Raw genomic sequence first — 55,877 nt, 5'->3', positions numbered from 1 at the left:
CGTCGGCATAGATCGGCACGTAAGCCGGGCGGGCGATGCCGATCAACTGGCTTTTGACCTTCGCGGGGTTGGATAGGGGGCCCATCAGATTGAAGATCGTACGCTGGCCGATCCGCACCCTTATGGGCTGGATACGCGCCATCGCGGGGTGGTGGTTCCTCGCGAACAGGAAACAGATGCCGATTTCGGCAAGCGTCTTTTCCGCCGTACGCCCGGCCGCGTCCATGTCGAGGCCGAGGGCTTCGAGCGTGTCGGCCGCGCCCGCTTTGGAGCTGGCCGCACGGTTGCCGTGCTTGGCCACCGGCACCCCGCAGGCCGCGACCACGAGGCTCACGGCGGTCGAGACGTTCAATGTGTGGTGCCCGTCGCCTCCGGTGCCGCACACGTCGATCGCATCGTCGGGCGCTTCGATCGGGATCAGCCGCGCCCTGAGCGCCCGCGCCGCGCCGGCGATTTCCGCCGCGGTCTCGCCGCGTGCGGAGAGGGCAAGGAGGAATTGGGCAATCTCCTGCTCGGACGGCGCGCCGTCGAGCAGCACGCCGAAGGCGGCTTCGGCCTCGGCTTCGGACAGGGGCGTGGAAACGTCGGGCAGCAGGCTCATGCGCGCAGCCTTTCGGGCAGCACCGGATCGAGGCCGCACAGGCGCACGAAATTGGCGAGCAGCGCATGGCCATGCTCGGTGGCGATGCTTTCGGGGTGGAACTGCACGGAGTGGATCGGGAGGCTGGCATGGCGCAAGCCCATGACGCTGGGGTGATCGGCCCCCGGCGTTTCGGCATGGGCATTGGCGATCAGCTCGGCAGGCAAATCCACCACCTCGAGGCTGTGATAGCGGGTGGCGACGAAAGGCGAGGGCAGGCCGGCGAACACGCCCGTGCCGTCGTGGGTGACGGGCGAGGTCTTGCCGTGCATCAGGCCGCCGCGTTGCACCGTCCCGCCGAAATGCTGCCCGATCGCCTGATGGCCAAGGCACACGCCCATCAGCGGCCGCTGCGCATCGGCGCAGGCGGCGACCAGATCGAGGCTGATTCCCGCCTCGTTGGGCGTGCAGGGGCCGGGCGAGATCAGGAACCCGGCCGCATTGGTCCGCAGCGCTTCCGCGGCGGTCAACGCGTCGTTGCGCTCGACCCGCACCTCGGCTCCCAGCTCCATCAGGTAATGGACGAGGTTGAAGGTGAAGCTGTCGTAATTGTCGATGACGAGGATCACCCGTCTGCTCCTTCGCGTTTCGTCACCACGATAATCGGGCCGACGCGGCCCTTGTCGAGGCGCTTGCTGGCGGGATCCCATAGCGAGGACACCTGCCCGTCGAGATAGAGCGCATTGCGCACTTTCACCACGTCGCGGAAATAGCGCGCCAGCTGGCCGAAGCTGATCGGCGCATCGGAAATCACGAAATGCGCGCGTCCGTCCGCGCTCACGCCCACACCATTGCGGATCGCCCTGGAAGGACCATTGTCCTGAAACTCGGGGTGGAGCTTGCCGTCCACCACCAGCATCGGGCCGGATTGCGTGCCGAAATCGGGCCGCTCGCCCACGGTCTGGAAGAAGGTGTTGCTCCCCAGCACGCGCCAATTGCCCCCGGTGCCAAAGAACACGCCGTTGGGCTTCATGTAGAAATTGCCCTCGCCGGCGCCGCGATTCAGCTCCTTCAACCGCTCGCCGTTCTCGACGTAATAGCCGATTGGCCGGAGATCATCGCCATACATCCCGGCGTTCATGGCAAAGGCCACCCTCGCCGGATCGACACTCACGGCGTAGGCGGAGAGCGAGGCGAAGGGCTGCCTGTCCGCGCCGAGGTTGGCCGTAGCGATGCGGTGCCTCGCAGGATCGGCGATGCAGTGGGTAAGGGGCACCTGCTCGAAGGTGACCTTGCGGCAGGCGCTGTCGGCGGCGATGCTCGGGGTTGGTGTGGGGGTCGGCTTGGTTTCAGGCTCTGAACCGTCAAGCCGTGCGCGCACCAGCGGCTGGCCAGCGGGCTGCTCGGAACAGGCGGCCAATGCCAGCAGTGCGGCGCACAGGAGAGCTGCGCAGCGGATCATTGGCCATATCCCGGCTCGCCCGCCACCCGCACCGCCTCGCGCGCGGCGGAGATCAACGCACCCGCCTTGGCACGACATTCGGCGAGTTCGTAGTCCGGGTCGGAATCCGCGACGATCCCCGCGCCTGCCTGCACGTGCATCACGCCGTCCTTCACCACTGCGGTGCGCAGCACGATGCAACTGTCGAGGCTACCGTCGGGGGCGAAATAGCCCACGCCCCCGGCATAGGCACCGCGCGTTTCGGGCTCCAGTTCCGCAATGATCTCGCACGCCCTGATCTTAGGCGCACCCGACACCGTGCCCGCCGGAAAGCCGGCAAACAACGCGTCGAGCGCATCCTTGCCGGGATCGAGCTGCCCGATGACATTGCTGACGATGTGCATCACATGGCTGTAGCGCTCGATCGTGAAGCTGTCGGTGACTTCCACCGTGCCTGCTGCCGCGACACGGCCGACATCGTTGCGCCCCAGATCGAGCAGCATGAGATGCTCGGCGCGCTCCTTGGGGTCAGCGAGCAGGCTGGCTTCGTTGGCCTCGTCTTCCTCGCGCGTCTTGCCGCGCGGCCGCGTGCCAGCAATCGGGCGGATGGTGACTTCGCCCGCTCGCACCCGCACCAGAATTTCCGGGCTGGAGCCGACCAGCGCAAAGCCCGGCAGATCGAGGAAATAGAGGAAAGGCGAGGGATTCACCCGCCTGAGCGCCCGGTAGAGCGCGAGCGGTGGCAGTGGGAGGGGGCAGGTAAAACGCTGGGCGAGCACCACCTGGAAGATGTCGCCGGCAAGGATGTAGTCCTTGGCCTTGCGCACCATCCTCTTGTAATCATCGGGCGCGATGACCGGGGTTAGTTCGGGCAAGGCAGCGGGCGGGCTGGTGTGCCTCTCGCGCGGGATCGGCTCGCCCAGCTGGCTCAGCACGGCATCGATCCGCTCGCCCGCTTGGGCCACCGCCGCCACGGGATCGTCGGCCTGCCAGATTGGCGCAACCGCATAGAGCGCGTTGCTCAGCCCGTCGAACACGAGGATGACGGTGGGCCGCACGAACAGCATGTCGGGCAGGGCCAGCGCGCTCTCGGGCGCGCGCGGCAGACGCTCGACCAGACCGATGGTCTCATAGCCGAGGTAGCCGACGAGGCAGGCGAGCGCCGGAGGCAGGCCTTGGGGCAGGGGATCGATCCGGCAGGCCGCGACAAGCGCGCGCAGTTCGGCCAGGGCATCACCTGCGCAGGGGACGAAGGCCTCGCGATCCAGCCGCCAGTCGCGGTTGATCGCAGCGGAATTGCCGCTGGCGCGGAAAACCAGATCCGGGTCGAGTCCGAGCAGGCTGTAGCGCCCGCGCACCTCGCCGCCTTCGACGCTTTCGAGCAGGAAGTCGCCGCGTCCGGGCGTCATCAGCCGCCGCGCCGCGCCCACCGGCGTGTCGCTGTCGGCGATGATCCGGCGCCACACCAGCGCAGGCCGGCCATCCGCCAGCGCGGCCGCGGCCATGGCGGCGTTTTCTGGCAGATCGGCAGAAGGGCTGTCGGGACGGCTGCTCACGAAGCGGGTTCGCCTGCGCTCACTGCTCGCCCGCGAGCCGCTTGCGCACCGCGGCGATGGCTTCCGCGTCGCGGGTGGTGCCCAGCTCCTTGCGCATCGCTGCGGCCGCCTGACGACGATATTCCTCGGTCAGGGTCGGGGCGAGCTGCCTGCGGGTCAGTTCGAGCAGGCCCGGCTCGCTCTCGACCGGCTGGGTGCTGATGTCCTCGAGGCTGACGACATACCAGCCGATGTTGCGCGGCCCTTCAAGCACTTTCACCGTGCCTTCGGCCATGCTGAACATCAGCACCAGCGGCGGCGGGATGTCGCGGCCGCGCCGGGCCAGCATGGCGCGGCGTTCGAGGTCGATCGCCTCGCGCTCGAAGCCGGACTTGCCCTCCGCTGCGAGCGCGGCGGACAGATCGGCGCCGCCGCGGGCCTTGGCCGCGATCCGGTCGGCGGCAGCGCGGGCGAGGATCGCGCCCTGCGCACGCTTCCACCCGGCGACCGCCTGCTCCTTTACCTCGGCGAGTGGCGGAGCCGATGCCTCGTCGACACGGGCGACCTCGAAGACAACGAACTGCTTGCCTGGCACCACTTCAGCCAGCTGCGGTTCGCTTTCCTCCATCTGGAAGGCGGTGGCCAACACCGGCGCCAATTGCGGGACGATCTGCACGCCGGGACGCCCGAAGGCCCTGCCATCGGCAAGCAGGGCCGGGGTGGTCTCGACCTTCAGGCCATAGGCCTTGGCGACTTCGGCCAGCGCGGTGCCGCCGTCGATCTCGCCTTCGATCTCGGCCACCAGGTCGGCGATCGCGGCATTGCGCTTCTCGCGCGCAAGGGCTTCGGCGATGGTGCCGCGCACCTCGGCAAGGCTGCGCGCGGGAATGCGCTCGATCTTGTCGAGCCGCGCGACATACCAGCCGAGCGTGCCCTGGGCCGGCTCGATAACGCCGCCCTGCGCGGCCTTGAAGGCGTTTTCGGCAAAGGCGAAGCTGGTGGCGTTGGCGAGCGCTTCGCGGTCGCGCAGCGGAGAAGGGGAGGCGGAAAAGCCCGCCTCGCGCGCGGCGGTTTCGAGCGGGGTTCCGGCCCTGATCCGCGCGGCCAGCGCGCGGGCGGCGTCCTGCGTGGGCACCACGAAGGCGGTAACTGCGCGCCGTTCGCTCGCTTGATACTTGGCTGCATCGCGCTTGTAGCGCGCGGCGATTTCCGCTTCGGTCGGCACTGCCTCGACCTTGAGCGTGTCTTCGCCCAACACCGCAAAGCGCAGCGTGCGGCGTTCGGGCCGAATAAACAGGTTGCGGTTCTTGGCATACCATTCGGCCAGCTGGGTCTCGCTCGGACCGGAGGCAGGCGCGAAGGCGGTGCTGGGGATCAGCACGATCTCGCCCTTGCGGCGCTCGAGCACCAGGGCGGCATACTGGCGCGCCATCTTTTCGGGCATCTGCGGCGCGGCGAGCGCCGGGCGCAGCAGCTGGTCTTCGAGCAGGCCGTTGACGAGGTCGCGGCGGAACGTCGCGTCGGTCAGGCCCCGTGCGCGCAGGGCGGCGAGATAGGTCTGTTCGTCGAACTGGCCGCTCAGCGACTTGAACGCCGGGATCTGCAGAATCTCGCTGTTGACGAGATTGTCGCCGGCCCTCAGCCCATACTTTTGGGCATAACGGCCGATGGCATGGCGGTCGATCAACTGACGCATCACCTCCTCAAGCGCACCCGCGGCGATGAATTCGGGCATGGTCAGGGTCGGCTGCTGCTGACGCACCTGTTCCAGCGCGGTGTTGGCTGCGGCCACCAACTCGGTGCTGGCAATCGGCTCGCCACCGACCACCGCCACCCGATCACCGCCGGACACGCCGCCAAAGCTCGTCGTCCCGCTGATATCGGCCGCCGCAAAGGCCAGCGCCATCAGCACCAGAAAGCCGAGGAAGATCGGCAGGCCGATTTTCGACTGGAAGAAACGGCGGAAGAAGGTGAGCATTGTGGTCGTGACCCCGAGCGCGAAACAGGCAAGAAACAGGGTCCGTCGCATGGCCCCGTCGCATCGCCCGCCACAGGCGATGCGGGGTGCGCTTTATAGGCCCTGCGACCGTGCGGCAACAGGTCACTGGCGGTTTTGACTACATGGCCTTACTCGGCTAGCGGACGCCGCCCCGGAGCGATAGAGCGATCGCAGAATCGCCGCTTCGGCGAACTAAACCTCTCGGTTCATCAAGGTGCAGGACAAAATGACACGCCGACCCTACATCGTCGGAAACTGGAAAATGCACGGCACCCGCGCGATGCTGTCCGAAGCGCGCGCGATCGATCGCGCAGCCCAGCGCCACATGAAGGTCGAAGTGGCCCTCGCGCCGCCGTTCACGCTGATCCACCCGATCCATCGCGAGGCCGAACAGATCTCGGTGGGGGCACAGGATTGCCACCAGGCCGATGGCGGCGCCTACACCGGGGACATCTCGGCCGCGATGATCGCTGATGCGGGAGCGAAGTTCGTGATCCTCGGCCATTCCGAAAGGCGTCAGGGCCATGGCGAGAGCGATGCGCTCGTGCGTTCCAAGGCGCGGGCCGCGCTGGCAGCGGGCCTCAGGATCATCATGTGCTGCGGCGAAACTGCCCAGACCCGCGAATCGGGCAAGGCCGTCGCATTCGTGAAGAAGCAGCTCAAGGCCTCGCTCCCGGATCCGGCCGATACACCGGCCGATGTGGCCGAGCGGATCACCATTGCCTATGAACCGATCTGGGCAATCGGCACCGGCAATGTCGCCACCACCGCCGACATCGCCGAGATGCATGCCGCGATCCGCAAGCTGCTGATCGACCTTTACGGCGAAGAGCAGGGCCGCGAAGTGCGCATTCTTTATGGCGGTTCGGTCAAGCCTGAGAACGCTGCGGAGATCTTCGCCGTGCCCGAGGTCGGCGGGGCGCTGGTCGGCGGCGCGAGCCTGACAGCGGACAGCTTCATGGGCATCGCGCTCGCCGCGGGCGAGCCGTCCGACCACTGAGCGGGCTGGAGAGCCTAGCGCTCTCCCTTGCCGATTTCGCCGCGCACGCCTACATGGCGCCCCGATAGGCAAGCCGGATGCACTTTGCGTCCCTTACAAGAGATTCGTTCATGTCGCTGTTCATCTTCCTCACCGTGATTCAGGCCATCGTGGCCGCCGCGCTGGTTGGCTTGGTGCTGATGCAGCGCTCGGAAGGCGGCGGGTTGGGGATCGGCGGCAGCCCCTCGGGCGCGTTCGGCGTGCGCGGCGCGGCCGATTTCCTCTCCCGCGCGACCAAGTGGCTGGCGATCGCTTTTGTCAGCCTGTCGATCGTGCTCGCCGCGCTTGCCGTGCGCGAGAGCCGGGTCGGCACGGTCAGTTCGACGCTGGAACGTGCCAACAGCGCGCCGGCAGCGGCACCTGCGCCTGATCCGCTGGCCGAACAGCCGGTTGCCCCGGCTTCGGACCCGGCAGCGCCTGCCGCTCCGGCAACGGGCGCAAGCCCGGCACCAGCCGCGCAGTAAACCGCGCCCGCAGCCCCGTAAGCCGGGGCGCCTTGCCAATCTTCGCCGCGATTGCTGTGGACGCCGCACAGCGCTCCCACGCAATTCGCTTGCCCCGAATCCCTCTCGTTGCTTAAGGCCCGACTCCCATGGCGCGGTTCATTTTCATCACCGGCGGCGTGGTCTCCTCGCTCGGCAAAGGTCTCATGGCTGCCTCTCTGGCAGCGCTCCTGCAGGCGCGCGGCTACAAGGTCCGGATCCGCAAGTTCGATCCCTATCTCAACGTCGATCCCGGGACGATGAGCCCCTATCAGCACGGCGAGGTGTTCGTCACCGACGACGGCGCGGAAACCGATCTCGACCTTGGTCACTACGAGCGTTTCACCGGCGTTTCGGCGCGCCAGAGCGACAACATCACCTCGGGCCGCGTCTATCGCGACATTATCGCCAAGGAGCGCCGCGGCGACTACCTCGGGGCCACGGTGCAGGTGATCCCGCACGTGACCGACGCGATCAAGGCCTTCGCGCTCGCAGACCAAGACGATCACGACTTCATCCTGTGCGAGATTGGCGGGACGGTGGGCGACATCGAATCGCTCCCCTTCATGGAAGCGATCCGCCAGCTCAGGAACGAGCTCGGTCCGCTCCAGACGATCAGCGTTCACGTCACGCTGGTGCCCTACATCAAGGCCGCGGGCGAGCTGAAGACCAAGCCGACCCAGCATTCGGTGCGCGAGCTTGCCAGCCTCGGGATCAAGCCCGATCTGCTGCTGTGCCGCGCCGAGCATCCGATACCTGAAAGCGAGCGCCAGAAGATCGCCAACTTCTGCAACGTGCGCAAGGAAGCGGTGATCCCCGCACTCGATGCGCCATCGATCTATTCGGTGCCGCTGCAATATCACGCCGAGGGCCTCGATGCCGAGGTGCTGCGGGCTTTCGGCATAACCGACGCGCCCGAACCCGATCTGTCGGCCTGGCGCGACGTCACCGACCGCTATTTCAATCCCGAAGGCGAAGTCACGATCGCGGTAGTGGGCAAGTATGTCGGCCTGCCCGATGCCTACAAGAGCCTCAACGAGGCGCTTATCCACGGCGGGCTGGCCAATCGCGTCAAGGTCAACATCCGCTGGATCGACGCCGAGATCTTCGAAGGCGACGATGACAGCCAGATCATCGCCCAACTGGAACCGATGCACGGTATTCTGGTGCCCGGCGGGTTCGGCGAGCGCGGCAGCGAGGGAAAGATCGCCAGCGTCCGCTTCGCACGCGAGCGCAAGGTGCCGTTTTTCGGCATCTGCCTGGGCATGCAGATGGCGTGCATCGAAGGCGCGCGTGCGGCCGGGTTCGCCGACGCCTCCTCGACCGAGTTCGGACCGACCAACACGCCGGTGGTGGGCATCATCACCGAATGGATGAGCAAGGAAGGCCTGCAGCAGCGCGAGGCTGGCGGGGATCTTGGGGGCACCATGCGGCTGGGCGCCTATCCGGCCAAGCTCAGCCCCAACAGCCACACCTCGCGCCTTTATGGCGGGGCCGAAATCATTTCGGAACGCCATCGCCACCGCTACGAAGTCAACAGCGCCTATATCGAGCCGCTGGAAAAGCATGGCCTGATCTTTGCCGGGATGAGCCCCGACGGGCTGCTGCCCGAGATTGTCGAGCGGCCCGATCACCCGTGGTTTGTGGGCGTGCAGTTCCACCCCGAGCTCAAGTCGAGGCCGTTCGACCCGCATCCCCTGTTTGCGGGCTTCATCGCGGCCGCGGTGGAGCAGTCGCGACTCGTCTGACAGCTTTCCGCTGCTCGCCGTTACGCGCAGGTTTTAAGGGCCTGCCGCAGACCTGTCACACAAGCGATTGCACCTTTTTGTTACAAGGATTTGCCTTGCGTTGTCGTGTCCTTACAAGTTTGGACGTTTGCGCTTGCGTGTATTTGGGCTTCCGCACTAGACGCAGGGCCAAAGCGAGGATTTCCGAAGGGCACACGGGGTTATGCCGACCCGGCTGCGGATTTGTTGGGGACGTTTGTTGACGTGCACCCCAAACCCTTCGTGACCACTTGGGCTTGCCGGATTTTGTCCGTCTACTGCGACCCGGACGGACAGGACGAGGCGAGGCGACGAAAGTCGCGGGGGCGGATTGCACAATCCGCCCCCTCATCATTTCAGCCTAGGGAAAGATGCCGGAGGATCAGGCCGCGCTGGCCTGATTGTCCTGCGTGTTCTCGCTTTCGCGCGGCACTGCGCTCAGGCGAGGGGCGCCGTTGATGGCGATCTTCCTCGGCTTCATCGCTTCGGGCACTTCGCGCACCAGATCGATGGTCAGCAGCCCGTCGGCCAGAGTGGCGCCTTCGACGCGCACGAAATCGGCCAGTTCGAAGCGGCGCTCGAAGCCGCGGTTGGCGATGCCGACATGGATCAGTTCAGACCCGTCCGCCACTTCCTCGCGCTTGCGGCCATGGATAACCAGCAAATTCTGCTGGGCGGTGATGTCGAGATCCTCTGGACGGAAGCCAGCGACCGCGATGGTGATACGGTAGTTGTCATCGCCCGAGCGCGAGATGTTGAAGGGCGGATAATTGTCGCCGGTGTTGAGCCGCGCCTGGTTCTCGAGCAGATCGAACAGGCGATCAAAGCCGACGGTGGAACGACGATAGGGGGTGAAATCGAAGCGCGACATAGCTGCAAATCCTCCAATCTGAGCGATCTGATCCTGACGCGGGCCTGCCGAATGCAGCGCCCGCCTGTTGCCTTGCGCTCCCCAAGACTGGCGGAACGCGGCAACAGCCCTTATCTGGTTCATCGTCGTAAGCTTTCAAGAGGACATGATGGCTCGCCCCCAGATCGACATCTACACCAAATTTGGTTGCCCCTTCTGCGTGCGCGCCAAGCGGTTGCTGGACCAGAAGGGCGCGGCCTATTCGGAGTATGACATCACGCTGGGCGGCCCAAAACGCGCCGAGATGCTGGCGCGCGCGCCCAATGCGATGACCGTGCCGCAAATATTCATCGGCGCGCTGCATGTGGGCGGCTGCGATGATCTGTATGCCCTCGATGCTGCCGGCAAGCTTGATCCCCTGCTGGCGGAATAGCCGGCCATGAAGCGCAAGATTGCCGTTTTGCAGATGTGCTCGGGCATCGATGCCGAGGCCAATCTCGCAACCATCCGCAAGGCTGCGCGACGTGCGGCGGGGGAGGGCGCGCAGGTGCTGTTCACCCCGGAAATGTCATTGCTGGTCGATCGTGATCGCCAGCGGGCGGCGCGGTGGATCACCCAGGTCCACGAACAGCGCGTGCTCGACGAGCTTGAGCTGACGGCGGGCAAGCTGCACATCGAGATCGCGCTGGGTTCGATGCCGGTCAGGGCATGGAGCGGCCGGTGGGCCAACCGTTCCTATTACGTGCGCGCCAATGGCACCCAGCCGGTCACTTACGACAAGATCCATATGTTCGATGTCGATCTGGCAAGCGGGGAGAGCTGGCGCGAAAGCAGCGCCTACGAAGCGGGCCACGAGGTGGTGACGGTGGAGCAAACGCCGATCGGGCGTCTTGGCCTTACCATCTGCTACGACCTGCGCTTTCCCGCGCTCTTCGGCGCGCTGGGTGATCGGCGCTGCGACGCGATCGCCGTGCCCGCCGCCTTCACCCGGCCCACTGGCGAGGCGCACTGGCACGTCTTGCTGCGCGCCCGCGCAATCGAGGCGCAGGCCTTCGTCATCGCCGCCGCGCAGGTCGGCACTCATGAGGACGGGCGGCAGACTTATGGCCATTCCCTCGTGGTCGATCCCTGGGGCGAAGTGCTGCTCGACATGGGCGGCGAGAAACCGGGGCTGGCCTTCTGCGACATCGACCTTGGCCGGATTGCCGAAGTGCGGGCCCAGATCCCCGCTCTTGCCAATCGCCGCGAAATCCCCAAATCGTGATACGTTATGATCGTGTTTGATCTTTGCTGTGCCAATGGTCATCGGTTCGAGGGCTGGTTTGGCTCCTCGGCGGAATACGATGACCAGCAGGCGCGCGGGCTGATCGTCTGCCCCTATTGCGGCTCTGCCGAAGTGGTCAAGGCGCCGATGGCGCCCGCCGTTCCGGCCAAGGGCAACCAGCGTCAGGATGTGCTGCCGCAACAGGCTGCGCAGTTGATGACCAATGCTCCCATGCCTGCCGAGGTTCAGCAGGCGCTCGCCGCGCTCGCCAAGGCGCAGGCCGAATTTCTCAAGCGCAGCACCTGGGTGGGCGAGAAGTTCGCCGAGGAATCGCGTGCGATGTATTACGGCGAGCGTGACGAAGCACCGATTCATGGTCAGGTGACACTTTCGGAAGCCCGCGCTCTAATCGAGGAGGGCGTGCCGGTCGCCCCATTGCCGTTTCCCGTCGCCCCGCCCAACAAACTTAATTGATTGGTTCGACCGCGCTGCTATGGCTCGCGGCGGGACCCCGTAGCTCAGCAGGATAGAGCATCAGATTCCTAATCTGAGGGCCGCGCGTTCGAATCGCGCCGGGGTCACCATCATTCCTGCTGCTGCTTCCACCGCCGCTCGGCATGCGCCGCCAGCGTCAGCACACCCACCGACATCGCCAACAGCAGGCCGCACGTTGCACCCCATCCGCCCGCGTCGAAAACCGCCGTGCCCAGGGCACTGCCGAGTGCACCGCCGAGGAACATGGTGACGATATAGCCGGTCGTGAGCCGGGTGCGGATTTCGGGGGCGAGGGCGAACAGGGTCATACGCCCTGTCACGTCGACTGTCGGGCCGACCATGTTGGTCAGCAGCAGCGGCACCAGAATGGTCCAGATGCTGAAGCCAAGCGGATAGTACAGCACGATGCCCGACAGCTGCACCACCGCGGCAGCCACGCGCGCCCTGTGTGGCCCCACCTTGTCGGCCCAGCGGCCGAGCCGCGGCGTGGCGATAATGCTGATTGCCGCGACCGCGGCGAGATAGCCGACCTGGTCCGTGCCATAACCCAGCGCGGGGCTGGTGAGATGCAGGGCCAGCGCGAGCCAAGTCGCGGTGAAGATTGCAAAGTTCAGCCCCTGGATCGCGGCGGAAATCCGCATGTCCGGATGCTTGGCGGCGAGCGTGAACACCGAGGCGATCAGCGCGCCATAAGCGGCCGGCGGCTGCTTGGCTGGCGTCACGTCGCTGCGCATGGCCACCGGCAGCAAGGCGGTGACGGCGACCATGCACACGAAGGCCCACACATAGACCGTGTGCCAGTCGGCATGTTCAGCGATGATCCCGGCGCTTACCCGCGCCACCAGGATGCCGAAGATCACCGCCGCGGTGAGCTGCGACGTGACCTGTCCCAATCGCGCGGGTGCGACCCGTTTCGAGGCGAAGGCCGGGATCAGATAGGGGGCGATGGTACAGAAGCCGAGCAGCGTCGAGGCGGCGGTGAAGGCAAGCAAGCCCGGCGCCAGCACCATGCCGAGCAGGCACAGCGTCTGGGCGGTAACGAATATCAGGCACAGGCGGCGGTTCGAATGGAAATCACCCAGCGGTAGCAGCAGCAGGATACCCAGCGCCAGCGCCAGCTGGTTCAAGGCCGGCACCAGCCCGATTTCAGCCTCTCCCACCCCGAAGCCGCGGGCGACTTCGCCGATTATCGGATGGATGTAATAAGCGTTGGCGGTGACCACCGCGATGGCGAGCGCCAGCATCCGCTCCTGCATGCGGGTGAGACAGGTGGCAGGAGCGCGCGCGGCAAGGTTTTCCGTCAAGCGAGCAAGCCCGCCTTGCGCGCCATGGCGATCACGCCCTCGGCCAGTTCGGCCGGACGGTCTTCCTGACTGAAGTGGCCGCAGCTGGACAGCATCGCATGGGGCTGACCTTTGGCACCCTTGATCCGCTTTGCCAGCAGCGGCCCGGCCTCGCCGAGCACCGGATCATCCTCCCCGAAAAGAGTGAGGAAAGGCCTGTCGAAGGCGGCCAGCCCCTCCCACGCCGCGAGATTTTCAGCCACGCCCGGCTTGTCGTCCTCGATCGGCACCAGCTGCGGGAAGGCCCGCGCGCCTGCCTTGCTCGCCGCGTCGGGGAAAGGGGCATCATAGGCGGCGACCTCCGCGGGCGAGAGTGGCGTCTGGCAGCCGCGGCCCATGATTGCGCCGATGGGAAAATCGGCTGAGGCGCGCGCGAACTCGCGCCAGGCGAGGAACCCCGGCGAAGCCTTGCCGCCGCCGGTGGGCAGGAAGGTGTTGCTGGCGACCACGAAGGCGAAGCGCTCCGGCTTTTCGCCGACCAGTCGCAGGCCCAAGAGCCCGCCCCAGTCCTGACAGAACAGCCCGGCCACCTGCGGAACCACCGCGCTGCGCCACTGCCGCAGCCAGTCGACATGGCGTGCGTAAGTGTAGAAGGTCTGATCATCGGGCTTGTCGCTCTTGCCAAAGCCGATCAGATCGGGCGCGAGGCATCGCAAGCCCGCATCCACCAATAGCGGGATCATCTTGCGATAGAGGTACGACCATGAAGGTTCGCCGTGCAGCAGCAGCACCGGCGGGGCATCCTTCGGGCCTTCGTCGAGATAGTGCATCCGGCCCGAATAGCCTTCGCCCAAATCGATCCTCAGCCAGTTTTCCCGAAAGGGATAGCCCGGAAGGTCGGCAAAACGGTTCGGTTCATGCGTGATGACCTGCATGGTTGCTCCCTCCTTGCCAAGTTTTCCGTATCAGATCGAAACGCAATTGCCAGATGGCACGTCGCACTGCGTCGGCGCGGAATATTGTGCACGTCCACGCAACGCCCTTGCGGCGCACGGCCAAGTATGATTCTGTGCCGACGCCGGGTGTTGCGGCATGTCTGAAAGGTTTGGGACGACCATGCGCAAGGCGATTTTGGGCGAGCGAAGCAAGCGCTGGATCGCGCTGGCGGTGCTGCTGGCGCTGGCCGGGGTCGCGGTCGCCGGGCCAACGGGCTTGCTTGCCTGGAGCGAGAACGTGGCCGCGCTCAAGCAGCGCGAGAAGGAAATCGCCAAGCTCACGGCTGAGCGCGATGCCCTGCGCAACCGCGTGAAACTCCTCGATCCCGAGGCTGCCGACCCGGACCTTGCGAGCGAGTTGGTGCGCGAGCAACTGGGCGTGATCCACGAGGATGAGGTGGTGGTCACGCTCGAGGACGAGTGATTTCGCCGCTGTGCCGCAGACGATCTGATTTCGTATGCGCGGAGGGATTTCTTCAACGGCTTGGCGTTGCGTCGTGCCTGTTTGCCTGCCTATAGAGGCAGGCACTGGACGGCGTTTCTCCTCCCCATGAGCGCGCCAGAGAGAGGGATACTTATCTTGGCCAAAAAGCCCGCAAAAGCTGCGCCCGCGCCAGACGATGGCGAATTCATCCTGCATTCGCTGCAAGAGGCCTTCGAAGCGAAAAAGCGATATGCCGCGAGCGAGGCGGAGATGCTCGAATTCTACCGCCGGATGTTGCTTATCCGGCGGTTCGAGGAAAAGGCGGGCCAGCTCTACGGGCTGGGGCTGATCGGTGGATTCTGCCACCTTTACATCGGTCAGGAAGCGGTGGCGATCGGGCTGCAATCCGCTCTGGACCCCGAACGTGACAGTGTCATCACCGGTTACCGCGACCACGGCCACATGCTCGCCTACGGGATCGATCCGAGGGTAATCATGGCCGAGCTGACGGGTCGTGTATCCGGCATCTCGCGCGGCAAGGGCGGATCGATGCACATGTTTTCGACCGAGCACAAGTTCTACGGCGGACACGGGATCGTCGGCGCGCAGGTGGCGCTGGGCGGCGGGCTGGCGCTCGCCCACCAATACCGTGGCGACGGGGGCTTGTGCCTTGCCTATTTCGGCGACGGGGCGGCGAACCAGGGCCAGGTGTACGAAACCTTCAACATGGCCTCCTTGTGGAAGCTGCCGATTGTCTTCGTGGTCGAGGACAACCAGTACGCGATGGGCACCGCGACCAAACGCAGCTCCGCCGAAACCCGCTTCTACCGCCGCGGCACCGCGTTCCGCATTCCGGGAATGGAAGTCAACGGCATGGACGTGCTCGAAGTGCGCGCCGCCGCCGAAGTGGCCTTCGCCCATGTCCGCGCCGGCAAGGGGCCGGTGCTGATGGAGTGCAACACCTATCGCTACCGCGGCCACTCGATGTCTGATCCGGCGAAATATCGCACCCGCGAGGAAGTCCAGGAACAGAAAGAACTGCATGACCCGATCGAGGGGCTCAAGAAAACCCTGATCCAGGCCGGCAAGACCGAGGAAGAATTGAAAGCGATCGACAAGGCCATCCGTGCCGAAGTGGCAGCAGCAGCCGATTTTGCGGAAACCTCGCCCGAACCCGACGCGCGCGAGCTCTACACCGATGTGCTGGTGGGAGAATACTGAGTCATGGCGATCGAACTGAAGATGCCGGCGCTCTCGCCGACCATGGAGCAGGGCACGCTCGCCAAGTGGCTCAAGGCCGAGGGCGATCGGATCGAACCAGGCGATATCATCGCCGAGATCGAGACCGACAAGGCGACGATGGAGTTCGAGGCCATCGACGAAGGCGTGCTGGAAAAGATCATCGTGCCTGCCGGAACCGAGGATGTCGCAGTAGGTGCGGTGATCGCGCTGATCGCCGGGGAAGGGGAGGCGGCTGCGCCCAAGCCTGCTGCTGCTGCGTCTGTCCCTGCCCCGGCATCTGCCCCCGCGGCCGACAAGCCCGCGTCTGAACCGGTTGTGCGCCTTGCCGATCCGGCCATCCCCGCCGACACCCGCCTCGTCAGCCTCACCGTGCGCGAGGCGCTGCGCGATGCGATGGCCGAGGAGATGCGCCGTGACAGCCGCGTTTTCGTGATGGGTGAGGAAGTCGCCGAATATCAGGGCGCCTACAAGGTCACCCAGGGCCTGCTTGCCGAATTCGGACCCAAGCGCGTGATCGATACCCCGATCACCGAATATGGCTTTGCCGGGATCGGCACCGGCGCGGCGATGGGCGGCCTTCGCCCGATCGTCGAGTTCATGACCTTCAATTTCGCCATGCAGGCGATCGATCACATCATCAACTCGGCGGCCAAGACCAATTACATGTCCGGCGGCCAGATGCGCTGTCCGGTCGTGTTCCGCGGCCCCAATGGTGCTGCAAGCCGCGTCGGCGCACAGCACTCGCAGAACTTCGGCCCGTGGTATGCCAGCGTCCCCGGCCTGATCGTGATCGCGCCTTATGATGCGGCGGATGCCAAGGGGTTGATGAAAGCCGCGATCCGCTGCGAGGACCCGGTTGTCTTCCTCGAGAACGAATTGCTCTACGGTCGCAGTTTCGATGTTCCCGGCATCGAGGATTACGTGCTGCCGATCGGAAAGGCGCGGATCATGCGCGAAGGTGCGGATGTCACCATCGTCAGCTATTCGATCGGAGTCGGGCTGGCACTGGAGGCCGCGAACCTGCTGGCAGACGAGGGTATCGACGCCGAGATCGTCGACCTTCGCACCCTTCGCCCGCTCGACAAGCAGACCGTGCTCGCCAGCCTTGCCAAGACCAATCGTCTGGTGGTGGCCGAAGAAGGCTGGCCGACATGCTCGATCGCTTCCGAGATCGTCAGCATCTGCATGGAGGAGGGCTTCGACCACCTCGATGCGCCCGTCATGCGGGTGTGCAACGCGGATGTGCCGCTGCCCTATGCTGCCAACCTCGAAAAGCTCGCGCTCGTCGATGCCGCACGCATCGCCGAGGCTGCGCGCAAGGTGTGCTATCGGAATTAACCGAAAAACACGCCGCCGGGTGGGACCGCGCGGCCGTGATTAGCTCGCGCGCTCGGCCGAGTAGATATTGCAATCGGCCTCCGGGCCGTCGTCGTAGAGCTGCGTCAGATCGCGCGAATCGCGCACGTTGAAGGCCGCCGTGTAGTGGATCGTGCGCCCGTCAAACAGATCGAAGGGCGTAAGCGATTCGTAATCGTAGGCGATCTCGACGAACATGACTGCTGTGCCGTTGCTGGCGGTAATCAGGTTGCCGGGCTCGCCCATGCCCGGAAAACTGGTGCCCGTGGCACCGTCGCCTTCCTCGCCGTAGGAGGAATCGAACACTTTGGCCCCGCGGCAGCGTTGCCATGCGATCCACTGGCCACCATCGGCGTTGCGCTGGAGGCTGGAGATGATGACCCGCCCGCGTTCGAAAAGGCCGAAGCTTTCGCCCAGCTTTTCTGCGCCAATGAGCGATTCGTTGATGTCGCTTTCATAGACTTTGCGGGCGGTCAGCACGTCCTGCTCGCCCACGCGCGAAGCGTTGTCGGCAACCTGCATCGCCACCTGGCTGACCTGCATGTGGGTAATGACGAAATAGGCCGTCTCGGTGCCCAGCATGCCCATCGTCAGCACGATCGGTGCGGTGAAGGCGAACTCGACGAAAGCAACGCCCGAGGTGTCGCGCTTGAGCCGCTGGCGCAGGGCGGCAGCGCGCGCTGCAAGGGTGCGGACCTTGGCGAGAGGTGCGGCAATCATGGGCAGTTCCCCGTTTCGGTCGAACGATCCTGTTCGTCGAAAGGCTGGTTGCGCAGCACGGTCGAGGCGCGCAGTGTCACCGTGTTGCTCATGCCGACCAGGCCATACATCGGAAACAGGCGCGGATAGCTGACAACGGCGGTATAGAGCACCGCATCACGCGCACCGCCGATCCCTTCGCGGCCACGGTTTGCATCCCACTGGCCATTGCCGTTGGCGTCGACGAACAGCTCGCCATTGTTGCACGCGCCGTCGTCGTTGTCGTCCTCGAATTCCTCGCTCTCTCCGATATCGCTGAAGTCGAAATGCGAAAGCTTCTCGAATTCGATCGTGGCGGTGTTGGGGACGACCTTCATCACCTCAGCGCGCACCCGTTCGTCGATCGCGTCCTGCTGGCTGCCGGCGGTCTCGAGCGTGAGATCGCGGCCGGCCTTCTGCAAGGCACCGTTCACGAGCGAGTTGGTGTATTGCGTGTGGGCCATATCGAAGATGCCCATCACCAGCACACACAGCACGGGCGCAACGAAGCCGAATTCGACCAGGGTGACCCCCTGCCGGTCGCCGCGCAGACGGGCCAGCAGGGTGCGCAGGTGGTGGGTAGCGGTGGCGATCATGACGTTAGCCTCAGCGCAGCGATCTTTTGGGCGATTTCCTGGAAGCGTTCGTTGAGGGTCGCGGCATCGTTCGCCTGGAAGGCGCGGCCCGGCGAAGCACAGTCGATCAGGTTCTGGGTCAGCGTGGTGCCGAAAGCCACCACCCAGATGGTGATGTTTTCCTGGCGCGCCGCGCGGCAGATTGCCTGGAGGCGGTCACGACGGCGGTTGAACTCGCGGGTCGAATTGCCATCGCCCGTGATCCGGCGGTCCCACCATTCGATCCCGTGGGTCGAATAGTTCTCGACATTGTTGACCTGCATACCATCGGTCATGAACACGATGTGGCGGGCAATCGCATCGCCATTGGGGGCGGAGACGTTGTCGGCCGCAAAGATGCCGCGCGGCGAGATGAAGCGCGCACCCCACAGCATCCCGATATCGTGGTAGGTGTTCCCGCTGGGAGTGAGCGCGTTGACATAGGTCTGCAGAGCGGTGCGGGAGATTTCGTTGAGGCGCATCGCCGGGCGCGGACAGGTCCAGCTTGGGCGGCTTTCCTCCCCGGTCTGGTAGAGCCAGCTCAGGGTATTGGTTGTGGTGGTGCCGGTCTCGCGTTTCCACACCGCGCTGTTGAGTGCGGGCTTCCAGCGCTGCTCCTCGTTCACCGGCACAAGGTTGATGTTGATGTCGTGCGCGGCTGCGGGAATCGGGCTGTAATTGTCGGTCAGCACCGTCGAAGGTTCCTCGATGCAGCCCTGCCAGACATGATTGACCATCGCCCCATTGGTGCCGGTCGGCAGCATGATCTGGTTGTCGTCATAGAGCGTGGAAAGATCCACGGTCTCCCAGCCCGGGGGGCTGCCGGCCGGGTTCTCGACATCGCACGGCGTCGGATCCGAAGTGTCGACCGGGCAATAGACGTAATCTTTCCAGACGACGTTGCGGATCGTCTGATCGGGAACCACGTCCGCCGCGGTCGCGATGCGCGTCTTGCGCACCCGCCCGCGGCAGCCAGCCCGGTTGGAGGAACTGCCGCCGCTCCACACGCCCGTGCGAAACTCGGTCGGTGCGAAAACCCGCCAGGTCTGGTCGTTGACGGTGTAGGTGCCCGGCAGCGTGTTCCAGCAGAAGTCCTGCGCCGCGTTGCGGCTGCTCGTCGGGCTGGTCAGAAAGCGATAATCATTGGTGTTGGTCGAGCCGAAGTTCGCAGTCGAACGCGGAAGCCATTCTACCTGATCGGAGACCACGATCTCGTCACCTGCCTTGATCCCATTTCCGGGGATGAAGGTGAACTGCTCCTCGAAGCGGGCGACGCGCGATTGGTAGGTGTGGCGGGTCGCCATGTATTCGTCAGGGATCGACAGGCCGACATTGACCTGCTGCGAATAGGGCACAATTCCGTATCGTACCTGCGCGCTTTCAGAGGTCGCCGCTTCGACGGTGTCGTAGAAGTTCATCACCGCCTGCCGCAGCGCGACAATCTTGGAACCGGGGCCGGACCCGCAAGCGGAGTTGTCCGGGCAGTCGGCCATCGACCCGGTAACGTCGAGCACGAACATGATGTCGGTGTTGGAAATGTTGACTTCGGCGGAACAGCTCACCTCGATCTGAAAGGAATCGTAACCGAAGGCGCCCATGATGCTGGTTGGCAGCGTCGCGCTCGCCTCGCCGATCACGCGACCTTCGCCATCGCTGGTGTAGTTGCGCTGGCCGTTTTGAACGCCGAACATGCCTTCGGCAAAGTTCTGGTCGAAGAAATCCAGCCCGATGTCGCGGTGCGCACTCGTGAAGATGTCGTCGGTCATCGCCCGGCGCGCGGCAAGCGCGCCGGCGTCGCACGCGGCCTGCATCCGGGCAGCGGTCATGTAATAGCGGCTCGCATCGACGCCGCCGCCCACCATCGCCAACAGGGGGATCATCGCCGCAGCGGAAATGGCGATGGTGTTCGCGGTTCTGTCGTGCAGGAGCGAGCGCAGAAACGGCTGCCGCCCGTGGGTGTCTGGCTTCATAAGGTGCGCGTCCTTCCCCCGAAATTTCCCCTTGGATTACGGGAAGTTTCAGTAGTAGGGGGCGGCTTAGGCGAGGTCTGGTAAGCAGACTGCGAAAGACCATGGTTAACCGCCTCCTAATGGCTTGCCGAGGCTCCGCAAAGGCCGGGCCGTCCCATAGCGAGACGGATTGCTTGCTATTGCTCAAGGTGCCGGTCTAGGTCGGCGTCCAGTCATGGATGGTGCAAGCGACGATCGACTGCCTCCCGAAGCCGAACTGGCGATTGCCTGGTGCGCGCCAAAGGTTCGCGCAGCTTTGAGCACGGTTCTTCGGCTTGATCGGCGGCTCGCCCGGATCGTTGCGCGCACCACCGAACCGATGCTCGGCCAGATGCGCCTGGCCTGGTGGCGCGAGGCGCTGGGCAAGCCGGTGGCCGAACGCCCGCGCGGCGATGCCGTGCTCGATGCGATCGGGCGGGACTGGGCCGGGCGCGAAGCGGCGCTGGTGGCACTGGTCGATGGCTGGGAGGTGCTGGTGACGGCGATCGCGCTTGGCCCGGCCGAGATCGCCAGCTTTGCCGCCGGGCGCAGCGTCTTCTTTGCCGCCTTGGGAGAGGATTGTGGGAGGGCGGAGAAAATCCGCTTGCGGCTTGCCGGGGAACGCTGGGCGCTGGCCGATGCTGCTGCAAGCGTGTCGGACCCGGCCGAGCGCGCCGCGCTGGTCGCGGCCGGTCTGGCGCGGGAAGCGCGCGGCGGACGCGTGCCCTGGGGGCTGCGCGGACTCGCGGTGCTCGAAGCTCTCGGCATGCGTGCCCTGCGGCGCGGCGGACAGCCGCTCATGGCTGGGCGAGGGGCTGGACTGGCAGCGTTGCGCGGCGCTATCTTTCTGCGATGACTAGGTATATTCCCTAGGCTGGCAGCAAGGGGGAAAGACCGTTGCGACAGGCAGTTGCAGGTGGATTGGCGGCTTTGGCGCTCGCCGGCGTGGGATTGTTCTGGTGGCAAGGTCGCGCCGAAGTGGAAGCCGGTGCCCCACCCCCCGCGCCGACTGAGGCGATGGATGATCCAGCGGCGCTGCCAATTGCCGATCCCGGTACGATGAAGGGCCCGGCGCCGCCGGAAGTCAGCGAACTGACCCGCGAGGAACAGCGCTTCTTCCGCTATGATCGCAACCGCGATCGGCTGATCTCTCGCGACGAAATGCTCTCGACCCGCACCAACGGCTTCCGGTCGCTCGATGTCGATGGGAACAATTTGCTCACTTTTGAGGAATGGGCAGTGAGCACGGTCAAGCGCTTCGAGGGCGCCGATGCCGATGGCGACGGGCGGCTCACGCCGCGCGAGTTTGCCACCACCGCACCCAAGCCGGCAGCGAAAAAGCCTGCCTGCAAGTGCTGATCAAGCGGACGTGGTGATGCTGGCCGCGTTGATCCAGCGGGCGAGGTCTGCCTTGGCGCGGGCGGTATAGGCTTCCTTGCGCACCTTCTTGCCAACATCATGCAGCGGCGGGAACAGGCCGAAATTGATGTTCATGGGCTGGAAGGTCTCGGCCTCGGCATCGCCGGTGATGTGCGCCAGCAGCGCGCCGAGCGCGGTGGTGGCGGGCGGGGCCTGCCACGCGCGCCCCGCCAGCTCAGCTGCGGTCATCAACCCTGCCACAAGCCCGATCGCCGCGCTCTCGACATAACCCTCGCACCCCGTCACCTGCCCGGCAAAACGGATATGCGGCGCGACTTTGAGCCGCAATTGGCGATCGAGCACCTGCGGCGAATTGAGGAAGGTGTTGCGATGGAGTCCGCCGAGCCGCGCGAATTCGGCGTTCTCCAGCCCCGGAATGGTGCGGAACAGCTGCACTTGCGCGGCATATTTCAGCTTGGTCTGGAAGCCGACCATGTTCCACAGCGTGCCGAGCTTGTTGTCCTGCCGCAGCTGCACCACCGCATAGGGCCAGCGGCCTTGCGGATATTCCGGGGTCACGTCGAAGGGATTATCCAGCCCTACGCCCTTCATCGGCCCGAAACGCAGCGTATCGACCCCGCGCTCGGCCATCACCTCGATCGGCATGCAGCCATCGAAATAAGGCGTGTCCTTCTCCCATTGCTTGAACTCGGTCTTTTCGCCTTCCAGCAGCCCGCGGCGGAAGGCAAGATACTGCTCTTTCGTCATCGGGCAGTTGATATAGTCGCCGCCTTCGTTCGAAGCCTCGGTGCGCTTGTTCCAGCGCGACTGGATCCACACCTTGCTCATGTCGATCGAATCCCGGTAGATGATCGGCGCGATCGCATCGAAGAAGGCGAGCCTTTCGCGACCGGTCGCCCTGACAATGCTGCCCGCCAAGCCTTCCGCGGTGAGCGGGCCGGTGGCGACGATGGTGAGGCCGGAGGCGGGCAGGGTGTCGACCCGCTCGCGCACGATGGTGACATTGGGGTGCTGGCTGAGCGCCTTCTCGACCTCGGCAGAGAACACGTCGCGATCGACCGCCATCGCGCTTCCGGCAGGCAAACGCGCAACCTGTCCGGCGCGCATGACCAGCGAATCCAGCGCGCGCATTTCATGATGCAGCAGGCCGACTGCGTTCTTGGTATCATCGTCCGAACGGAAGGAATTGGAGCACACCAGTTCGGCCAGACGATCGGTCTGGTGCGCCGGGGTCGTCTCGCCTGACCCGCGCATCTCGGACAGGCGCACGCGCACGCCGCGCTGTGCAAGCTGCCATGCCGCCTCGCTCCCCGCGAGGCCGCCACCGATGATGTGCACATCGTGCATAGTCGCCATTGCGGTCATGGTGAGCCGCGTAATTGCGTGTTAGCGCATCGGCAAGCCCTCTAGCAGGTGCGAGGGAGGGGATAACAGGCATGGCAAAGCAGGCGCTGATCGAACAGAGGCCTTGGCTGCTCGCGAGCATCGCGGCGGCAAGCGCGTTCTATTTTCTCGGTGACGAGCCAATCTTCGAAGGAATCTGGGGTCTGCTGGCCAAGGGATCTGCGGTCGGGCTGCTCGCGCTCTATGTTCTGCTGCGCGTGCCGCATGACCGGCACCGCACCGACGGTTTGCTGCTGGTCGCCGCGCTGCTGCTGGCGGCGGCCGGCGATGTCGCTATCGAGCTGTGGTTCGAGATCGGCGGCGCCTTCTTCGCGGCGGCACATTGCGTGGCGATGGCGCTTTACTGGCGCAATCCACGGGCCCGCCATTCGCCCAGCCAGCAAATGGTGAGCCTCGCGCTGCTGGTCGGCACACCGTTGGTAAGCTTCCTGTTGAGCGGTGAGGCGATGATCGCGATCTACGCCACCTTCCTTGGCGCAATGGCTGCCAGCGCATGGTACAGCCGCTTTCCGCGCTACCGCGTCGGTACGGGAGCAGTGCTGTTCGTGATGAGCGACTGGCTGATCTTCGCACGCTTCGGCCCGCTTGATCTTGAACCCGCCAATGCCCTGCTCATCTGGCCGCTCTACTACGCCGGACAGGTGATGATCGCGACCGGGATCGTCCAATGCATGCGGGGCGAACAGCCGGTCCGCTGAGCTGTTGCCGCTTTTTTACGCACCCGGACAAACGGAGCGCCGGCGCGCTCGCCGACTGCCCGTTTTTGCATCAACCCGTTTTTCGTCAATTTGCCAGAAGGCAGTCTATTGCCTGTCCGGCGGGCTGTCCCCGGCAGGCGCGGCCGTGATCGCTTCCTCGGCAACGTTTTCCGACTCCTCGGTCTCGTCGATCAGTGCCGCGCCGACGATGTGCTCGCCTTTGGCGACATCGAAGATGCGGATGCCCGAGGAGCTGCGCCCCGAGATTGCGAAGCCCTTCAGGTTCTCGAATCCGCCTTCGATCAGATGACGCAAATCGATGCTGAGCCGGATCAGTTTCGCCTGATCGGTCACCAGCATCAGTTGCGAGCCGTGACGCACCGGGAAGCTCGCAACGACCGGGCCATTGCGTTCGGGATTGCTTTCGGGCGTGCCGATATTGGTTATCCCCTGACCCCCGCGTCCGGTGGTCCGATATTCGTAAGCAGAGGAAATCTTGCCGTAGCCATTGGCGGTGACGGTGAGGATGAACTCCTCGGCCGCGGCCATGGCTGCCATCTGTTCCGGCGGCAGTGTCGGTTCGGCGCCGTTGTTTTTCCATGGTGCCGCGCGCAGATAGGCCTCTCGGGTTTCGAGGTCGGCGGTCAAGGGTTCGAGCACCGCCATGCTGACGACCTTGCCGCCCTTCTTGAGGCTCATGCCGCGAACGCCGATACCGGTACGGCTCTTGGTTTCGCGCGCATCGGTGGCGGCGAAACGGATCGCCTTGCCGCTATCGGAGGCAAGGAAGATTTCCTGCCCTTCGCTCAAGAGTTGCACGCCGACCAGGCGGTCACCCGACCCTTCGACGAAGCCCATTGCATATTTGCCGTTGGTGGGGATGTTGGTGAAGGCATCCATCGAGTTGCGGCGAACCATGCCTTGCTCGGTAGCGAAAACGATGTTGAGGTTTGCCCAGGTCGCCTCGTCCTCGGGCAGGGGCAGCACCTTGGTGACGCGCTCGTCCTCGCCCAGCGGAAGCAGGTTCACCATCGGCCGGCCCTTGGTCTGCGGTCCGCCTTCCGGCAGCTTCCACACCTTCATGCGGTAGACCCGCCCGGTGTTGGTGAAAAACAGCACCGGATTGTGGGTGCTGGTGACGAATAGTTCGACCACCGCATCCTCGTCCTTGGTCGCCATCCCGCTGCGCCCCTTGCCCCCACGTTGTTGGGCGCGGAAAGTGTCGAGCGCGGTGCGCTTGATGTAACCGCCATGGGTTACGGTCACGACCATGTCCTCGCGTTCGATCAGGTCCTCGTCGTCGAGACCGTCCCAGGCAGGCGCGATTTCGCACAGGCGCGGGGTAGCGTAGGTGGCGCGGATTTCTTCCAGTTCGCTGCGCATCACGCCGTAAAGCTTCACCGGATCGCCAAGAATCGCGAGATAGTCCTCGATGGCCGCGGCCAGTCCCTTCAATTCGTCGCCGATCTCGTCGCGACCCAGTGCGGTCAGGCGATGCAGACGCAGTTCTAGGATCGCCTTCACCTGGCGTTCCGAGAGGCGATAGGTGCCGCCGCTCTCATCCGCCGAGGGTTCGATCGCTTCGACGAGCCGGATATATTGCGCGATGTCGCCGATCGGCCATTCCTTGGCGAGCAGGCGCGCGCGCGCTTGGGCCGGGTTGGCAGCGGAGCGGATCATCGCGACGACGTCATCGAGGTTCGACACCGCGACGACGAGGCCGAGCAACAGGTGCGCCCGCTCGCGCGCCTTGTTGAGTTCGAACTTGGTGCGCCGGGTAATTACCTCTTCGCGGAAGGTGACGAAGCTCTGGATGATGTCGCGTAGCGTCTGCACCTCAGGGCGACCGCCGCGGATCGCCAGCATGTTGGCCGGAAAGCTCGACTGCGCCGGGGTGTGGCGCCAGATCTGGTTGAGCACGACTTCGGGCGTGGCGTCGCGCTTGAGGTCGATCACCACGCGCACGCCCTCGCGCGAGCTTTCGTCGCGGATGTCGGAGATGCCCTCGATCCGCTTGTCCTTGGCGGCTTCCGCGATCTTCTCGACCAGATTTGATTTGCCGACCTGATAGGGGATCGATGTGAAAACGATGCTCTGGCGATCGCCGCGCCCGGTTTCGATCTCGTGGCGGCAGCGCATCAGGATCGACCCACGCCCGGTGGTGTAGGCGGCCCTCGCGCCCTGGGTGCCGAGAATTAGCGGGGCAGTGGGAAAATCGGGACCGGGAATGAAGGCTATCAATTCGTCGGAAGTGATGTTCGGATTATCGATATAGGCGAGGCATCCGTCGATCACCTCGCCGAGGTTGTGCGGCGGCACGTTGGTCGCCATGCCGACCGCGATCCCGCCTGCCCCATTGACCAGCAGGTTGGGAAAACGCGCCGGCAGCACCGTCGGCTCCCGACGGCTGCCGTCATAGTTGTCGGTAAAGTCGACCGTGTCCTTGTCGAGATCGTCGAGCAGCGAGTTCGCCACGCGCGCCAGCCGCGCCTCGGTGTAGCGCATCGAAGCCGGCGGATCGGGGTCCATCGAGCCGAAATTGCCCTGACCATCGATCAGCGGCACCCGCATCGACCAAGGCTGTGTCATCCGCGCCAGCGCATCGTAGATGGCCGCGTCGCCATGCGGGTGGTAGTTGCCCATGACGTCGCCGACGATCTTCGCGCTCTTGCGATAGGGCTTTCCTGCGACAAAGCCGCCTTCCTGGCTCGCAAACAGGATCCGGCGGTGCACCGGCTTTAAACCGTCGCGCACGTCGGGCAGCGCGCGGCTGACGATCACGCTCATCGCGTAATCGAGATAGCTCGACTTCATCTCGTCGACGATGTCGATGCGGTCGAAACCGCTCATCGGCGAAGGGGGAGGGGAATCGAGAATGTCGCTGTCTTCGCTCAAGATCGGGGCCGTTTCTGCTAGAGTTCATGTGGCCCCCTCGGGGGCAATGGCCGTTGCGGCCGGAACGCCAAACTATGTAGGGGGCGGCGGCTGCTTTCGCCACCTCTGCACGCGAACACAGCACGAACAACGTGCCTTTTTCCACATTTCCAACAGGGCGCACCGCCGCGCCGACCGCCATTCAAAAGCCGTTCAGCACGGCTTGCCTAGCGGGAATTGCAAATTGCGTGCGACCCGTCCAAAGGCAGCACAGCCTTTCACCCGGTCGAGGGGGGATTTCCCCGGGACCGAGCGATCTCTGGAGGATGAATTGACCAACCTGTCTTCGACCCGTCCAAGCCGCGCCGGTCTTGCGCGCAGTCTTGCCTTGGCGATCGCGCTCGCCAGCGGCGGCGCGATGCTGATTGCGCCGGCCTTCACCGATGCCGCCCAGGCCCAGAAGAAGGACAAGAAGAAGCAAGAGGGCAAGGCGCAGTATTCCAAGGAATTCCTGGATGCCTACAAACCGCTCGAAACCGCGCTTGCTGCGCCCGGCGCCGATGTCGGCGCGCTCAAGCCGCAGATCATGGCGCTGGTGGCGATAGCGGCCAGCGCCGATGAGCTACAGGCCGCTGGTGGCTTGATCTACAACGCCGGCGCCAACGCAAAGGACATGGCGCTCCAGCTGCAAGGCATGGAATTGCTGCTGGCGAGCGGGAAAGTCGCTCCCGACCAGCTCGGGCGCTACAACTTCACCGCCTATCAGCTCGCCAACGAGCTGAAGAACTTCACCAAGGCGCGCCAGTATCTGCAAGCGGCGATCGACAACAATTTTACCACCGAGCGCATCAGCACCGCCGATCTCGAAATCACCATGGCCGAGATCGACTTTGCCGAGGGCAAGCATGCCGCCGGACTGGATTACCTCGGCCGGGCGATCGCCCACCGCAAGGCCAATGGCCAGCCTGTCGACATTTCATGGTATCGCCGCGGGGTTGCCGTCGCCTATTCGAATCAGGTCATCCCGCAGGTCTATGATCTGGTGGTGCAATGGATCGGCGATTATCCGACCGCGAACAACTGGCGCGATGCGGTCAACCTGACGCGCAATCTCAATGACTTCGCAGGCCCCGAAGCGCTCGATCTGTTGCGTCTTGCGCGCAAGGTGGGCGGCTTGCGCGACAAGCAGGACTACATTCTCTATATCGAAGCCGCCGATCCGCGCCGCCTGCCCAAAGAGGTCAAGGATCTGATCGAGCAGGCCTATGCCAGCGGGGCAGTCAGCAAGGACGACATATTTGTCGCCGATTCGCTCACCACGGCCAATGGTCGTATCAAGACCGACCTGGCCGAACTACCGGCGCTCGAAAGGGACGCCAATGCCGCCTCTGCCGGGCTGCGCACCGTCTTTGCGGCGGGCGATGCCTTCTTGAGCTATGGCGAGTACGCCAAGGCGGCCGCCTTCTACGAAAAGAGCCTTGGCATGGCCGGCGTCGAGCGCAACACAGCGCTGACCCGCCTCGGCATCGCCCAGATCGGCATGGGCAACTTTGCCGCCGCGCAAGCCACCCTGGCGAAGGTTGACGGCCCGCGTTCGCCGATCGCCAAGCTCTGGTCGGCCTATGCGGCCGAAAAGGCCGCAGGCGGCACGACTTCGGGCACCTGATCCGCGCGATTGAGAAAAATCGAGGGGCGGCGGGCGATGGCCTTGCCGCCCCTTTGTCTTGCACATGGCCCAATCGCAATGGCGCTTTGCCCGCGCTTGCGGGAGCGTGCTCGCGCGCCTAAATGGCGCCTATGAACGATCTCGCCAGCGCGCCATCCGCCGATCCCGCCTCGTCCCGCCCCGCGCGCCAGCGCAAGCCCGATTGGATCCGGGTGCGCGCCCCGGTAAGCGAAGGCTATCACGAAACGCGCAGGCTGATGCGCGAATTGAACCTGAACACCGTGTGCGAGGAAGCCGCCTGTCCGAATATCGGCGAATGCTGGACCAAGAAGCACGCGACGGTGATGATTCTCGGCGATGTCTGCACCCGGGCCTGCGCCTTCTGCAACGTCAAGACCGGGATGCCGCGCGCGGTCGATCCGCTGGAGCCCGAAAACACCGCGATTGCCGCGGCCAAGATGGGGCTCGAACACATCGTCATCACCTCGGTTGACCGCGATGACCTGCCTGACGGCGGCGCGAGCCAGTTCGTCAAGGTGATCGAAGCGCTGCGTCGCACGACGCCGAAAACCACGATCGAGATCCTCACCCCCGATTTCCGCGGCAAGATGCGCCGCGCGGTGGAGATGATCTGCGAAGCTGGGCCGGACGTTTACAATCACAACCTTGAGACTGTGCCGCGGCTCTATCCCACGATCCGCCCCGGCGCACGCTACTATGCCTCGCTCCGCCTTTTGGAAGAGGTCAAGGCGCACAATCCGCTGATCTTCACCAAATCGGGGATTATGCTGGGACTGGGCGAGCAGCGCCTTGAGGTGCACCAGGTGATGGACGACATGCGTTCGGCCGAAGTCGATTTCATCACCATGGGCCAATATCTTCAACCGACGCCGAGGCACGCCAAGGTCGAGGAATTTGTCACCCCCAAGGCCTTCGCCGCCTATGGCGCGATTGCGCGGGCCAAAGGTTTCCTGCAGGTCGCCTCCAGCCCGCTCACCCGTTCGAGCTACCACGCGGGAGAGGATTTTGCCGCCATGCGCGCCGCGCGCGAGGCGCAGCTCGCCCACGTTCAGGAGCGCGCGAAGGTCTGATGCCCGGCACCCGCGAAACCCGGCGATTGCCCTACAGCGCCGAACAAATGTTCGATCTGGTGGCCGATGTGGGCCGCTATGGTGAGTTCCTCCCCTGGGTCGTGGCAACGCGCGTGCGCTCGAACAGCGAGACCGAGATGGTCGCGGACATGGTGGTGGGGTTCAAATCCCTGCGCGAAAGTTTCACGTCGCGGGTGAAGAAGGATCGCCCGCGCGAGATCGACGTGCACTATATCGACGGGCCGCTGAGCGACCTCGACAATGTCTGGATTTTCCGCGCGCTCGACGATCACACCTGCGAGATCGACTTTCTCGTCGAATTTTCTTTCAAGAACCGCCTGTTCGAGAGGATCGCCGGGCAATATTTCGACAAGGCCTTCCGCAAGATGGTGGAAGCCTTCGAAAAGCGCGCAGAGCAGCTTTACGGCAACAGCAATTCGAGCGCGCAAAGCGTCGCCTGACGGCGGATCTCGGCACGGCCTTCAGGTCCATCGCCGCCCTCGAAGAACTTGAGCTCGCCCTGCGGCTCTCCGGTTTCGTTGCGCAGCACACGTGCGAATACCACCGTGCCAACCGGTTTCAGCGCTGTGCCGCCGCCCGGACCTGCCACCCCGCTGATCGCCACCGCAACATCGGCTTTCGAGCGGTCCAGCGCGCCCTTGGCCATCGCCCAGGCACAGGCGATCGAAACCGCGCCGAAGGTCTCGATGATGTCCCGCGCCACGCCCAGCATCTCCATCTTGGCTTCGTTCGAATAGGTCACGAAGCCGCGATCAAGCACCGCGGAAGATCCGGCGATCTCGGTGATCGCCCCGGCCACCAGTCCGCCAGTGCAGCTTTCGGCGGTAGCGATCGTCCGCCCCAAGGCCGCGTTTTCCGCGACAACGCGGGCAGCAAGGCTGGTGATATCCTCGGGGAGCAGCATCGTGGGCCTATCTGGACTTGCGGGCCGGAGCAGCGCTACAAATCTTCGGGTCCTTGAGATCGGCAAGCTCGGCGATGAAAGTCATCAGCCCGGCGACGTTCTCGACGGGCAGGGGGCTGAGCAGTTCCATGCCGCGCTCGATCTTGGAACAGCTTTCCGGCTTGATCTCGCCTGCAATCATCTGGCCGACGAGGCCATCGACAAAGGGCCGCAGGGATTCCTCGGGGAGGCTGGCGATCATTGCGGTCATGTCGGTGCCCGATGCGCCCTGGCCTCCAGCATCCTTGGCCATAAAGGTCTTCAGCAGGCGGAAGGCCCCGGGCCACGCCTTGTCCTGATGGCTGCGGAACTTCGCGATGAAGGCATCCCCGCCGCGCGCCATGAAGCCGTCGCGCGTCAATTGCTTCGAACATGCCGTGCCGACTGCATCATAGGCGATTGGCATTGCATAGAGCACCGCGTCGCCCAGATCGTTGGCATCGACGCAGGCCTGCTGCTGAGCCTGCGCCGCAGTGCCCGAGGCGAGGGCAAGCAGAGCGAGGGCAGGGGCAAGAAAAGGCTTGTTCATGTCAGGAGCTCCTTTCAGGCAAGACTAAGCATCACAATGGCCTGCGCGGCAATGCCTTCGCCGCGACCGGTGAAGCCGAGTTTCTCGGTGGTGGTCGCCTTGATGCTGACCGCACCTTCGCTCGTGCGCATGATTTGGGCAAGGCGCGCGCGCATCGTCTGGCGATGGGGACCGATTTTGGGCGCTTCGCAGATCAGCGTCAGATCGACATTGCCGATTTCGTAGCCAGCTTCGCGCGCCAATTCTACCGCATGGGAAAGGAACAGGGCCGAGCGCGCCCCGCGCCACTGCGGATCGCTCGGCGGGAAGTGCGTGCCTATGTCGCCGGCTCCTATTGCTCCGAGCACGGCGTCGGTAATCGCGTGGAGCGCAACATCGGCATCCGAATGGCCCGACAGCCCTTTCTCATGCGGGATCCGCACGCCGCACAGCCACAGTTCCTCACCCGCCGCGAGGCGGTGAACGTCATAGCCTTGTCCGATGCGAATGGCCGGGATGGTCGCCGCGTTCACGAAATCCTCCGCGAAAGTAATCTTCCTCAGGCGCTCGTCCCCATCGACAAGGCCGATCGAACCGGAATGTGCCAGCAGCACTTGCGCATCGTCGCCGGCATCAGTCGGCCCGTCCCAGGCGCGATGGGCGGCGAGGATGTCGGCAAAACGGAAAGCCTGCGGGGTCTGGACACGGCGCAGACTCTCGCGCTCGGCCTTGCCAGCCATCGTGCCGTCCGCGCCAGCCACCGCGAGACTGTCGACCACCGGCAGCACGGGGATTGCCCCGGAATGGGCCTCGAGCGCTGCGAGCAGCCGCTTGATCGCGGCGCCGGGCAGATCGGGGCGGGCAGCGTCGTGGATGAGGACATGCACGGGCGCATCGCCAGCGAGAGCCTCAAGTCCGTTGCGCACCGAATCCTGCCGCGAGGCGCCGCCATGAACCACGCGCAGACCGTCAAGCCCTGCCAGCGCCGCAGCTGCATCGGCTTCGGCATCTTCGCTGACCACGACCACAAGTGGCCTCGCTCCGGCCGCCAGCAGCGCTTCAACCGAATGCCGCATCAGCGGCTTGCCACGCCACTGGCGGAACTGCTTGGGCACGTCGCCGCCCGCACGCAGTCCCTTGCCCGCAGCGACGACGATTGCGGCAAAGGGGGGGAGGTCTGAAAGGCTCGCCATCAGGGCCAATCGCTTAAAGTCTGGACGGGCTTTCGGCAATCCACTATGCCCCTGCCCAATTATTAGGCACACCGTCTGACATGACCTCGCTTCCCTCTCCGCCGGCTCTGAAGCCGCTTACCATCGGCCCTGTCACCATCAAGGATCCGGTCATCCTCGCGCCGATGACGGGTGTCACCGACATGCCGTTCCGCACGCTGGTGCGGCGCTATGGATCGGGCCTCAACGTTACCGAGATGGTGGCCAGCGAGGCGGCGATCCGCGAGACCCGCGTGAGCGTGCAGAAGACCGCCTGGGACCGGATCGAGGAACCGGTCTCGATGCAGCTGGTCGGCTGCGATCCCGCATCGATGGCCGAGGCGGCGAAGATCCAGGAAGGCAATGGTGCGGCGATCATCGACATCAATTTCGGATGCCCGGTGCGCAAAGTCGTCGGCCAGTTTGCCGGCTCGGCGCTGATGCGCGAAGTGCCGCTTGCAGTCCGTCTGATGGAAGCGACGGTTAAGGCGGTGAAAGTCCCGGTTACTGTCAAGATGCGCATGGGTTGGTGCCATGACAGCCTCAACGCCCCGGAGGTGGCCCGCATTGCCGAGGATCTGGGCGTACAGATGGTCACCGTTCACGGGCGCACCCGCAACCAGATGTACCAGGGACGCGCTGATTGGGCTTTCGTGCGCAAGGTCAAGGATGCCGTCAAAATCCCCGTGATCGTCAACGGCGATATCTGCGGGATCGAGGATGCCGCCAAGGCGCTTGAGCAGTCGGGCGCGGATGGCGTGATGATCGGGCGCGGCGCCTATGGCAAGCCATGGCTGCTGGGGCAGGTGATGCACTGGTGGCGCACCGGCAAGGCACTGCCGACCCCGAGCATCGACGAACAATATGCCGTGCTGGTCGAGCACTACAACCGCATGCTCGATCATTACGGGCGCGAGACGGGGGTGAAGATGGCCCGCAAGCACCTCGGCTGGTACACCAAGGGCCTGCACGGCTCGGCCGAGTTCCGCAACAAGGTCAACTTCATCGACGATCCCGATCGGGTGCTCGACGAGATCGCACGCTTTTATGAACCATTTCTGATGCAGAAGGCGGCCTGAGCCGTGGGGCGCGCCGGCGAAAGGGTGGGCTCAGGCATGTCAGACCTCCTGCCTGATCCGCGCTCGCAGATCGCCGGGATGATTTTCGCGGTCTTGCTGATCGATCCGCGCGGGCGGATCGCCGAGGTCAACCATGCCGCCGAAAATCTGCTCGGCACCAGCGCGGCGCGGCTTGTCGGCACGTCCCTGATCGAGCGCATCGGGCCGATCGACGCGCGTGTCGCAGTCCGGCTCGAGCAGGCGGATGAGGCTCTGGTGGCGCGCGACCTGGTGATTTCGGCAGCCGGCGCGGAGGTCCGCGTCAACATGACTGTCTCGCCGCTCGGCGGTTTCCCCGGATGGCGGATTGTCACCCTGTCTGAGGTCGGGCACGAAGATCCGGGCCACCAGCAGGGCGGAGAAGCGATGCTCAGCGCGCCGGCGGTGCTGGCACACGAGATCAAGAACCCGCTCGCCGCGATCCGCGGGGCGGGCCAACTGGTCGCGCGCAAGCTGCCCGATGCCGACAAGAAGCTTGCCCGCATGATCACCGACGAAGTCGACCGGATCGCGCGCCTCATTGACCGGATGCAGCAGCTCGGCAGTACCCGCATCGGGCCGGTCGAGCCGTGCAATCCGCACGAAGCCATCCGCAGCGCGATTGCCACCATGCGCGCAGCCGACAGCGAGCGGGATGCAATCGTCATACGCGAGGAGTTCGATCCCTCTCTGCCGCCCGTGCTCGCCAATCGCGATGCGCTGGAGCAGGTGCTGATCAATCTTGTCTCCAACGCCCGCGACGCTGCCTTGCAGCGAGGTGCAGGCGCCGAAGTCGTGGTGCAGACGCGCTTCGTGAGCGGCCTCGCGTTCAGCGCTATCCGCAGGGGGCGGACGGTGCCGCTCCCGATCGAGATTACCGTAAGTGACAATGGCCCCGGCATCGATCCGGGTCTGCGCGATCACGTGTTCGAGCCCTTCGTCTCGTCCAAGCCTTCGGGGCAGGGGCTGGGCCTATCGCTGGTTCGCAAGCTGATTGGCGACATGAATGGCAATGTCAGCCATGATCGCGATGTCCGCGCCGGTCTTACCAATTTCCGCCTGCACCTGCCGCAGGCTCCCAGGCAGAGCTGATCCATGGCCAAGGGCGCGCGCAATATTCTGCTGGTTGAAGACGACGCGGCGATTGCCACGGTGATCATCGCAGCCCTCGAGGACGAGGGTTTCACGATCACCCACTGCACGAGCATCGCCGAACGGGACCGACTGCTGAAGGAACGTCGCTTCGGGGTGATGCTGAGCGACGTGATCCTCGAAGACGGTGACGGACTTGCAAGCCTTGCCGAGGTGCGCGCGCACGCACCGCTGCTGCCGGTGATCGTCCTTTCCGCCCAGAACACCCTCGATACCGCGGTGCGCGCCAGCGAAAGTGAGGCCTTCGAGTACTTCCCCAAGCCCTTCGATCTCGATCAACTCGTGCACGCGGTCCGTCAAGCCTCGGCACACTATGCCAAGCTGGTGAGCGAGGCCGGCGGAAAGCCGGGCAGGCTGAAGGATGAGGAGGAGAGTGAAACCGCCCGGATGCCGCTGGTCGGCCGCAGTCCGGCGATGCAGACGGTTTACCGCATGATCACCCGGGTGCTGCGCAATGATCTCACGGTGCTGATCACGGGCGAAAGCGGTACCGGCAAGGAGCTGGTGGCCGAGGCGATCCACGAGCTCGGCAGTCGTCGCACAGGGCCCTTCGTTGCGGTCAACACGGCGGCAATCCCCGCCGATCTCGTCGAAAGCGAGCTGTTCGGCCATGAGAAGGGCGCCTTCACCGGAGCGATTGCCCAGGCAATCGGCAAGTTCGAGCAGGCGCATGGCGGCACCCTGTTCCTCGACGAAATCGGCGACATGCCGCCCGAGGCGCAGACCCGGCTGCTGCGCGCGCTGCAATCGGGGCGCATCCGCCGGGTGGGCGGACGCCAGGAAATCGCGGTCAATGTCCGCATCGTGGCTGCCACCAATCGCGATCTTGCGCCGATGATTGCCGCGGGCACCTTCCGCGAGGACTTGTTCTACCGGCTCAACGTCGTGCCGATCAGGCTGCCGCCGCTGCGCGAGCGGCGCGAGGATATTGCCGCGCTGGCGCAGCATTTCCTGGTGCTGGCGGCGGAGGATGGCCTGCCCCGCCGGCATCTCACGCCCGAAGCGATCGCACGACTGGAGCAACGCAGCTGGCGCGGCAATGTCCGCGAGCTGCGCAATGTCATCTATAGGCTTGCGCTGATGGCGCGCGAGGAGCGGATCGACGTCGCGACGCTGACGGAGATCATCGACAATGAGGTCGACACCGCGACGGGCGGGCAACGCGTTGGAGAGGAAGGCTTCGGCCCGGCTCTGGCGGCCTGGCTGGCCAGCGAGAGCCCGCCGTCCGGCACGCTTTACCATCGCGCGCTGGCCGCCTTTGAAAAACCCCTGATCGAGTATGCGCTCGGGCGGACGGGCGGCAACCAGCTGCGCGCCGCGGAGCTGCTCGGTATCAACCGCAACACGCTGCGCAAGCGGATCGGCGAATTGGGGCTGCAACCCGATCGCTTTTCCCAAACGGGCTGACGCAATCGGGGCATTACCGAGCCGTTTCGGCTTGCACATTTGCCACACCATTGTTGTAAAGACGCAACGATGGATGCGCCTGTTCCACCCGCAAAGCGCCTGAGGACGCTGCAACCGCCGCGCTGGTGGCGGCGGTTTATCGTCGCTTCGCGCCGCGCGAACATCTTTCGCTGGCTGGAAATCCTCGCAGGCATCGCTTTGCTCGCGGCAATCGGCGTGACGTGGCTGACCTATTCGCGTGCCTCGGCGCCGGATGTGCTGCTGCCGACCATGCAGGTATCGGTGCTGCTGATGGCGACGCTGGTGCCGGCGATGGCGCTGCTCGTGCTGATTGGCCGCCGGGTGGCGCTGCGCCGCGCCGCGGGCAGCACAGCGCGGCTGCACGTCCGCCTCGTGTTCTTCTTCTCGATGGTCGCCGCCATTCCCACGCTGCTGGTAGCAGGCTTTGCCGCCTTCCTTTTCCAGACCGGGGTAGATTTCTGGTTTTCCGACGATTCCCGTGGCTTGATGGAAAACGCCAACGCTCTGGCGCAGAACTACTACGATGCCAACCAGCGCGATGTGCAGCAGGAAACCCTCGCCATGGCGAGCGACATGCGCTTCATACTCGAACGCGTGACGATCACCGATGGGGATTTCCCCGATTTCTATGCCTTGCAGACGCAGGGGCGCAAGATTTCCGAGAGCGCGATCCTGCAGCGCATGCCCGATGGATCGCTGCGCACGGCGGCGATTCTCAATCTCACCGAGGACAACAGCCCGCTCGAATTTGCCGCCCGTTCGCTGCCGCGTCTGGAGCAGGGAGAATTCGTCGTGGTGGAGGGCAGCCCCGAGCGGATCGAGGCCCTGGCGCCGATCGACCCCGACAGCGGTATCTATCTCTACAACGCCCGCACCACCGAGGAGACAATGTTCAATTCGTGGTCGCGTGCGCAATCGATCGTCACCGCCTATAATCGTCTCACCGGCAGTGCACGCATGCTCCAGCTGCGCTTCAACATCGCGCTGGTGGCAGCCAGCCTGTTGCTGGTAGGGCTCGCAATATGGTTCGCGCTGCGCTTCGCGGACCGGCAAGTGAAGCCCTTGACCGATCTGGTCGGCGCGGCGCGCAAGGTGGGGCAGGGCAACTTCGCCCTTCGTCTTGAAGGGCGCACCGGCGCAGACGAGATCGGCCTGCTCAACCGCGCCTTCAACCGCATGACTGCGCAGCTCGACAAGCAGACCCAGGCCTTGGTGAACGCCAACCGCCAGATCGATGATCGCCGCGCCTTCATGGAGGCCGTGCTCGAATCCGTCACCGCCGGGGTGATCTCGGTCGATGACCGGAACCGCGTGACGCTGATGAATTCCTCGGCGCAGGCGCTGCTGTCCGCGCCCGGGAAAGACGGCACGGACATAACCGGCCAGTCGCTCGAACAGCTGGCGCCCGAGATCGTCCGCCTGATCGCCGAGGGCAAGGAGCGTGCGATCATTACCCACGCCAAGGGCACCGAGCTGCTGACCCTCGCGGTCAAGGTCGCGCCGGGGACCAGCGGGCACGTCATCACTTTCGAGGACATCACCCGCCAGTTGCTCGACCAGCGCCAGGCGGCGTGGTCGGACGTTGCCCGCCGGATTGCGCACGAGATCAAGAACCCGCTCACCCCGATCCAGCTGGCGACCGAGCGCCTCAAGCGGCGCTACCGCACCCAGATCAACGATGACGAACGCGACCTGTTCGATGACCTGACCAGCACCATCGTGCGGCAGGTTGGTGATCTCAGGAAGATGGTCGACGAATTCTCATCTTTCGCCCGCCTGCCCAAACCTGTTTTCCGCAACGAGGACGCGCTCGATCTCGTGCGGCAGGCGGTCTTCCTGCAGGAAGTCGCCCATTCGGGCATCGCCTTCAGCGTGTCATCCACGGACCTGCGCGACCGCGAGCTGCGCTGTGATCGCCACCAGTTCGGGCAGGCGATGACCAACGTCCTTAAGAACGCGGTCGAGGCGGTCGAGGCGCGGGCGGGTGAGATGAAAGGTGCGTACATGGGCGAAATCGCCGTCACCATCGCCGACGCGGGCGAGGCCATCACTGTCACTATCGAGGACAATGGCGTGGGCCTTCCCGCTGACCGGGAACGCATTATCGAACCCTATGTCACCACCCGCGAAAAGGGCACCGGACTCGGCCTGGCGATCGTCAACAAGATCGTCGACGAACACGGCGGCGACATGAGCTTTGCCAGCACGCCGAGCGGCGGAACGCGCGTCACCTTGCGCTTCGCCCGCAATCCACAGGCTGTCGAAGGACAGCCCGCTTGATGCAACCTCCCGCACCCCTGAAACTCCCATCCGAAGGAGCCTAGCCGATGGCGCTCGAAGTCCTTATCGTCGACGACGAACGCGATATCCGTGAACTGGTTGCCGGTGTGCTGGGCGACGAAGGCTACGTCTGCCGCACCGCCGCCGACAGCACCGAGGCGCTGGCCGCGATCGACCAGCGCCGGCCTTCATTGGTGCTGCTCGATGTGTGGCTCCACGGCAGCCCGATGGACGGGCTCGAACTGCTCGATGCGATCAAGGCGCGCGAGCCGGCGCTGCCGGTGATCATCTTTTCGGGTCACGGCAATATCGACACCGCAGTGGCCGCCGTCAGCCGCGGGGCGATGGATTTCATCGAAAAGCCGTTCGAGGCCGAGCGGCTGCTGCTGCTGGTCGCGCGCGCGACCGAAACCGAACGGCTGCGGCGCGAGAACACCCGCCTGCGCGAAGGCAGCTGGGGCAGCACCGAGTTCACCGGCAATTCGCCCACCATCAACGCTGTTCGCGCCACGCTCAAGCGGGTTGCCAACACCGGCAGCCGGGTGCTGATTTCGGGACCTCCGGGGGCAGGCAAGGAAGTGGCCGCGCGTCTGCTCCACGCCTGGAGCGGGCGCGCCAACGGCGCCTTCGTGCTGGTCAATTCGGCGCGGATTACGCCCGAACGTTTTGAGCAGGAACTTTTCGGCGAGGAAGTGAATGGCAAGCTGGTGCGTCCCGGCCTGCTCGAACTCGCCGACGGCGGCACCCTTTATCTGGACGAGATCGCCGATATGCCGCTCTCGACGCAGGCACGCATCCTGCGGGTTCTGACTGATCAGAGCTTCGTGCGCGTCGGCGGCACGCGCCAGATCGGAGTGGACGTGCGCGTCGTGTCCTCGACCACCCGCGATCTTACCATTGAAATGGCCGAAAAGCGCTTTCGCGAGGACCTGTTCTACCGGCTCAATGTCGTGCCGGTCACGATCCCCTCACTCGCCCAGCGGCGCGAGGACATCCCGACGCTGGCCGAACATTTCTTCACGCGCTATTCAACCGATCAGGGCCTGATGCCGCCTGAAATCTCTCCTGAGGCGATGGCCGCGCTCCAGGCCTATGATTGGCCGGGCAATGTCCGCCAGCTGCGCAACGTGGTTGAACGCACGATCATCATGACCCCGCGCGAGAAGCTGACCACGGTTGAGCCCGATATGCTGCCACCGGAAATAACCGGGGGGCAGATCGGGCTGACGGGCGAGAACCTGTCGGCAATCATGGGTGTGCCGCTGCGCGAGGCGCGCGAGTGCTTCGAGCGGGAGTATCTTGCGATCCAGATTCGCCGCTTCTCGGGCAATATCTCGAAAACAGCGAGCTTCATCGGGATGGAGCGATCAGCATTGCACCGCAAGCTCAAGCTGCTCGGCATGGCCGACCGGCGTGCAGGCGACGAGCAATAATCCTTCGGCTTGCTGCGGGTCGCACCGGTTCAGGCTCCCGGTGCGCCAAAAAGGCTGCGATAAATCAAGCCTTGTCCCGACGGCTTGCAATCGCCATTATGTCTTCGTGGCTGCCACTTGCCTTTCCGCGTCAGGCAGCCGGATCCGCGGATCGCCTGAGCGGCCGCCAAGAACAGGAGCCAAGACCATGTCCAGCAGCGGGCGAACGCTCTCTCCCCGCCCCATTTCGCGCCCCGCAGCCCCGCCCGAGGGTCGCGGCAGCGGTTCGGCGGGCCAGCAGGGCAATCTCCAGGATGCCTTCCTCAACCTGTTGCGCAAAAACAAGATCCCCGTCACCATGTTCCTGGTGAAGGGCGTGAAGTTGCAGGGGATAGTCACTTGGTTCGACAATTTCTCGATCCTGCTGCGGCGCGATGGCCAGTCGCAGCTGGTTTACAAGCACGCCATTTCCACCATCATGCCCGGCCAATCGCTCGATCCAGCGCAGTTCCAGAGCCGCGGCGGCGGGCGCAAGCAGAAGCTATTGCAGGACGTGTTCCTCAGCCGGGTGACCGAGGCTGCGGTGCAGGTGACGATGTTCCTCATCAACGGCGTGATGTTGCAGGGCCGGATCGCCGCCTATGACCTGTTCTGTATGCTGCTCGAACGTGACGGTGCGGTGCAGCTGGCCTACAAGCACGCGGTCTCGACCATTCAGCCCACCGGCCCGGTCGATCTCAGCGTCAGCGATGACGGTGGGGACGATGGCTACGACGAAGTCGGGATCGACGACTGAGCTTCGATAGCGAGTATGCCGAAGAGGTGACCCGCGGAGCGCGGGCGCTGGTGCTGTGCCCGGATATCAAGGCACTGCGCTATGATCTCGATGCGCCCGAGCGGCTCGCCGAGGCAGAGGGGCTGGCGCTGGCGATCGGGATCGAGGTCGTGCATTCGGCGATACTGCCAGTACGCAAGATGCAGCCCAACACCCTGTTTGGATCGGGTCAGGTCCAAAATATCGCGGTGTGGTGCGAGCAGCACGCGGCCGAGCTGGTGATTGTCGACGGGGCGCTCACCCCGATCCAGCAACGCAATCTGGAAGATCGGCTGAAGCGCAAGGTGATCGACCGCACCGGCCTGATCCTCGAAATCTTTGGCGAGCGCGCGGCGACCGCCGAAGGGCGATTGCAGGTCGAACTGGCCCATCTCGATTACCAGCAGAGCCGCCTCGTGCGCAGCTGGACCCACCTCGAACGCCAACGCGGCGGCTTCGGCTTCCTTGGCGGCCCGGGGGAAACCCAGATCGAGGCGGACCGGCGGATGATCCGCCAGCGCATGGGCCGCCTGCGCCGTGAGCTGGAACAGGTGCGCAAGACCCGCAAGCTCCATCGCGAGCGGCGGGGTAGGGCGCCCTGGCCGGTGATCGCGCTGGTGGGCTACACCAATGCGGGCAAGTCCACCTTGTTCAACCGCTTGACCGGCGCCGAAGTGATGGCCGAGGATTTGCTGTTCGCCACGCTCGATCCCACCATGCGCGCAATCCGCCTGCCGGGGGTGGAAAAGGCGATCCTGTCCGACACGGTGGGCTTCATTTCCGATCTGCCGACCCAGCTGGTCGCCGCCTTCCGCGCGACCCTGGAGGAAGTCACTGGCGCCGATATCATCTGCCACGTGCGTGATGTGGCCAATCCCAGCCACGCGGCGCAGAAGAAGCAGGTGATGGAAGTGCTGGCCGACCTCGGTGTGGTCGACAAGGACACAGGCGAAAGCGTCATTCCGATACTCGAAGTCTGGAACAAGAGTGACTTGCTAGATACTGATTCGCTGGAAGAATTGCGGCAAGCAGCCGACGGACATGAGGCCGTGATCCTCTCGGCGGCAACCGGTGAAGGGGTGGCGGCGCTGGAAGACCGGCTCGCCGCGCTCCTGACGGGCCCGGCGCAGGAGGTCAGCTTCGTGCTGCCTGTCAGTGACGGTCGGCGCCTGGCCTGGCTCCACGCGCACGGAGAGATCCTCGCCGAGGAGGATGCCGGCGAAAGCGAGGCAGGGCCCCTGCGGCGGGTGACAGTGCGGCTCAACCCCAAGGAGCTTGGCCAATTTTCAAGTCTTTGAAGGTATCTTTTCAAGTGCCTTTGCAGCTTGCCAATAGGCTTCCTGCTGATCGAGTGAGAGCGTCGCGAAATCTTTCCCGTCCGCCGCGGCGAGGCGCTCCATCGCCCGGAAGCGATGTTCGAACTTCCGATTGGCGGCTTGCAGCGCCTGTTCGGCATCGACCCCGTAGCGCCGCACGATATTGACCGCGACGAACAGCACGTCGCCCGCTTCCATCAACCTTTCGTCCTCGCTGGCGGCTTCGAGCTCGGCGAGTTCTTCGGCCAGCTTCTCACGCGGGCCTTGGACATCATGCCACTCGAATCCGACCCGGGCGGCACGTTTTTGCAGTTTTTCCGAACGCATCAGCGCGGGAAGCGCAACGGCGACACCATCCAGTGCGCTTTTTGCGCCCTTGGCCGAGCGTTCGTCGGCCTTGAGATCTTCCCAGCGCGCTTCGTTCATCGTTCCACCTGCGTCAGCGAAGACGTGCGGGTGGCGCGCGATCATCTTGTCGCTGATGGCCTGCGCGACGTCGTTGAAAGTGAAGTGCCCGGCTTCCTCAGCCATACGCGCGTGAAACACGACCTGGAGCAGCAGGTCGCCTAGCTCGTCACGCAGATCGGCCATGTCACCGCGGGCGATGGCATCTGCGACTTCGTAGGCTTCCTCGATCGTATAGGGGGCGATACTGGCGAAGTCCTGCGCGAGATCCCAGTCGCAGCCTTGCACCGGATCGCGCAGTCGCGCCATGATATCCAGAAGCTGTTCGATAGGGGACTGGAGAGGGGTCTCGTTCATGGCCGACCTTAAGATTGATAATATATATTATGTTAAATTACAAAACGGCTCCGGAAGTCGCCCGCGCCAAAATGAACCACTCCACCAGCATGTACAGCCCCGCGAAAATGGCGAACCAGACCAACGCCAGCCTGAACATCTGGCCCCATTGCAAGCGATAAGATGCCAGCACGGCGCCGCACAGCACCAGCCAGCCAAGGCTCGCGATGACCGCAACGATCAGATCCGGGCTCATGCGATCATCACCAGGCCGTCAAAACCGACGGTGACGAACTCCGGCACCTCGTTGCAAAGGCTGCGGTAATCCATGCTCTTGTCGAGATGGCTCAGTACGACGCGCCCGGCCTTGCAGCGTTCGCCAAGCTCGATCGCCATGCCGAGATGCGCGTGCGTGGGATGCGGCTCGCGACGCAGGCAATCGCTCACGAGAATGTCGACCTTGTAGAACAGATCGATCATTTCACCGGAAATCGCACTAAAATCGGTCGCATAGCCGATGGACTTGCCATCCGCTTCAAAGCGGTAGGCGGTTGTCTCGCCGGGGCCATGTTCCATTTGGCACCAGTCCACCCGAAAGCCCGCGATCACCTTCAACCGGTCAAGCGTGTCGATCGTGCAGATCGTGGGATAGCCGTCCTGTCCGGCAAAGACATAGCCGAAGCGTTGGCGCAGACGGCGCACGGTCTCGGCCGATCCAAAGCCCGGAATCGGTCCGGCGCGACCGTAACGCAGCACCCGCAAATCATCGATGCCGTGACAGTGATCGGCGTGATCATGGGTCCAGAACACCGCATCGACCGCGTCGATGCGGTTGGCGAGCAGTTGCGCACGGCAATCGGATGAGGTGTCAACCAGCAGACGGCGTCCCTCATCGCTTTCGACCAGGATCGAGACCCGCGTGCGCCGGTTGCGTGGCTCGTCGGGGTCACAGTCGCCCCAGTCACCCGCGCCATCAGGTCCGCCCAGCCGCGGCACCCCGGTAGAAGTGCCAGAGCCGAGCATCACCAACTTCATGCCCGCGCCTTTTTGAAAAGGTTGAAGAAATTGGCAGTGGTCGCGCTCATGAGATGCTCTGCGTCAACCCCCCGAAGCGCTGCAACAAAGGCGGCGGTGTCGGCGACATAGGCCGGCTCGCACACCTTGCCCCGATACGGCACCGGTGCCAGAAACGGGCTGTCGGTCTCAACCAGCAACTTGTCTTCAGGGATCACTTTCGCAACCTCCTGCAAACTCTTGGCGTTCTTGAAGGTCACGATACCCGAGAGCGAAATCATCAGGCCCAGCGCCAGAACCTTGCTGGCGAATTCGGCTGAGGCGGTGAAACAGTGGATGAGCGCTGGGAAAGCCCCCTTGCCCATCTCTTCGACCAGAATCGCGTAGGTATCGTCCTCGGCTTCGCGGGTATGGATGATGAGCGGTAACTGGGTTTCGCGCGCGACATCAATATGCATACGGAACAAGGACTTCTGCGCGTCTCTGTCCGATTTGTCGTAATAGTAGTCGAGCCCGGTCTCGCCAATTGCAATAACCTTGGGGTGCTGCGTGGCTTCAAGCAGGGCCGCGCGCCCGAGATCCCGATGGGCGTCGGCTTCGTGCGGGTGAATGCCGACACTGGCAAAGACGTCCGCTTCGCGCGCCGCGGTACCGATCACCTGGTCCCATTCGGATTTGCGAGTCGAGATATTGAGGAACGCACCTACCCCCGCCGCACGCGCCCGTTCGAGCACGCCTTCGCGGTCCTCGACCAAGCCCTTGTATTCGAGATGGCAGTGGCTATCGACCAGCATCAGGCATCCTCGGCGGGCAGTTCGAGCCGGGGGAACAGCGGGGTCGGCGGCGCGACCGTGAAGCCGCTGGCGACGAGGCGATTGAACCAGTCCCTATCCGCCAACGCCGCATAGCCGCGCGCGTTCCCCGGAACCCCGAGCTGATCAAGCAGCATGGCGGCCTTGGTCGGCACCACGGGCTGGATCGCGATGGCCAGATCCCGCAGCGCCACGAACAGCGTTTGCAGCACCGCCTTCATCCGCTCAGGATCGGTCTTCTTGAGGGCCCAGGGCGCCTGTTCGTCAACATACTGATTGCAGGCGTAAACCGCCCGCATCCATGCTTCGATCCCGGTCGAGAAGCTGAGATCTTTGAATGCGCGGGGCAACTCCGTAGCGCATGCCGTCTGGACGGTCCTCAGCAGCGCAACATCCGCATCCTTTTGCTCGAACGTCTCAAGCCTGCCGTTCATGTTTTTGACGATCATCGACAGCGTGCGCTGTGCGAGATTGCCGAAGGCGTTTGCAAGTTCGGAATTGGCACGTAGAACAATTGCTTCAGGCGAATAGCTACCATCCTGTCCGAAGGCGACCTCGCGCATCAGGAAGTAACGCAAGGCGTCCACCCCGAAGCGTTCGGCCAGTTCCAAGGGATCTGTGACATTGCCGAGCGACTTCGATTCCTTCTGCCCGCGATTGAGCAGGAACCCGTGGCCGAATACGCGCTTAGGCAAAGGCAGATCGGCGCTCATCAGGAAGGCGGGCCAATATATCGTGTGGAAGCGCACGATGTCCTTGCCAATGAGATGCAAGCTCGCCGGCCAGAATTCACCCATGTCGTCGGGATAGCCAAGTCCGGTCAGATAGTTGGTGAGCGCATCGACCCAGACATACATCACATGGCCCTCGGACCCCGGCACCGGCACGCCCCAGTCGAAAGAGGTGCGGCTGACCGACAGATCGTGCAGCCCTTGTTCGACAAAGGCGATCATCTCGTTGCGACGGCTTGCTGGTTCAAGGAAGCCCGGAGTTCTCAGCAATTCAAGCAGTTGATCTTGATACTTCGAAAGTCGGAAAAACCAGCTTTCCTCCACCGTCCATTCGACCGGGGTACCCTGCGGGGAGAGCTTCGCCCCGCCCTCGCCCGCCACCAACTCGCTCTCATCGTAATAGGCCTCATCGCGGACCGAGTACCAACCCTCGTAGCGATCGAGATAGAGATCGCCCGCAGCCTCCATCGCTTGCCAAAGCGCCTGGCTCGCGCGATAGTGATCGGGTTCGGAGGTGCGGATAAAGCGGTCGTAAGACACATTAAGAGTATCGCACATCACACGGAAGTAGCCTGACATTTCATCAGCCAGATTACGCGGGGTGCGACCCTGTTCCGCGGCCTTGCGAGCCATCTTGAGGCCGTGTTCGTCCGTCCCGGTCTGAAACCTTACGCGGCGTCCCATGAGCCGCTGGAAACGGGCGATCACGTCGGCGGCAATCGCCTCGTAGGCATGGCCGATATGCGGACGCCCGTTGGGATAGGAAATCGCGGTGGTGACGTAGAAGGGAGTGGTGTCGCTTTCAGCCATGGGCCGGTTCGCTAGCGGGGGCAGCGGCGACAAGCAAGGTGCCGATCTCGAAGGAAAGCATGGCGGGATCGAAATTGGCGGTGGGGACTTCGGCGGCAAGGCTGACGAGCGCCCCGTGGGCTTCGATCAACCGCTCGCGCTGGCGGGCATCAGTGGTCTTGCGCGCCGCCCGCGCAACCAGGCCCTGCGCCAGATCGAGCACTGCCTGCATCCGCTCGCGATCGGCGCGCGGGCCGATCAGTCGGGCCAGTTCCCCGCGTCCGGCAAAGGTGGAGTCGCCGCTGGCCAGCAGCGTCGAGATGGTTTGCGCGATCGGCGACAGATCCTGCTCAGCAAATCGCAGCGCCGCGCCGAACGACCCCTCAGCCGCGGCAATCGCCGCCGGATCGGGCGGCACGCCGGCATCCTCGAGCATCGCGGCGATTTGACGGTCGGTCAGCACCGGGAATCGCAACATGCGGCAGCGCGAGCGGATGGTTGGCAGCAGCCGCGCAGGGTGATGGGTGACGAGCAGGAAAAAGGTGCCCGCAGGCGGCTCCTCGAGGCTTTTGAGCAGTGCGTTGGCGGCAGCCTTTTCCATATCGTCGGCCGGGTCGATGATGATCGCCCGCCTACTCCCAAGAGTCGGGCGGGTGATCAGCCGTCGCTGCATCGCGCGGATCTGCTTGATGCGGATCGAACGCGCGCGCTCGAATGGCTTGCCATCGGCTTGCGCCTTCTCGGCCTTCTCGTCTTTAGGCCCGTAGCTCAGGATAATGATATCGGGGTGATCGACGGTGGGCTGCGGAACACCCGGCTCGGCGACCAGCGCGCGTGCCGCGGCGAGGGCGAAGTCGCGCTTGCCAAGACCGCTCTTGCCCGCCAGCAGCCACGCGTGATGCATCCGCTCACCGCGCAGGGCATCGCGCCACAGCCGCCAAGCCTCGGCATGATTGGGCCAGCTGGTCATGGCAAGAGATCCGCGAGAGCCGTAAGGATACGCGCGTGCACCTCTTTCGGCGTGCCGGTGGCTTCGATCCGGGCAAAGCTCTGCGGGTCGTCTTCGGCCAGTGCGCGGAAGGCGGCGGCCACCGCGCGGTGATATTCGGCCGAGCGCCCCTCGATTGCGTCAAGCTCGGCCCCGCGCGCGGCTAGCCGTTCGGCAAGCGCACCCTCCCCGGCTTCGAGGAGGATCACCCGATCCGGCCTCAGCCCGTCGCTGCCAAACGCATGAAGCGCAAGGATCGCGCCATCGCCCAAACCTCCGGCGCCACCCTGATAGGCGCGGCTCGAATCGACAAAACGGTCGCAGATCACCCATTCTCCGCGCGCCAGCGCCGGGCGGATGAGGTGGGCGACATGATCGGCGCGGGCTGCGGCGAACAGCAGGGCCTCGGTTTGCGGTGTCCAGCCTGCCTGCGACGGGGGCGCGAGCAGCAGGTTACGGATCGCCTCAGCCCCCGGCGTGCCACCCGGTTCGCGGGTGGTGACCACTGCAAGCCCCATCGCCCGCAAGGCCTCGGCCAGCAGCCCCACCTGGGTGGACTTGCCTGCCCCCTCCCCGCCCTCGAAGGCGATGAAACGACCGCGTCCGGCGCTCATGGCACCAGCCCGGCAAGGGCGCTGACCATCCGTTCAAGCCGCAAGGCGAAGGCGTTGAAGATCCGGTCCAGCGGCCCGGCAAGGCGCACGGCCTCAGCGGCATAGAGCGGGATGCGCGCCGTGGCGCTGCCGGGAGCGGTGACTTCGAGGACGGCAACTTCCTGTCCTGCCGCAATCGGCGCGCGCAGCGGGCCAGCGTAGCGGATGGTTCCCTTGAGCGCAGCCTTGCTGCCGCGTGGCAGATTGACCGCGAGTGCCCCTTTGCCGACCAGTGCGACATGGCGCGCTTCGCCATCCTGCACCCGCGCTTGCCCAACCACGACACCCCGGTCGAACAGGTGGCGGCGTTCGAAGGCGGCAAAGCCCCATTCGATGTAGTCGCGCGCCACCTGGGCACGCAGGCGGGCGTTTTCCACCCCGGCCAGCACCATCACTAGGCGCTGCCCGTTCCGCTGGGCGGTGCCGAGATAGGAGAAGCCGGATTCATTGGTGAAACCGGTCTTGATCCCGTCTGCCCCCACCACGCGGCCGATCAGCGGATCGTGATTGACCTGAGCGATGCCCTTGTAGTCGAACCCGCTGCGGCCGATGTAGTGGCGGAACTTGTCAGGGTGCCGCGCCAGCAGCGCACGCGCGAGGCGCACCAGATCATTGGCGGTGGTGAAGGTGCGCCCTTCGTCGGGAAAGCCGTTGGGCGTGCCGAAATGGCTGCTGCTCATGCCGAGCCGCCACGCTGTCTCGTTCATCGCCTGGGTCCAGCCGGCGACCGAGCCGGCATAGCCCTCGGCCAGCACCGCAGCGCCATCATTGGCCGAGACATTGGCGATCCCGAGGATGAGGTCATCCACCCGCACCCTCTCGCCTTCATCGAGGAACATGGTCGAGCCTTTGCGCCGCCAGTCGCGCGCCACCGCCGGGCTCATCACATAGACCTGCGCCGGATCGAGCTTGCCCGCTGAAATCAGCTCGAAAGCAAGGTAGAGCGTCATCACCTTGGTGACCGAGGCCGGCATGAATCGGCGATCGGGATTGCGGGCGTGGAGCACCTGCCCGCTGGTGATGTCGACCAGCAGCGCCACCGGCGCTTCCTCGGCGGTCGGCGGGGCCGGCACCGAACGCGGCAACGGCAGCTGCGCCAGCGCAGGACCGGCAAAGATACCGAGCAGGACGAGAGACAGCGCGAGGCGATGGGTCAAGGCAGCGATCACGCGGGCGGCTATAGCCCTGCCCCCCGGGCTTGGCGAGGCGCCGACCATGTTCAGTTCACGATTTCGTCGGCCAGCAGACCGACACTCATCGCGTAGTAGTTGGAGCAGTTGTATTCGAGGATCGCCCGGTAGTTGCCGGTCAGCAGCCAGGCCGGGGTGCCCGGCCCGTCGGGCTGAAACAGCGAGACCATCACCTTGTCTGCCAGCCCCCCTTGCGCCACTACGCCGAGCGCGCGCCATTCGGCGACGGTCTTCCAAACCGAGTGGCGCTCATGCACCCGCGGGCAGAGCGGCGCCACAAGGCGGTTCTTGTAGGCATCGACATCAAAGCCCGCCGGCACGAGCGCGCGCACACCCCACGGCTGCTCCGGTCGCCAACCCGCATCGCGGAAATAGTTGGCGATCGAGGCGAAGGTGTCGGGGCGGCTGGTAAAAATGTCAACGCGCCCGTCGCCATCGCCATCCTTGGCAAGGCGCAGATAGACGCTGGGCAGGAACTGCGGATTGCCGAAGGCTCCGGCATAGCTGCCCACCAGCTGCGAACGGGCGTAGCCCTTGTCGGCGATCTTGAGCAGGGCGATGAATTCACCCTCGAACAGCGCGCGCCGCCGCCCTTCCCACGCCAGTGTCGCAAGGCTGCGGGCGAGATCGAAGTCGCCTTTGACCCGGCCATAGCTGGTTTCATGCCCGAAGATCGCGACAATGATCGCGCCTGGCACGCCGGTTTCGCGCTCGATCCGGGCGAGTTGGTCGCGATGCTGGCGATAGACCGCGCGGCCGCTGGCGATGCGCTCGGCATTGACGTGGGTGGCAATATAGGGCGCGATCGGTGGAAAGCCCTGGGTGGTGGCGCTGCCGGGCTGGTTGCGATCGAGCCGGATCACGCGCTCGTTGGGGGTAAGGCCCGCCGTCATGCGCTCGATCGTCTCTCTGCTTACGCCTTCGGCACGGGCGCGGGCCTTGAGCAGTTCGAGATAGGCCTCGAACGACAGCCCGGACGCGGCCTGCGCCAAGGTCGGCGCCGGGGCGCTGGCAGCCGCCGGTAAGGCCGAAGCGGAAAGTGCAAGACACACAGAAGCAAGCAAACGAGGAATCATCTTGCCAAGGATGTCACACCCTGCGCCATTTCCCAAGGTTGAAGGAGGGTGACTTGCGCAAAGCACCCCGCTAGAGGGCCAAAGCAAGGACAGGTGGCCGAGTGGTTTAAGGCAGCGGTCTTGAAAACCGCCGTAGGTGCAAGCCTACCGTGGGTTCGAATCCCACCCTGTCCGCCATTATCTTGTAGCGAACCCGAGATGAGGCCCCACCCGCGGGCCTTTTTCTTTTTGTTTCAAAGGCGTTTAGCCGAGGCATCCGAACCTCGGAGAATGACGCCGGGTCCAGTTTCCGTCTCTAAACGGCCCTCCGTCTCTAACCGACCGAACCTCATGCCGAGCGGTTCGGCTTCGTGAAAGTCTACGTTTTCAGGTAGTTCCGCCCATCGCACCAGGGCATTTTCTGCGGCAGTTATCCCGGCTGGCGTCGCCATCCTGAGAACGCGCGATAGGCGTTGTGCGACGTATTCACACGAACCATCAAATGCCAAATCAATCGCGCAGATGCGCACACTTGTGGATCCGTTTGATCACGATGCCAGCGCCTCCAGCACGGGGCACTCCGGCACCTCTTCGCCCGAGCACTGCGCAGCCGTGGCGGCGAGCACCTTCTCTATGCGCCTGAGTTCAGCGATCTTGGCGCGCACGTCCGCAAGATGTTGCTCCGTCAGCGCCTTCACCTCGGCGCAGGTCTGAGTCCCTCGATCTACGAGCTGCAAGAGCCCGCGCAACTCCTCGATGGAGAAGCCCAGCTCCCGGCCGCGCAGGATGAAGCGCAAACGCCCAACATGGGTCTCGTCATAGACGCGGTAGCCGGATGCGGTGCGCGGTGGATCGGGCATCATGCCGATCTTCTCGTAATAACGGATGGTCTCCAGATTGCAGCCCGTGCGCCGCGCAAGGTCCGCGCGCTTCAGTCCCTTCCCGGAAACGTGATCTCCCATTCTGTCAAAAACCCCCTTGAGTCTGTAGTCACTACAGACCTTATCTTAAAATCAGAACCAAGGCGAGGACGATGACGCATGAGCACACCCGAAGCAGGAATCCAGACGGTACAAGCCGCTGAAGATGCAGACGATCGGAAGCGGAACATCTTTGCGGCGGGCGGTGTGATCGGCGCCATTCTGGCCTCGACCTGCTGCGTGGTGCCGCTGCTGTTCGTAATGCTCGGCATCTCCGGGGCCTGGATCGGCAACCTTACCGCGCTTGAGCCCTACAAGCCGTATTTCGCAGGCATTGCGCTTGTCTTCATCGGCCTCGGCTTCCGGCAGGTCTATTTCAAAGCCAAGCCCGCTTGTGTGGACGGTTCCTATTGCGCCAAGCCGCAGTCGGCCGTCATCACCAAGACTGCGCTTTGGCTCTCCACCGTGGTGATCTTGCTCGCGCTGACCATCAATTGGTGGGCGCCGCTCTTCTACTGAGACCAAACATAGGAGTAACCGCCATGAGACGCCCCCTTATCCTCGCTGCTGCCTTGCTGGCCCTCGGCGGACTCGGCTGGACCATCGGAACGGCCGTGGCCCCGGCCGCCGCCCAGTCCGCCTCCCAACAGGTGGCGGCCGCCCAGACCCGGACCTTCGCCATCCAGAACATGACCTGCGCGCTTTGCCCAGTGACCGTGAAACGCGCCATGGAAGGCGTAGAGGGCGTTCGCTCGGTCAATATCGACTTCGATGCCAAGACAGCAACCGTGGTCTTCGACCCATCGGTGACGAACGCAGACGCCATCGCCGCGGCCTCGACCAACGCGGGCTATCCGGCCTCGGTCCGAGGCTGAGGCCGATGAAGGACGCAACGATCCTCAAGACCGGTATCATCGGGGCCGCGATCGCCGCGATCTGCTGCGCCACGCCGGTGCTTGTCATTGCCCTCGGCGCGGTCGGCCTTTCGGCGTGGATTGGCGGTCTCGACTATGTGCTGCTGCCCGCGCTCGTCCTCTTCCTCGGCGTGGCGGCCTACGGCCTGTGGCGGCAGAGCCGCGCGGCGGCTTGCTGCGATACGGACGATGTCCAGACGATTAATTTTCAGAGAGATAAATAACCTTCATGTCCGACGGATTTGAGTTCGACCTCATCGTCATCGGCGCGGGAACGGGCGGCAACGGCGTGGCGCGCATGGCCGCCGCCGAGGGCTGGAAGGTCGCCATCGTCGACCGGCTTCCCTACGGCGGCACCTGCGCGCTCAGGGGGTGCGATCCCAAGAAGATGCTGGTCGGCGTGACCGAAGGCGTCGAACGGGCGCGGGCGATGGACGGCAAGGGGCTGATCGCCGAGCCCCGGATCGACTGGGCCGAGATGATGGCCTTCAAGCGGACCTTCACCGACGCCATGCCGGGCCGGATCGAGGCCGGACACGACAGGGCCGGCATCGCCACGCTCCACGGATCGGCGCGTTTCACCGCGCCCGACACGGTCGAGATCGACGGCAGGGCCTGGCGAGCGCGGCATTTCCACATCGCCACGGGCGCGCGGCCTGCCACGCTGGGGATCCCCGGCGAGGAGCATCTGATCACCAGCACCGACTTCCTGGAGCTGCCGGAATGCCCGCGGCGCATCGTCTTCGTCGGCGGCGGCTATATCGCGTTGGAATTTGCGCATATCGCCGCGCGCGCCGGGGCCGAGACGGTCACCGTGCTGCAACGCGGGCCCCGCATCCTGCCGAACTTCGATCCCGACCTGACGGCGATCCTGGCCGAGGCGACCGAGGCGCTGGGCGTCGATGTCCACACCGGGGCCGCGGTCAGCGGCATCGCGCGCGAGGGTAACGCCTTTGCCGTGCAGTACGAAACGCCGGATGGGCCGAAGAAGGTCGTCTGCGACGTTGCGGTTCATGCGGCCGGGCGGGTGCCGAACATCGGGGATCTGAACCTCGAGGCCGCCGGGGTGGATGCAACGAAACGCGGCATCAAGGTCAGCCCCGCAATGCGCACGTCGAACCCGGCGATCTTCGCCGCGGGCGACTGCGCCGACAGCGGGCCGAACCTGACGCCGGTCTCGGCCAACGAGGCGCGCATTGCGGCCAAGAACCTGCTGGCGAACCAGGACGAACGCAAGATCGTCTATCCGCCGATCCCGAGCACGGTCTTCACCCTGCCGCCGCTTGGCAGCGTCGGCCTGTCCGAGGCCGCAGCGAAGGAGGCGGGACACGACTTCGACGTCCATTTCGAGCGGACCGAGCGATGGTATTCCTCGATACGTGTAAGCGCCGTGGCCAGCGGCTTCAAGGTTTTGGTGGAGCGTGAGACCGGCCACATCCTCGGCGCGCATCTGATTGGTCCGGGAACGGAGGAACAGATCAATCTTTTCGCGATGGCCATGGGTGCGGGGCTGACCGCCAACCGGATCAAGGCGGCGATCTTCGCCTATCCCAGCTACGCCTCGGACCTCGGGTCGATGGTCTGAGAACAGAAAGAAAGACGGACATGAACGAACGCCTCAAGCCAAGCCACTGCTGCACCCCCAACGCACGATCCCGGACAACCTACGACCTCGCCGTCATCGGCGCAGGCTCGGCGGGCTTCTCCGCCGCCATTACGGCGGCCGAACAGGGCGCCAACGTGGCGCTGATCGGCCATGGGACCATCGGTGGCACCTGCGTCAATGTCGGCTGCGTGCCGTCGAAGACCATGATCCGGGCGGCCGAAGCGCTGCACGGCGCGCGGGCGGCGGGACGGTTTCCGGGCCTGTCGGGGGAAGCACGGGTCGATGACTGGCAGCGCCTGATCGCCGCCAAGGACGACCTTGTCTCGACGTTGAGGCAGAAGAAGTATGCCGACCTGCTGGCCGCGTATAACGGCATCGCGTACATCGAAGGCGCGGCGCGGCTGAACGGCACGGGCGTCATCGCTGACGGCAACGCCATCGCCGCCGGCAAGACCATCATCGCCACGGGTGGGCGCCCGTCCGTGCCGCCGATCCCGGGTATCCAAAAGGTGCATTACCTGACCAGCACGACGCTACTGGAGCTGGAAGAGCTGCCGAGGAGCCTGATCGTCATCGGCGGCGGCTATATCGGCGCGGAGCTTGCGCAGATGATGGCGCGCATGGGCGTCGCCGTGACCGTCGTCTGCCGGTCGCGGCTTCTGCCGCAGGTGGAGCCCGAGGCTTCCGAAGCCCTGGCGGCGGCCTTCCGCGCCGAGGGCATCACGCTGCATTGTGGTATCGCCTATGATGCCTGCCGTGAAGACGAGACGGGCGTGACCGTCTGCGTCAGGGAGGGCGGCAGGCTGATCGAGCTCAAGGCGGGGCGGCTGCTGGTCGCCACGGGGCGCACGCCCAATACCGAAGCGCTGGGCTTGAACGAAGCGGGCATTGCTCAGGACGGCCGTGGCGCCATCGTCGTCGATGACCGCATGCGCACGTCGAAGCCGGGCGTCTATGCGGCCGGCGACGTGACCGACCGCGACCAGTTCGTCTACATGGCCGCCTATGGGGCGAAGCTCGCTGCCCTCAACGCCTTGAACGGCGACAGCCTCGCCTACGACAACAGCGCCATGCCCTGGGTGGTGTTCACCGACCCGCAGGTGGCAGGCGTGGGCCTGAGCGAGGCGGCGGCGAGAGCCGCCGGCCATGAGGTCAAGACCTCCGTCCTTCCGCTCGACCAGGTGCCGCGCGCGTTGGCCGCCCGTGACACGCGGGGGCTCATCAAGCTGGTTGCAGATGCAAATACCGATCGTCTGTTGGGCGGCGTCATCATGGCGCCCGAGGGCGCCGACAGCATCCAGACGCTGGCGCTGGCGCTCAAGTTCGGCATGACCACGAAGGCACTCGGAGAGATGATCTTCCCCTACCTGACCACTGTTGAAGGGTTGAAGCTGGCCGCCCAGACATTCGACAAGGATGTGGCAAAACTCTCCTGCTGTGCCGGTTAAGCCAGTCCCTCAAACACTATCCCCATCTGCTCCGCCCATGGCCGGTCGGCGACCGAAACAAGGTCGTTCAATGACAGCGCCGGTGGGACGCGCCTGATGACGAGGTGTTCAAGCACCTCGGGTGACAGATAGGCGAGCCGCATTATTCGGCTCACGAACCGGTCGGAGACCTTCTCGGCCGCGGCGATATCCTGAATGGTGGAAGCGGCACCGGATTCCAGCTGCCGCCGCCAGCTCCAAGCGCGAGCGATGGCGCGCAGCACATGAGGATCTTGTAACCGGCCGTCCCGGACCGTCACCTCGTCGGGCGGCAGGATCATCGGCCGCCCGTTGCGTTTGCGGATCGTCAGGGGGATGACGACCCGGATGGTGTTCGTCGAGTCGGTCATGCACAGGCCTCCGTCTGGCGGGGGGCCATCATGTCCCGCAGGACCGAGCCCAGACCCTCATGGCGCAGATCGACGGCGATGCCGTCTTTGCCGACGGTCACCCGCTCGACTAGAAGCTGGACGATGCGGGTTTGCTCCGCCGGATACAGCGCCGCCCAGAGCTGGTCGAACTCGCCGAGCGCCTGGACAACCGCCTTCTGATCGATGGTCGGGCTCTCGTCGCGCAGGGCCTTGATCGTCCGCGCCGCGATCTCGGGCGCGCGGATCATGCGGCGGATTTCGCCGACCACGGCGTCCTCGACCATGCCTGCGGGCAAGCGCAGCGGGCCCGAGGCGTCGCCGGTCGGGCGGTTTCGGATCAGGTCCATGGACGCGTAGTAGCGGTAGAGGCGCGTGCCTTTCTTCGTCGCCGTCGGCGTCATCGCCGTGCCCGTCTCGGTGAAGATGATCCCCTTCAGCAGGGCTGGCGTCTGGCGGCGGGTATTCTTCGCCCGCAGGCGCGGGCTTTCTGCCAAGATGCTGTGAACCTTGTCCCACAGGACCTGATCGATGATGGCTTCGTGCTCGCCGGGATAGGCCTTGCCCTTGTGCACGGCTTCGCCGAGATAGACCCGGTTGTTGATCAGTTTGTAGAGGAAGCCCTTGTCGATCGGCTTGCCGCGCTTGTTCAGAACGCCCTCGGCCGCGAGCGCTTTCGCCAGCGTCGTGGCGGAGCCGATGGCGACGAAGCGCTCGAAGATCATCCGGACCGTCGCGGCTTCCGCTTCGTTGACGACCAGCTTGCGGTCGCGCACGTCGTAGCCCAGCGGGACGTGACCGCCCATCCACATGCCGCGCTTGCGGGATGCCGCGACCTTGTCGCGGATGCGCTCGCCGATCACCTCCCGCTCGAACTGTGCGAAGCTGAGGAGGATGTTCAGCGTCAGCCGGCCCATCGAGGTCGTGGTGTTGAACGACTGCGTGACCGACACGAAGGTCACCCGATTGCGGTCGAAGATCTCGACCAGCTTGGCGAAATCCATCAGCGAGCGCGACAGCCGGTCGATCTTGTAGACCAAGATCACATCGATCAGACCGGCCTCGACGTCCTGAATGAGGCGCTTCAAGCCGGGGCGCTCCAGCGTGCCACCGGAGAAGCCGCCGTCATCGTAGCGTTCGCGAATGGTGGCCCAGCCTTCGGCCTTCTGGCTCGTCACGAAGGCCTCGCAAGCCTCGCGCTGGGCGTCGAGGCTGTTGAACTC

The 55,877-nt window shown here is 64.7% G+C and carries 55 protein-coding genes and 2 tRNA genes (1 of these 57 running past the window's edge); 29 read left to right on the top strand and 28 right to left on the bottom strand.

Annotation, left to right across the window (positions count from 1 at the left end; all coding sequences use genetic code 11):
• The 5 genes from trpD to BZF61_RS13455 form a co-directional block, all read right to left on the bottom strand.
• Positions 1-601 carry the 5' portion of an anthranilate phosphoribosyltransferase gene (trpD, locus tag BZF61_RS13475; RefSeq protein WP_086619912.1) on the bottom strand. 392 nt of this gene lie to the left of the window's left edge, so only the first 601 of its 993 coding nucleotides appear in the window; the start codon lies at positions 599-601; its stop codon lies beyond the left edge, outside the window.
• Positions 598-1,209 carry an anthranilate synthase component II gene (locus BZF61_RS13470; protein WP_086619911.1) on the bottom strand — a complete coding sequence of 204 codons (612 nt, stop codon included), beginning with the start codon at positions 1,207-1,209 and terminating at the stop codon, positions 598-600. Before BZF61_RS13470 ends, trpD begins: the two co-directional genes overlap by 4 nt.
• A complete protein-coding gene (locus BZF61_RS13465; RefSeq protein ID WP_169711973.1) occupies positions 1,206-2,042 on the bottom strand; it encodes a phosphodiester glycosidase family protein in 837 nt (278 codons plus the stop codon). Before BZF61_RS13465 ends, BZF61_RS13470 begins: the two co-directional genes overlap by 4 nt.
• Positions 2,039-3,526 carry an anthranilate synthase component I gene (gene trpE / locus BZF61_RS13460; protein ID WP_086619950.1) on the bottom strand — a complete coding sequence of 496 codons (1,488 nt, stop codon included), beginning with the start codon at positions 3,524-3,526 and terminating at the stop codon, positions 2,039-2,041. The genes BZF61_RS13465 and trpE overlap by 4 nt, the downstream gene beginning before the upstream one ends.
• 70 nt (positions 3,527-3,596) lie before the next feature.
• Positions 3,597-5,585 carry a peptidylprolyl isomerase gene (locus BZF61_RS13455; RefSeq protein ID WP_245804647.1) on the bottom strand — a complete coding sequence of 663 codons (1,989 nt, stop codon included), beginning with the start codon at positions 5,583-5,585 and terminating at the stop codon, positions 3,597-3,599.
• Positions 5,586-5,781: 196 nt separating this feature from the next.
• Here BZF61_RS13455 and tpiA point away from each other — a divergent pair, with 196 nt between their 5' ends.
• The 3 genes from tpiA to BZF61_RS13440 all read left to right on the top strand — a co-directional run bounded on the left by tpiA (position 5,782) and on the right by BZF61_RS13440 (position 8,824).
• The gene (gene tpiA, locus BZF61_RS13450; protein ID WP_086619949.1) at positions 5,782-6,555 is read left to right on the top strand and encodes a triose-phosphate isomerase; all 774 of its coding nucleotides are present in this window, start codon (positions 5,782-5,784) and stop codon (positions 6,553-6,555) included.
• 110 nt (positions 6,556-6,665) lie between these two features.
• Complete coding sequence (gene secG / locus BZF61_RS13445; RefSeq protein WP_086619909.1) at positions 6,666-7,058, top strand: preprotein translocase subunit SecG; 393 nt, start codon at positions 6,666-6,668, stop codon at positions 7,056-7,058.
• A gap of 128 nt (positions 7,059-7,186) precedes the next feature.
• Positions 7,187-8,824: a CTP synthase gene (locus BZF61_RS13440; RefSeq protein WP_086619908.1), complete on the top strand. Its 1,638-nt coding sequence runs from the start codon at positions 7,187-7,189 to the stop codon at positions 8,822-8,824.
• A gap of 400 nt (positions 8,825-9,224) precedes the next feature.
• On the opposite strand, the gene BZF61_RS13435 is transcribed toward BZF61_RS13440, so the two are convergent.
• The gene (locus tag BZF61_RS13435; protein ID WP_086619907.1) at positions 9,225-9,713 is read right to left on the bottom strand and encodes an Hsp20 family protein; all 489 of its coding nucleotides are present in this window, start codon (positions 9,711-9,713) and stop codon (positions 9,225-9,227) included.
• A 148-nt stretch (positions 9,714-9,861) separates the two neighbouring features.
• On the opposite strand from BZF61_RS13435, the gene grxC reads away from it, so the two are divergent.
• From grxC to BZF61_RS13415, 4 genes are all read left to right on the top strand, one after another.
• Positions 9,862-10,125: a glutaredoxin 3 gene (gene grxC / locus BZF61_RS13430; protein ID WP_211276786.1), complete on the top strand. Its 264-nt coding sequence runs from the start codon at positions 9,862-9,864 to the stop codon at positions 10,123-10,125.
• A gap of 6 nt (positions 10,126-10,131) precedes the next feature.
• Positions 10,132-10,956 carry a carbon-nitrogen hydrolase family protein gene (locus tag BZF61_RS13425; RefSeq protein WP_086619905.1) on the top strand — a complete coding sequence of 275 codons (825 nt, stop codon included), beginning with the start codon at positions 10,132-10,134 and terminating at the stop codon, positions 10,954-10,956.
• 6 nt (positions 10,957-10,962) lie between these two features.
• Positions 10,963-11,430, top strand: a complete 468-nt coding sequence (locus BZF61_RS13420; RefSeq protein ID WP_086619904.1) for a DUF1178 family protein — start codon at positions 10,963-10,965, stop codon at positions 11,428-11,430.
• Between the two features lie 33 nt (positions 11,431-11,463).
• Positions 11,464-11,540 (top strand) — tRNA-Arg (locus tag BZF61_RS13415).
• On the opposite strand, the gene BZF61_RS13410 is transcribed toward BZF61_RS13415, so the two are convergent.
• Positions 11,541-12,755, bottom strand: a complete 1,215-nt coding sequence (locus BZF61_RS13410) for an MFS transporter (protein WP_245804646.1) — start codon at positions 12,753-12,755, stop codon at positions 11,541-11,543.
• Positions 12,752-13,669, bottom strand: a complete 918-nt coding sequence (locus tag BZF61_RS13405; RefSeq protein WP_086619902.1) for a haloalkane dehalogenase — start codon at positions 13,667-13,669, stop codon at positions 12,752-12,754. The genes BZF61_RS13410 and BZF61_RS13405 overlap by 4 nt, the downstream gene beginning before the upstream one ends.
• 157 nt (positions 13,670-13,826) lie before the next feature.
• Between BZF61_RS13405 and BZF61_RS13400 the strand changes: the two genes are divergently transcribed.
• From BZF61_RS13400 to BZF61_RS13390, 3 genes are all read left to right on the top strand, one after another.
• Positions 13,827-14,153 (top strand): FtsB family cell division protein, encoded by a 327-nt coding sequence (locus BZF61_RS13400; protein WP_245804645.1) that lies wholly within the window; start codon positions 13,827-13,829, stop codon positions 14,151-14,153.
• Positions 14,154-14,279: 126 nt separating this feature from the next.
• Positions 14,280-15,374 (top strand): pyruvate dehydrogenase (acetyl-transferring) E1 component subunit alpha, encoded by a 1,095-nt coding sequence (gene pdhA, locus BZF61_RS13395; protein ID WP_425429632.1) that lies wholly within the window; start codon positions 14,280-14,282, stop codon positions 15,372-15,374.
• Positions 15,375-15,377: 3 nt separating this feature from the next.
• Complete coding sequence (locus BZF61_RS13390; RefSeq protein ID WP_086619899.1) at positions 15,378-16,733, top strand: pyruvate dehydrogenase complex E1 component subunit beta; 1,356 nt, start codon at positions 15,378-15,380, stop codon at positions 16,731-16,733.
• 39 nt (positions 16,734-16,772) lie between these two features.
• Here BZF61_RS13390 and BZF61_RS13385 read toward each other — a convergent pair whose 3' ends face one another.
• Genes BZF61_RS13385 through BZF61_RS13375 form a run of 3 tightly spaced genes read right to left on the bottom strand, consistent with a single transcriptional unit; the run spans position 16,773 to position 20,073 of the window.
• Positions 16,773-17,471 (bottom strand): TadE/TadG family type IV pilus assembly protein, encoded by a 699-nt coding sequence (locus tag BZF61_RS13385; RefSeq protein WP_086619898.1) that lies wholly within the window; start codon positions 17,469-17,471, stop codon positions 16,773-16,775.
• Complete coding sequence (locus BZF61_RS13380) at positions 17,468-18,085, bottom strand: TadE/TadG family type IV pilus assembly protein (protein WP_086619897.1); 618 nt, start codon at positions 18,083-18,085, stop codon at positions 17,468-17,470. The genes BZF61_RS13385 and BZF61_RS13380 overlap by 4 nt, the downstream gene beginning before the upstream one ends.
• Entirely contained in the window at positions 18,082-20,073 is a 1,992-nt protein-coding gene (locus BZF61_RS13375) for a pilus assembly protein TadG-related protein (protein WP_086619896.1), read from the bottom strand. Before BZF61_RS13375 ends, BZF61_RS13380 begins: the two co-directional genes overlap by 4 nt.
• Before the next feature lie 295 nt (positions 20,074-20,368).
• Here BZF61_RS13375 and BZF61_RS13370 point away from each other — a divergent pair, with 295 nt between their 5' ends.
• Together BZF61_RS13370 and BZF61_RS13365 are read left to right on the top strand one after the other, a co-directional pair.
• Complete coding sequence (locus tag BZF61_RS13370) at positions 20,369-20,947, top strand: hypothetical protein (RefSeq protein ID WP_143737072.1); 579 nt, start codon at positions 20,369-20,371, stop codon at positions 20,945-20,947.
• A gap of 41 nt (positions 20,948-20,988) precedes the next feature.
• A complete protein-coding gene (locus BZF61_RS13365; protein ID WP_086619894.1) occupies positions 20,989-21,450 on the top strand; it encodes an EF-hand domain-containing protein in 462 nt (153 codons plus the stop codon).
• Here the strand turns inward: BZF61_RS13365 and trmFO are convergent, their stop codons facing one another.
• Positions 21,451-22,836, bottom strand: coding sequence for a methylenetetrahydrofolate--tRNA-(uracil(54)-C(5))-methyltransferase (FADH(2)-oxidizing) TrmFO (gene trmFO, locus BZF61_RS13360; RefSeq protein WP_211276785.1), 1,386 nt, complete (start codon positions 22,834-22,836; stop codon positions 21,451-21,453).
• 71 nt (positions 22,837-22,907) lie between these two features.
• On the opposite strand from trmFO, the gene BZF61_RS13355 reads away from it, so the two are divergent.
• Entirely contained in the window at positions 22,908-23,573 is a 666-nt protein-coding gene (locus BZF61_RS13355; RefSeq protein WP_086619893.1) for a lysoplasmalogenase family protein, read from the top strand.
• Between the two features lie 105 nt (positions 23,574-23,678).
• Here the strand turns inward: BZF61_RS13355 and gyrA are convergent, their stop codons facing one another.
• A complete protein-coding gene (gene gyrA / locus BZF61_RS13350) occupies positions 23,679-26,468 on the bottom strand; it encodes a DNA gyrase subunit A (RefSeq protein ID WP_211276784.1) in 2,790 nt (929 codons plus the stop codon).
• A 310-nt stretch (positions 26,469-26,778) separates the two neighbouring features.
• Between gyrA and BZF61_RS13345 the strand changes: the two genes are divergently transcribed.
• From BZF61_RS13345 to BZF61_RS13335, 3 genes are all read left to right on the top strand, one after another.
• Positions 26,779-28,113, top strand: a complete 1,335-nt coding sequence (locus tag BZF61_RS13345) for a hypothetical protein (protein WP_086619891.1) — start codon at positions 26,779-26,781, stop codon at positions 28,111-28,113.
• Positions 28,114-28,244: 131 nt separating this feature from the next.
• Entirely contained in the window at positions 28,245-29,204 is a 960-nt protein-coding gene (gene lipA / locus BZF61_RS13340) for a lipoyl synthase (RefSeq protein WP_086619890.1), read from the top strand.
• Entirely contained in the window at positions 29,204-29,665 is a 462-nt protein-coding gene (locus BZF61_RS13335; RefSeq protein WP_086619889.1) for a type II toxin-antitoxin system RatA family toxin, read from the top strand. The genes lipA and BZF61_RS13335 overlap by 1 nt, the downstream gene beginning before the upstream one ends.
• Here BZF61_RS13335 and BZF61_RS13330 read toward each other — a convergent pair.
• Genes BZF61_RS13330 through BZF61_RS13320 form a run of 3 tightly spaced genes read right to left on the bottom strand, consistent with a single transcriptional unit; the run spans position 29,626 to position 31,869 of the window.
• Positions 29,626-30,129 carry a CinA family protein gene (locus tag BZF61_RS13330; RefSeq protein ID WP_086619888.1) on the bottom strand — a complete coding sequence of 168 codons (504 nt, stop codon included), beginning with the start codon at positions 30,127-30,129 and terminating at the stop codon, positions 29,626-29,628. The genes BZF61_RS13335 and BZF61_RS13330 overlap by 40 nt on opposite strands.
• A 7-nt stretch (positions 30,130-30,136) precedes the next feature.
• A complete protein-coding gene (locus BZF61_RS13325; protein WP_086619887.1) occupies positions 30,137-30,697 on the bottom strand; it encodes a hypothetical protein in 561 nt (186 codons plus the stop codon).
• A 14-nt stretch (positions 30,698-30,711) separates the two neighbouring features.
• Positions 30,712-31,869 (bottom strand): bifunctional 2-C-methyl-D-erythritol 4-phosphate cytidylyltransferase/2-C-methyl-D-erythritol 2,4-cyclodiphosphate synthase, encoded by a 1,158-nt coding sequence (locus tag BZF61_RS13320; protein WP_086619886.1) that lies wholly within the window; start codon positions 31,867-31,869, stop codon positions 30,712-30,714.
• An 80-nt stretch (positions 31,870-31,949) separates the two neighbouring features.
• Here BZF61_RS13320 and dusB point away from each other — a divergent pair, with 80 nt between their 5' ends.
• From dusB to hflX, 7 genes are all read left to right on the top strand, one after another.
• Positions 31,950-32,966 (top strand): tRNA dihydrouridine synthase DusB, encoded by a 1,017-nt coding sequence (gene dusB, locus BZF61_RS13315; protein ID WP_086619885.1) that lies wholly within the window; start codon positions 31,950-31,952, stop codon positions 32,964-32,966.
• Between the two features lie 36 nt (positions 32,967-33,002).
• On the top strand, positions 33,003-34,076 hold the full coding sequence (locus BZF61_RS13310) for a two-component system sensor histidine kinase NtrB (protein ID WP_086619947.1): 1,074 nt from the start codon (positions 33,003-33,005) through the stop codon (positions 34,074-34,076).
• A 3-nt stretch (positions 34,077-34,079) separates the two neighbouring features.
• Positions 34,080-35,543 (top strand): sigma-54-dependent transcriptional regulator, encoded by a 1,464-nt coding sequence (locus BZF61_RS13305; protein WP_086619884.1) that lies wholly within the window; start codon positions 34,080-34,082, stop codon positions 35,541-35,543.
• Between the two features lie 69 nt (positions 35,544-35,612).
• Complete coding sequence (locus BZF61_RS13300) at positions 35,613-37,844, top strand: sensor histidine kinase (RefSeq protein WP_086619883.1); 2,232 nt, start codon at positions 35,613-35,615, stop codon at positions 37,842-37,844.
• A gap of 47 nt (positions 37,845-37,891) precedes the next feature.
• Complete coding sequence (gene ntrX, locus BZF61_RS13295) at positions 37,892-39,277, top strand: nitrogen assimilation response regulator NtrX (RefSeq protein WP_086619882.1); 1,386 nt, start codon at positions 37,892-37,894, stop codon at positions 39,275-39,277.
• Positions 39,278-39,464: 187 nt separating this feature from the next.
• Positions 39,465-40,052, top strand: a complete 588-nt coding sequence (hfq, locus tag BZF61_RS13290) for an RNA chaperone Hfq (protein WP_143737070.1) — start codon at positions 39,465-39,467, stop codon at positions 40,050-40,052.
• Positions 40,053-40,078: 26 nt separating this feature from the next.
• A complete protein-coding gene (hflX, locus tag BZF61_RS13285) occupies positions 40,079-41,368 on the top strand; it encodes a GTPase HflX (protein WP_086619881.1) in 1,290 nt (429 codons plus the stop codon).
• Here hflX and mazG read toward each other — a convergent pair.
• From mazG to BZF61_RS13240, 9 genes are read right to left on the bottom strand one after another with little or no spacing between them, the layout of a single operon-like run.
• Positions 41,357-42,148 carry a nucleoside triphosphate pyrophosphohydrolase gene (mazG, locus tag BZF61_RS13280; protein ID WP_086619880.1) on the bottom strand — a complete coding sequence of 264 codons (792 nt, stop codon included), beginning with the start codon at positions 42,146-42,148 and terminating at the stop codon, positions 41,357-41,359. The genes hflX and mazG overlap by 12 nt on opposite strands.
• A gap of 37 nt (positions 42,149-42,185) precedes the next feature.
• On the bottom strand, positions 42,186-42,383 hold the full coding sequence (locus BZF61_RS13275; RefSeq protein WP_086619879.1) for a hypothetical protein: 198 nt from the start codon (positions 42,381-42,383) through the stop codon (positions 42,186-42,188).
• Complete coding sequence (locus BZF61_RS13270; protein ID WP_086619878.1) at positions 42,380-43,162, bottom strand: MBL fold metallo-hydrolase; 783 nt, start codon at positions 43,160-43,162, stop codon at positions 42,380-42,382. The genes BZF61_RS13275 and BZF61_RS13270 overlap by 4 nt, the downstream gene beginning before the upstream one ends.
• Positions 43,159-43,935: a TatD family hydrolase gene (locus BZF61_RS13265; RefSeq protein WP_086619877.1), complete on the bottom strand. Its 777-nt coding sequence runs from the start codon at positions 43,933-43,935 to the stop codon at positions 43,159-43,161. Before BZF61_RS13265 ends, BZF61_RS13270 begins: the two co-directional genes overlap by 4 nt.
• Positions 43,935-45,494 (bottom strand): methionine--tRNA ligase, encoded by a 1,560-nt coding sequence (gene metG, locus BZF61_RS13260; RefSeq protein ID WP_086619876.1) that lies wholly within the window; start codon positions 45,492-45,494, stop codon positions 43,935-43,937. The genes BZF61_RS13265 and metG overlap by 1 nt, the downstream gene beginning before the upstream one ends.
• Complete coding sequence (locus tag BZF61_RS13255) at positions 45,487-46,443, bottom strand: DNA polymerase III subunit delta' (protein WP_086619875.1); 957 nt, start codon at positions 46,441-46,443, stop codon at positions 45,487-45,489. The genes metG and BZF61_RS13255 overlap by 8 nt, the downstream gene beginning before the upstream one ends.
• Positions 46,440-47,075 carry a dTMP kinase gene (gene tmk, locus BZF61_RS13250; RefSeq protein ID WP_086619874.1) on the bottom strand — a complete coding sequence of 212 codons (636 nt, stop codon included), beginning with the start codon at positions 47,073-47,075 and terminating at the stop codon, positions 46,440-46,442. The genes BZF61_RS13255 and tmk overlap by 4 nt, the downstream gene beginning before the upstream one ends.
• Complete coding sequence (locus BZF61_RS13245; protein WP_245804644.1) at positions 47,072-48,283, bottom strand: D-alanyl-D-alanine carboxypeptidase family protein; 1,212 nt, start codon at positions 48,281-48,283, stop codon at positions 47,072-47,074. Before BZF61_RS13245 ends, tmk begins: the two co-directional genes overlap by 4 nt.
• A gap of 50 nt (positions 48,284-48,333) precedes the next feature.
• Entirely contained in the window at positions 48,334-49,380 is a 1,047-nt protein-coding gene (locus tag BZF61_RS13240; RefSeq protein ID WP_086619873.1) for a lytic murein transglycosylase, read from the bottom strand.
• Positions 49,381-49,467: 87 nt separating this feature from the next.
• On the opposite strand from BZF61_RS13240, the gene BZF61_RS13235 reads away from it, so the two are divergent.
• Positions 49,468-49,557 (top strand) — tRNA-Ser (locus tag BZF61_RS13235).
• Between the two features lie 350 nt (positions 49,558-49,907).
• Here BZF61_RS13235 and BZF61_RS13230 read toward each other — a convergent pair.
• Positions 49,908-50,321: a MerR family transcriptional regulator gene (locus BZF61_RS13230; RefSeq protein ID WP_086619872.1), complete on the bottom strand. Its 414-nt coding sequence runs from the start codon at positions 50,319-50,321 to the stop codon at positions 49,908-49,910.
• Between the two features lie 78 nt (positions 50,322-50,399).
• Between BZF61_RS13230 and BZF61_RS13225 the strand changes: the two genes are divergently transcribed.
• Genes BZF61_RS13225 through merA form a run of 5 tightly spaced genes read left to right on the top strand, consistent with a single transcriptional unit; the run spans position 50,400 to position 54,247 of the window.
• Positions 50,400-50,798, top strand: coding sequence for a mercuric transporter MerT family protein (locus BZF61_RS13225; RefSeq protein ID WP_086619871.1), 399 nt, complete (start codon positions 50,400-50,402; stop codon positions 50,796-50,798).
• A gap of 23 nt (positions 50,799-50,821) precedes the next feature.
• Entirely contained in the window at positions 50,822-51,154 is a 333-nt protein-coding gene (locus tag BZF61_RS13220) for a heavy-metal-associated domain-containing protein (protein ID WP_045449923.1), read from the top strand.
• Positions 51,155-51,159: 5 nt separating this feature from the next.
• A complete protein-coding gene (gene merF, locus BZF61_RS13215; RefSeq protein ID WP_086619870.1) occupies positions 51,160-51,417 on the top strand; it encodes a mercury resistance system transport protein MerF in 258 nt (85 codons plus the stop codon).
• Between the two features lie 5 nt (positions 51,418-51,422).
• Positions 51,423-52,778: a dihydrolipoyl dehydrogenase family protein gene (locus tag BZF61_RS13210; RefSeq protein WP_086619869.1), complete on the top strand. Its 1,356-nt coding sequence runs from the start codon at positions 51,423-51,425 to the stop codon at positions 52,776-52,778.
• A gap of 20 nt (positions 52,779-52,798) precedes the next feature.
• A complete protein-coding gene (merA, locus tag BZF61_RS13205) occupies positions 52,799-54,247 on the top strand; it encodes a mercury(II) reductase (protein WP_086619868.1) in 1,449 nt (482 codons plus the stop codon).
• Here the strand turns inward: merA and BZF61_RS13200 are convergent.
• Together BZF61_RS13200 and BZF61_RS13195 are read right to left on the bottom strand one after the other, a co-directional pair.
• Positions 54,244-54,636, bottom strand: coding sequence for a hypothetical protein (locus BZF61_RS13200; protein WP_086619867.1), 393 nt, complete (start codon positions 54,634-54,636; stop codon positions 54,244-54,246). The two genes, merA and BZF61_RS13200, sit on opposite strands and share 4 nt — an antisense overlap.
• Positions 54,633-55,877, bottom strand: a 1,245-nt coding sequence (locus BZF61_RS13195; protein ID WP_086619866.1) for a recombinase family protein, incomplete at its 5' end; no start/stop codon positions are given. The genes BZF61_RS13200 and BZF61_RS13195, both read right to left, overlap by 4 nt.

Origin of the sequence: Erythrobacter tepidarius (assembly GCF_002155695.1) — a bacterium.
In the GTDB taxonomy this organism is placed as follows: domain Bacteria; phylum Pseudomonadota; class Alphaproteobacteria; order Sphingomonadales; family Sphingomonadaceae; genus Erythrobacter; species Erythrobacter tepidarius.
Note: the sequence above shows the minus strand (reverse complement) of the source record. Positions and strands in the feature narration are given on the sequence as shown.

Coding starts and splice junctions, on each gene's coding strand:
- BZF61_RS13455 (WP_245804647.1), bottom strand. CDS start 5,585: ATGCGACGGACCCTGTTTCTTGCCTGTTTCGCGCTCGGGGTCACGACC.
- secG (WP_086619909.1), top strand. CDS start 6,666: ATGTCGCTGTTCATCTTCCTCACCGTGATTCAGGCCATCGTGGCCGCC.
- dusB (WP_086619885.1), top strand. CDS start 31,950: ATGACCTCGCTTCCCTCTCCGCCGGCTCTGAAGCCGCTTACCATCGGC.
- trmFO (WP_211276785.1), bottom strand. CDS start 22,836: ATGACCGCAATGGCGACTATGCACGATGTGCACATCATCGGTGGCGGC.
- trpE (WP_086619950.1), bottom strand. CDS start 3,526: ATGGCCGCGGCCGCGCTGGCGGATGGCCGGCCTGCGCTGGTGTGGCGC.
- BZF61_RS13465 (WP_169711973.1), bottom strand. CDS start 2,042: ATGATCCGCTGCGCAGCTCTCCTGTGCGCCGCACTGCTGGCATTGGCC.
- BZF61_RS13255 (WP_086619875.1), bottom strand. CDS start 46,443: ATGACCAGCTGGCCCAATCATGCCGAGGCTTGGCGGCTGTGGCGCGAT.
- BZF61_RS13420 (WP_086619904.1), top strand. CDS start 10,963: ATGATCGTGTTTGATCTTTGCTGTGCCAATGGTCATCGGTTCGAGGGC.
- mazG (WP_086619880.1), bottom strand. CDS start 42,148: ATGAACGAGACCCCTCTCCAGTCCCCTATCGAACAGCTTCTGGATATC.
- pdhA (WP_425429632.1), top strand. CDS start 14,280: ATGAGCGCGCCAGAGAGAGGGATACTTATCTTGGCCAAAAAGCCCGCA.
- BZF61_RS13325 (WP_086619887.1), bottom strand. CDS start 30,697: ATGAACAAGCCTTTTCTTGCCCCTGCCCTCGCTCTGCTTGCCCTCGCC.
- ntrX (WP_086619882.1), top strand. CDS start 37,892: ATGGCGCTCGAAGTCCTTATCGTCGACGACGAACGCGATATCCGTGAA.
- BZF61_RS13220 (WP_045449923.1), top strand. CDS start 50,822: ATGAGACGCCCCCTTATCCTCGCTGCTGCCTTGCTGGCCCTCGGCGGA.
- BZF61_RS13385 (WP_086619898.1), bottom strand. CDS start 17,471: ATGATTGCCGCACCTCTCGCCAAGGTCCGCACCCTTGCAGCGCGCGCT.
- BZF61_RS13300 (WP_086619883.1), top strand. CDS start 35,613: ATGGATGCGCCTGTTCCACCCGCAAAGCGCCTGAGGACGCTGCAACCG.
- lipA (WP_086619890.1), top strand. CDS start 28,245: ATGAACGATCTCGCCAGCGCGCCATCCGCCGATCCCGCCTCGTCCCGC.
- BZF61_RS13320 (WP_086619886.1), bottom strand. CDS start 31,869: ATGGCGAGCCTTTCAGACCTCCCCCCCTTTGCCGCAATCGTCGTCGCT.
- BZF61_RS13240 (WP_086619873.1), bottom strand. CDS start 49,380: ATGATTCCTCGTTTGCTTGCTTCTGTGTGTCTTGCACTTTCCGCTTCG.
- metG (WP_086619876.1), bottom strand. CDS start 45,494: ATGGCTGAAAGCGACACCACTCCCTTCTACGTCACCACCGCGATTTCC.
- BZF61_RS13330 (WP_086619888.1), bottom strand. CDS start 30,129: ATGCTGCTCCCCGAGGATATCACCAGCCTTGCTGCCCGCGTTGTCGCG.
- BZF61_RS13440 (WP_086619908.1), top strand. CDS start 7,187: ATGGCGCGGTTCATTTTCATCACCGGCGGCGTGGTCTCCTCGCTCGGC.
- BZF61_RS13375 (WP_086619896.1), bottom strand. CDS start 20,073: ATGAAGCCAGACACCCACGGGCGGCAGCCGTTTCTGCGCTCGCTCCTG.
- BZF61_RS13335 (WP_086619889.1), top strand. CDS start 29,204: ATGCCCGGCACCCGCGAAACCCGGCGATTGCCCTACAGCGCCGAACAA.
- BZF61_RS13270 (WP_086619878.1), bottom strand. CDS start 43,162: ATGAAGTTGGTGATGCTCGGCTCTGGCACTTCTACCGGGGTGCCGCGG.
- BZF61_RS13275 (WP_086619879.1), bottom strand. CDS start 42,383: ATGAGCCCGGATCTGATCGTTGCGGTCATCGCGAGCCTTGGCTGGCTG.
- BZF61_RS13380 (WP_086619897.1), bottom strand. CDS start 18,085: ATGATCGCCACCGCTACCCACCACCTGCGCACCCTGCTGGCCCGTCTG.
- BZF61_RS13355 (WP_086619893.1), top strand. CDS start 22,908: ATGGCAAAGCAGGCGCTGATCGAACAGAGGCCTTGGCTGCTCGCGAGC.
- hfq (WP_143737070.1), top strand. CDS start 39,465: ATGTCCAGCAGCGGGCGAACGCTCTCTCCCCGCCCCATTTCGCGCCCC.
- BZF61_RS13435 (WP_086619907.1), bottom strand. CDS start 9,713: ATGTCGCGCTTCGATTTCACCCCCTATCGTCGTTCCACCGTCGGCTTT.
- grxC (WP_211276786.1), top strand. CDS start 9,862: ATGGCTCGCCCCCAGATCGACATCTACACCAAATTTGGTTGCCCCTTC.
- BZF61_RS13405 (WP_086619902.1), bottom strand. CDS start 13,669: ATGCAGGTCATCACGCATGAACCGAACCGTTTTGCCGACCTTCCGGGC.
- BZF61_RS13230 (WP_086619872.1), bottom strand. CDS start 50,321: ATGGGAGATCACGTTTCCGGGAAGGGACTGAAGCGCGCGGACCTTGCG.
- BZF61_RS13265 (WP_086619877.1), bottom strand. CDS start 43,935: ATGCTGGTCGATAGCCACTGCCATCTCGAATACAAGGGCTTGGTCGAG.
- tpiA (WP_086619949.1), top strand. CDS start 5,782: ATGACACGCCGACCCTACATCGTCGGAAACTGGAAAATGCACGGCACC.
- BZF61_RS13310 (WP_086619947.1), top strand. CDS start 33,003: ATGTCAGACCTCCTGCCTGATCCGCGCTCGCAGATCGCCGGGATGATT.
- BZF61_RS13390 (WP_086619899.1), top strand. CDS start 15,378: ATGGCGATCGAACTGAAGATGCCGGCGCTCTCGCCGACCATGGAGCAG.
- tmk (WP_086619874.1), bottom strand. CDS start 47,075: ATGAGCGCCGGACGCGGTCGTTTCATCGCCTTCGAGGGCGGGGAGGGG.
- BZF61_RS13305 (WP_086619884.1), top strand. CDS start 34,080: ATGGCCAAGGGCGCGCGCAATATTCTGCTGGTTGAAGACGACGCGGCG.
- BZF61_RS13200 (WP_086619867.1), bottom strand. CDS start 54,636: ATGACCGACTCGACGAACACCATCCGGGTCGTCATCCCCCTGACGATC.
- BZF61_RS13225 (WP_086619871.1), top strand. CDS start 50,400: ATGAGCACACCCGAAGCAGGAATCCAGACGGTACAAGCCGCTGAAGAT.
- BZF61_RS13425 (WP_086619905.1), top strand. CDS start 10,132: ATGAAGCGCAAGATTGCCGTTTTGCAGATGTGCTCGGGCATCGATGCC.
- merF (WP_086619870.1), top strand. CDS start 51,160: ATGAAGGACGCAACGATCCTCAAGACCGGTATCATCGGGGCCGCGATC.
- BZF61_RS13400 (WP_245804645.1), top strand. CDS start 13,827: ATGTCTGAAAGGTTTGGGACGACCATGCGCAAGGCGATTTTGGGCGAG.
- merA (WP_086619868.1), top strand. CDS start 52,799: ATGAACGAACGCCTCAAGCCAAGCCACTGCTGCACCCCCAACGCACGA.
- BZF61_RS13210 (WP_086619869.1), top strand. CDS start 51,423: ATGTCCGACGGATTTGAGTTCGACCTCATCGTCATCGGCGCGGGAACG.